Annotated in this window: 39 protein-coding genes and 1 pseudogene; 11 read left to right on the top strand and 29 right to left on the bottom strand. The window is 40.3% G+C overall.

Annotated features, from left to right (window positions below; all coding sequences use genetic code 11):
* Positions 1-89 precede the first annotated feature (89 nt).
* A complete protein-coding gene (locus P20439_RS00545; protein WP_008110760.1) occupies positions 90-1,691 on the bottom strand; it encodes an isocitrate lyase in 1,602 nt (533 codons plus the stop codon).
* A gap of 238 nt (positions 1,692-1,929) precedes the next feature.
* Here P20439_RS00545 and P20439_RS00540 point away from each other — a divergent pair, with 238 nt between their 5' ends.
* Entirely contained in the window at positions 1,930-4,107 is a 2,178-nt protein-coding gene (locus P20439_RS00540) for a malate synthase G (RefSeq protein WP_008110761.1), read from the top strand.
* 90 nt (positions 4,108-4,197) lie between these two features.
* On the opposite strand, the gene P20439_RS00535 is transcribed toward P20439_RS00540, so the two are convergent.
* The 4 genes from P20439_RS00535 to P20439_RS00520 form a co-directional block, all read right to left on the bottom strand.
* Positions 4,198-4,923 carry a YebC/PmpR family DNA-binding transcriptional regulator gene (locus P20439_RS00535; protein WP_008463928.1) on the bottom strand — a complete coding sequence of 242 codons (726 nt, stop codon included), beginning with the start codon at positions 4,921-4,923 and terminating at the stop codon, positions 4,198-4,200.
* Positions 4,924-5,342: 419 nt separating this feature from the next.
* On the bottom strand, positions 5,343-5,960 hold the full coding sequence (locus tag P20439_RS00530; RefSeq protein WP_008110763.1) for an HAD family hydrolase: 618 nt from the start codon (positions 5,958-5,960) through the stop codon (positions 5,343-5,345).
* 238 nt (positions 5,961-6,198) lie between these two features.
* Entirely contained in the window at positions 6,199-6,693 is a 495-nt protein-coding gene (locus P20439_RS00525) for a DUF6702 family protein (RefSeq protein ID WP_008110764.1), read from the bottom strand.
* Positions 6,694-6,695: 2 nt separating this feature from the next.
* Positions 6,696-9,140, bottom strand: a complete 2,445-nt coding sequence (locus P20439_RS00520; RefSeq protein WP_008110765.1) for a M1 family metallopeptidase — start codon at positions 9,138-9,140, stop codon at positions 6,696-6,698.
* 415 nt (positions 9,141-9,555) lie between these two features.
* On the opposite strand from P20439_RS00520, the gene P20439_RS00515 reads away from it, so the two are divergent.
* The 4 genes from P20439_RS00515 (at position 9,556) to P20439_RS00500 (ending at position 15,419) form a co-directional block, all read left to right on the top strand.
* Complete coding sequence (locus P20439_RS00515; RefSeq protein WP_008110766.1) at positions 9,556-9,792, top strand: hypothetical protein; 237 nt, start codon at positions 9,556-9,558, stop codon at positions 9,790-9,792.
* A gap of 66 nt (positions 9,793-9,858) precedes the next feature.
* Positions 9,859-11,106: an exonuclease SbcCD subunit D C-terminal domain-containing protein gene (locus P20439_RS00510; protein ID WP_008110768.1), complete on the top strand. Its 1,248-nt coding sequence runs from the start codon at positions 9,859-9,861 to the stop codon at positions 11,104-11,106.
* Positions 11,103-14,753, top strand: a complete 3,651-nt coding sequence (locus P20439_RS00505) for an SbcC/MukB-like Walker B domain-containing protein (protein ID WP_008110770.1) — start codon at positions 11,103-11,105, stop codon at positions 14,751-14,753. Before P20439_RS00510 ends, P20439_RS00505 begins: the two co-directional genes overlap by 4 nt.
* Before the next feature lie 9 nt (positions 14,754-14,762).
* Positions 14,763-15,419, top strand: coding sequence for a class I SAM-dependent methyltransferase (locus P20439_RS00500; protein WP_008463925.1), 657 nt, complete (start codon positions 14,763-14,765; stop codon positions 15,417-15,419).
* A 101-nt stretch (positions 15,420-15,520) separates the two neighbouring features.
* Here the strand turns inward: P20439_RS00500 and P20439_RS00495 are convergent, their stop codons facing one another.
* The 3 genes from P20439_RS00495 to P20439_RS00485 all read right to left on the bottom strand — a co-directional run bounded on the left by P20439_RS00495 (position 15,521) and on the right by P20439_RS00485 (position 16,855).
* Positions 15,521-15,730 (bottom strand): cold-shock protein, encoded by a 210-nt coding sequence (locus P20439_RS00495; RefSeq protein ID WP_007377377.1) that lies wholly within the window; start codon positions 15,728-15,730, stop codon positions 15,521-15,523.
* A 184-nt stretch (positions 15,731-15,914) separates the two neighbouring features.
* A complete protein-coding gene (locus P20439_RS00490) occupies positions 15,915-16,124 on the bottom strand; it encodes a cold-shock protein (RefSeq protein WP_008463923.1) in 210 nt (69 codons plus the stop codon).
* Positions 16,125-16,402: 278 nt separating this feature from the next.
* Entirely contained in the window at positions 16,403-16,855 is a 453-nt protein-coding gene (locus P20439_RS00485; RefSeq protein WP_008110775.1) for an Lrp/AsnC family transcriptional regulator, read from the bottom strand.
* A 104-nt stretch (positions 16,856-16,959) separates the two neighbouring features.
* Between P20439_RS00485 and P20439_RS00480 the strand changes: the two genes are divergently transcribed.
* Positions 16,960-17,601 carry a LysE family translocator gene (locus tag P20439_RS00480; RefSeq protein WP_008110776.1) on the top strand — a complete coding sequence of 214 codons (642 nt, stop codon included), beginning with the start codon at positions 16,960-16,962 and terminating at the stop codon, positions 17,599-17,601.
* Positions 17,602-17,619: 18 nt separating this feature from the next.
* Here the strand turns inward: P20439_RS00480 and P20439_RS00475 are convergent, their stop codons facing one another.
* Both P20439_RS00475 and P20439_RS00470 read right to left on the bottom strand, forming a co-directional pair.
* Entirely contained in the window at positions 17,620-18,150 is a 531-nt protein-coding gene (locus P20439_RS00475) for a hypothetical protein (RefSeq protein WP_008110778.1), read from the bottom strand.
* A 1-nt stretch (position 18,151) separates the two neighbouring features.
* Positions 18,152-18,607 (bottom strand): YaiI/YqxD family protein, encoded by a 456-nt coding sequence (locus tag P20439_RS00470; RefSeq protein WP_008110780.1) that lies wholly within the window; start codon positions 18,605-18,607, stop codon positions 18,152-18,154.
* A 68-nt stretch (positions 18,608-18,675) separates the two neighbouring features.
* On the opposite strand from P20439_RS00470, the gene P20439_RS00465 reads away from it, so the two are divergent.
* Positions 18,676-19,209, top strand: coding sequence for a lipocalin family protein (locus P20439_RS00465; protein WP_008110781.1), 534 nt, complete (start codon positions 18,676-18,678; stop codon positions 19,207-19,209).
* 206 nt (positions 19,210-19,415) lie between these two features.
* On the opposite strand, the gene P20439_RS00460 is transcribed toward P20439_RS00465, so the two are convergent.
* The 4 genes and pseudogenes from P20439_RS00460 to P20439_RS00445 all read right to left on the bottom strand — a co-directional run bounded on the left by P20439_RS00460 (position 19,416) and on the right by P20439_RS00445 (position 22,960).
* Positions 19,416-19,757: a DUF3325 family protein gene (locus tag P20439_RS00460; protein WP_008110782.1), complete on the bottom strand. Its 342-nt coding sequence runs from the start codon at positions 19,755-19,757 to the stop codon at positions 19,416-19,418.
* Positions 19,754-21,342, bottom strand: a pseudogene (locus P20439_RS00455) (PepSY-associated TM helix domain-containing protein). The gene P20439_RS00460 and the pseudogene P20439_RS00455 overlap by 4 nt, the downstream one beginning before the upstream one ends.
* On the bottom strand, positions 21,339-21,683 hold the full coding sequence (locus P20439_RS00450; RefSeq protein ID WP_008110784.1) for a hypothetical protein: 345 nt from the start codon (positions 21,681-21,683) through the stop codon (positions 21,339-21,341). The pseudogene P20439_RS00455 and the gene P20439_RS00450 overlap by 4 nt, the downstream one beginning before the upstream one ends.
* A 707-nt stretch (positions 21,684-22,390) precedes the next feature.
* Positions 22,391-22,960 carry a hypothetical protein gene (locus P20439_RS00445; RefSeq protein WP_008110785.1) on the bottom strand — a complete coding sequence of 190 codons (570 nt, stop codon included), beginning with the start codon at positions 22,958-22,960 and terminating at the stop codon, positions 22,391-22,393.
* Between the two features lie 172 nt (positions 22,961-23,132).
* On the opposite strand from P20439_RS00445, the gene arfB reads away from it, so the two are divergent.
* Positions 23,133-23,546, top strand: coding sequence for an alternative ribosome rescue aminoacyl-tRNA hydrolase ArfB (gene arfB, locus P20439_RS00440; protein WP_008110786.1), 414 nt, complete (start codon positions 23,133-23,135; stop codon positions 23,544-23,546).
* A 53-nt stretch (positions 23,547-23,599) separates the two neighbouring features.
* On the opposite strand, the gene P20439_RS00435 is transcribed toward arfB, so the two are convergent.
* The 6 genes from P20439_RS00435 to P20439_RS00410 all read right to left on the bottom strand — a co-directional run bounded on the left by P20439_RS00435 (position 23,600) and on the right by P20439_RS00410 (position 28,591).
* The gene (locus tag P20439_RS00435) at positions 23,600-24,649 is read right to left on the bottom strand and encodes a DUF2955 domain-containing protein (RefSeq protein ID WP_008110787.1); all 1,050 of its coding nucleotides are present in this window, start codon (positions 24,647-24,649) and stop codon (positions 23,600-23,602) included.
* 11 nt (positions 24,650-24,660) lie between these two features.
* Positions 24,661-25,725, bottom strand: a complete 1,065-nt coding sequence (locus tag P20439_RS00430) for an HlyD family secretion protein (protein ID WP_008110789.1) — start codon at positions 25,723-25,725, stop codon at positions 24,661-24,663.
* Positions 25,726-25,727: 2 nt separating this feature from the next.
* Positions 25,728-26,204, bottom strand: a complete 477-nt coding sequence (locus tag P20439_RS00425; protein ID WP_008110790.1) for a MarR family winged helix-turn-helix transcriptional regulator — start codon at positions 26,202-26,204, stop codon at positions 25,728-25,730.
* 91 nt (positions 26,205-26,295) lie between these two features.
* On the bottom strand, positions 26,296-27,009 hold the full coding sequence (locus tag P20439_RS00420; RefSeq protein ID WP_008463913.1) for a type 1 glutamine amidotransferase: 714 nt from the start codon (positions 27,007-27,009) through the stop codon (positions 26,296-26,298).
* Between the two features lie 72 nt (positions 27,010-27,081).
* Positions 27,082-27,945 (bottom strand): spermidine synthase, encoded by an 864-nt coding sequence (locus P20439_RS00415; protein ID WP_374750610.1) that lies wholly within the window; start codon positions 27,943-27,945, stop codon positions 27,082-27,084.
* Positions 27,946-27,964: 19 nt separating this feature from the next.
* Positions 27,965-28,591: a fused MFS/spermidine synthase gene (locus P20439_RS00410; protein ID WP_008110797.1), complete on the bottom strand. Its 627-nt coding sequence runs from the start codon at positions 28,589-28,591 to the stop codon at positions 27,965-27,967.
* 285 nt (positions 28,592-28,876) lie between these two features.
* Here P20439_RS00410 and P20439_RS00405 point away from each other — a divergent pair, with 285 nt between their 5' ends.
* Entirely contained in the window at positions 28,877-29,485 is a 609-nt protein-coding gene (locus P20439_RS00405) for a hypothetical protein (protein WP_008110799.1), read from the top strand.
* Between the two features lie 200 nt (positions 29,486-29,685).
* Here the strand turns inward: P20439_RS00405 and P20439_RS00400 are convergent, their stop codons facing one another.
* Entirely contained in the window at positions 29,686-30,186 is a 501-nt protein-coding gene (locus P20439_RS00400; protein ID WP_008130525.1) for a lactoylglutathione lyase family protein, read from the bottom strand.
* A 104-nt stretch (positions 30,187-30,290) separates the two neighbouring features.
* Here P20439_RS00400 and P20439_RS00395 point away from each other — a divergent pair, with 104 nt between their 5' ends.
* Positions 30,291-31,157, top strand: coding sequence for a LysR family transcriptional regulator (locus P20439_RS00395; RefSeq protein ID WP_008463907.1), 867 nt, complete (start codon positions 30,291-30,293; stop codon positions 31,155-31,157).
* 37 nt (positions 31,158-31,194) lie between these two features.
* Here P20439_RS00395 and P20439_RS00390 read toward each other — a convergent pair whose 3' ends face one another.
* Genes P20439_RS00390 through P20439_RS00365 form a run of 6 tightly spaced genes read right to left on the bottom strand, consistent with a single transcriptional unit; the run spans position 31,195 to position 39,294 of the window.
* Positions 31,195-32,274: a heparan-alpha-glucosaminide N-acetyltransferase domain-containing protein gene (locus P20439_RS00390; RefSeq protein WP_008463906.1), complete on the bottom strand. Its 1,080-nt coding sequence runs from the start codon at positions 32,272-32,274 to the stop codon at positions 31,195-31,197.
* Positions 32,258-32,896, bottom strand: a complete 639-nt coding sequence (locus P20439_RS00385; RefSeq protein WP_008463904.1) for a hypothetical protein — start codon at positions 32,894-32,896, stop codon at positions 32,258-32,260. The genes P20439_RS00390 and P20439_RS00385 overlap by 17 nt, the downstream gene beginning before the upstream one ends.
* Positions 32,889-35,237, bottom strand: coding sequence for a GNAT family N-acetyltransferase (locus P20439_RS00380; RefSeq protein WP_008463901.1), 2,349 nt, complete (start codon positions 35,235-35,237; stop codon positions 32,889-32,891). Before P20439_RS00380 ends, P20439_RS00385 begins: the two co-directional genes overlap by 8 nt.
* 24 nt (positions 35,238-35,261) lie before the next feature.
* Entirely contained in the window at positions 35,262-36,440 is a 1,179-nt protein-coding gene (locus tag P20439_RS00375; RefSeq protein WP_008463899.1) for an MFS transporter, read from the bottom strand.
* Positions 36,437-37,756: a lysine N(6)-hydroxylase/L-ornithine N(5)-oxygenase family protein gene (locus P20439_RS00370; protein WP_008463897.1), complete on the bottom strand. Its 1,320-nt coding sequence runs from the start codon at positions 37,754-37,756 to the stop codon at positions 36,437-36,439. Before P20439_RS00370 ends, P20439_RS00375 begins: the two co-directional genes overlap by 4 nt.
* On the bottom strand, positions 37,756-39,294 hold the full coding sequence (locus tag P20439_RS00365; RefSeq protein WP_008463895.1) for an aspartate aminotransferase family protein: 1,539 nt from the start codon (positions 39,292-39,294) through the stop codon (positions 37,756-37,758). The genes P20439_RS00370 and P20439_RS00365 overlap by 1 nt, the downstream gene beginning before the upstream one ends.
* A gap of 384 nt (positions 39,295-39,678) precedes the next feature.
* On the opposite strand from P20439_RS00365, the gene P20439_RS00360 reads away from it, so the two are divergent.
* A complete protein-coding gene (locus tag P20439_RS00360) occupies positions 39,679-40,128 on the top strand; it encodes a GyrI-like domain-containing protein (RefSeq protein WP_008463892.1) in 450 nt (149 codons plus the stop codon).
* A 68-nt stretch (positions 40,129-40,196) separates the two neighbouring features.
* Here the strand turns inward: P20439_RS00360 and P20439_RS00355 are convergent, their stop codons facing one another.
* Together P20439_RS00355 and P20439_RS00350 are read right to left on the bottom strand one after the other, a co-directional pair.
* A complete protein-coding gene (locus P20439_RS00355; protein WP_008463891.1) occupies positions 40,197-40,877 on the bottom strand; it encodes a haloacid dehalogenase type II in 681 nt (226 codons plus the stop codon).
* A gap of 195 nt (positions 40,878-41,072) precedes the next feature.
* Positions 41,073-42,104 (bottom strand): substrate-binding domain-containing protein, encoded by a 1,032-nt coding sequence (locus tag P20439_RS00350; protein ID WP_008463890.1) that lies wholly within the window; start codon positions 42,102-42,104, stop codon positions 41,073-41,075.
* Between the last annotated feature and the right edge of the window lie 1,061 nt (positions 42,105-43,165).

The raw sequence follows: 43,165 nt of genomic DNA, 5'->3' as shown, positions 1-43,165 counted from the left end.
GCTAGTAAAATACTGATCTATTAAATTTTGCCTTTATGCAGGCATAAAAAAAGGGCCTTGCGGCCCTTAAGTAACACTATCTAGTTGAATTAAAATTGGTTCATGGTGTTAGCTTCACCACCGGCTTTAAGTGCATTCTCACCAGAGAAGTACTCTTTGTGCGTATCGCCAATGTTTGAGCCTGCAAGGTCTTGGTGCTTAACTGACGCTTGCTCACGACGGATTTCTTGACGTTGTACGTCACGTACATAAGCCAGCATACCTAAGTCACCGAAGTAACCTTCAGATAGAATATCTGTGCTTAGTGCCGCTGTATGGTACGTTGGCAATGTGATTAGGTGATGGAAAATACCAGCTTCACGTGCGCCATCGCGTTGGAAGTTTTGTACTAATAAGTCTGCAGCTGCAGCAAGCTCTGTTGCATCCATTTCTGGAGCCATAAGCGCTTTGTTATCATCAATACTTGGGTAAGCGCTAAGGTCACGACCTGCTTCTTGCCACTCTTGGTATACTTGCTCACGGAACTTAAGCGTCCAGTTGAACGACGGTGAGTTGTTGTATACTAATTTAGCATCTGGAACTTGTTCTTTAACGCGATTTACCAGCTCTGCAATTTGTTTTACGTGTGGTTTTTCTGTTTCAATCCACAGTAAATCAGCGCCTGACTGTAAGCTAGTTACACAATCTAGTACTACGCGGTCTTTCTCAGTGCCTTCGCGGAACTGGTATAAACCGTTATCTAGGCGTGTAGGCTTACAAAGTTGGCCATTAAGCTTCATTGCCGTTTCGCCTTCATTTAAATCTTCAACGCTGTTTACCGGTGTTGTTTCTAAAAATGCATTGTATTGGCTTGCTAAGTCACCTGGTTTTTGTGAAACCGGTACTTTTTGCGTTAGGCTTGCACCTAGTGAATCGGTACGTGCAACGATAATGCCGTTATCAATACCTAGCTCTAGGAACGCGTAACGTACTGCGTTAATTTTAGCTAAAAAGTCTTCATGAGGAACGGTAACTTTACCTGCTTGGTGACCACATTGCTTAGCATCTGATACTTGGTTTTCGATTTGGATAGCACAAGCACCCGCTTCAATCATCTTTTTAGCAAGTAGGTAAGTCGCTTCTTCGTTACCAAAACCGGCATCAATATCAGCAATGATTGGCACAACGTGCGTTTCAAAGTTATCAATTTTATTAAGCACGGCTTGAACGTCGCCGCCGTTTGCTTTTGCATCGTCTAGCTCATTGAATAAATGGTCAAGTTCACGTGCATCAGCTTGCTTTAAGAAAGTGTAGATTTCTTCGATAAGTGCTGGTACTGATGTTTTTTCGTGCATACTTTGATCTGGAAGTGGGCCAAACTCAGAGCGAAGCGCTGCAACCATCCAGCCACTTAGGTATACGTAGCTGCGTTTAGTTGTTTTTTGGTGACGCTTAATTGCCATCATCATTTGTTGCGCAGTAAAACCATGCCAACAACCTAAAGACTGCGTGTACTGGCTTGTGTCTTTGTCGTATGCCGCCATGTCTTCACGCATAATGTCAGCAGTAAATTGTGCAATATCAACACCAGAGCGAAAACGGTTTTGTAAACGCATGCGAGTTGCGTATTCAGGATTAATAGTTTTCCATGCACTGCCTTGTGATTGGCATAGTGTTGCTAGTGTATCTGTTTCGCCTTGATATGTTGTCATAATAAAGTCCTTCGAACGGGTATTAATATTTATTGTTGAGAGAGTGACTACATCGCGTTAGCTCTGTAGCGCTTAATTAAACATTAGGCTTATTTTTTAGATTTAGTAAATTTATAGTTGTTATTGCGGCTATACATATAGTGAATGGTTAAAAAGCACTCAAAGCGACTTTTTTGCGATATGGTAAGTGTACGCATATAAAAAATGCACTCTGACGGACCGTTTAAGGATTTTAATTATGAGCCACACTCTCACCCACTCTGGACTCAGCGTTGATAAGCAACTAGCTGAATTTGTTAAAAAACAACTATTACCTGGTACCCATCTAGACGAACACCAGTTTTGGAAAAGCTTTGCTCATATAGTGCAAACACTTACTCCGCTGAACAAGTCGCTACTCGCTAAACGTGAACAATTACAAAAGCAGATTGATGACTACCATGTTGCTAATAAAAACGGTGATCAAGCCCAGTACCAAGCGTTTTTAAAAGACATTGGCTATTTAGTTGATGAACCTGAAGACTTTAATATTGAAACCCAGAATGTAGAGCCAGAAATAGCATTGACTGCAGGGCCACAGTTAGTGGTACCGGTTAGTAATGCCCGTTTTGCTTTAAATGCTGCTAATGCACGTTGGGGTTCACTTTACGATGCACTATACGGCACAGACGTACTCAGTGAAGACGATGGTGCAGAGAAAGGGACTCAATACAATCCAGTGCGCGGCTTTAAAGTAATGGCTTACGCCAGACAGTTTTTAGATAAAGCGCTACCGCTTGAAAATGGCTCGCACATCGAAAGCACTAATTATTCAATTGTGGATGGCGCACTTGCTATTACATTACGCGACAGCTCGCACACTGCGCTTAAAAACCCTGAACAACTCGTTGGCTATCAAGGTGAGGCACAAAACCCAAGTGTTATTTTACTTAAAAACAATGGATTACATGTTGAGCTGCAAATAGATCATCACCACCCTATTGGCCAAGCTGATAAAGCAGGGCTAAAAGATGTGGTACTTGAAGCGGCGCTGACCACTATTATGGACTGTGAAGACTCCGTTGCTGCAGTGGATGCCGAAGATAAAGTGCAAGTGTACAAAAACTGGTTAGGCTTAATGCAAGGTAACTTAGTTGAAACGTTTAGAAAAGGCGACAAAATGGTCGACCGTACGTTACAAGCCGATCGCCAATACACAGGTCTTGATGGCCAAAAACTGACCCTAAAAGGGCGCAGTATGATGTTTGTGCGTAACGTTGGGCATTTAATGACAAACCCTGCCATTACCGATGTAAGTGGTAATGATGTGTTTGAAGGCATCATGGATGCCATGTTCACCGCAACAGCCGCACTGCACGATTTAAACACTAAAAATGCCATTCAAAACTCAACTGCACAAAGTATTAATATTGTAAAACCAAAAATGCATGGCCCTGATGAAGTGGCATTTGCTAACACTTTATTTGGTATGGTTGAAGAGGCACTAAGCTTGCCGAAAAACACCCTTAAAATGGGCATTATGGACGAGGAGCGTCGTACTTCTGCTAACCTAAAAGCCTGTATTCATGCAGCTAAAGAGCGCGTTGTATTTATTAACACCGGCTTTTTAGACCGCACCGGTGATGAAATACACACCTCTATGCAAGCGGGTGTGGTACTGCCTAAAGCGGCTATTAAAGCACAGCCTTGGATCAGCGCTTATGAAGATCGTAACGTCGATATTGGCCTAGCCTGTGGCTTAAGCCACAAAGCACAAATTGGTAAAGGTATGTGGGCAATGCCCGATAAAATGGCGATGATGATGGAGCAAAAAGTTGCCCACCCTCAGTCAGGTGCAAATACGGCTTGGGTGCCCTCTCCTACTGCCGCTACATTACACGCAATGCACTATCATGATGTTGATGTATTTAGCCTGCAGCAAAGCATTGCCACGCGCCAAATAGCAAGCCTAGAAAGCTTGCTAACACCACCGCTAATGACAACCCCAGAAACACTATCAAAAGAAGATATTCAAAGTGAGCTTGAGAACAACGCGCAAGGCATTTTAGGTTACGTAGTACGCTGGATTGACCAAGGAATAGGCTGTTCTAAAGTGCCTGACATTAACCATATTGGCTTAATGGAAGATAGAGCGACCTTACGTATTTCAAGTCAGCATATCGCCAACTGGCTGCATCACGGCGTGTGCAGTAAAGAGCAAGTGCAAAATGTAATGGCAAAAATGGCTAAGGTTGTTGATGGCCAAAATGAGCATGATAGCCTTTACAGCCCTATGGCTACTAATGAGCAAACACTGGCTAAAAGTGTTGCTTATCAAGCCGCTATGGCACTAGTATTTGAAGGCGTTAGCCAACCTAGCGGTTATACTGAGCCGCTACTGCACAGCTACCGCTTAAAATATAAAGCACAGCACTAACTTAAAACTTAACCTAAAAACAAAAAATCAGCTTTACTAAGCTGATTTTTTATAACTCTAGTGAATAATCACTATTCAAATCACTACGAATTAATTTTTAATGGTCGCGTTGTGATAAACATTTTGTACGTCATCGCAATCTTCAAGCATATTGATAAGTTTATCAAAGTTGGCAATCACTTCTTCATCAGTAATTTCAACATGCACTTGTGGTACAAAGGTAATCTCATCAATTTCAAAGTTAATGCCTTCAAATGCTTCTTCTAATGCCGTTTTAGCTTTAAAGTACTCAGTATGCGGTGCAAACACCGACACCTTGCCATCTTCGGCTTCTACATCAGTAACATCAACATCAGCCATCATCAGGGCTTCTAACACCACTTCATCGTCGTCGCCTGCAAACCCTAAAACAGCGAGGTGATCAAACATATGAGCAACACAACCAGGTGTGCCTATTTTTGAATCTGTTTTAGTAAACGGTAAGCGCACATCTTTAATTGTACGATTAGGGTTGTCAGTTAAACAGTCAACAATCACCATACAATTACCCGGGCCGTAACCTTCGTAACGAGCGGTTGAGTAATCTTCCCCTGCCCCACCGGCTGCTTTTTCAATTGCTTTTTCGATTACGTGCGCGGGAACTTGGTCTTTTTTGGCTTTTTCAATTAAGCGTCGCAATGTTTGATTTACATCCGGGTCGGGTTCACCACTTTTGGCTGCAACGTAAATTTCTTTACCATACTTCGAATTTACTTTAGTTTTTGCGTTGGCTGTTTTAGCCATCGAACTTTTGCGGACTTCAAATGCTCTGCCCATCTTGTGCCTCTATTGAATACGTTCTGTTTTCGATATTTTACCAATTCAAAGCGTATTGGGCTAGTGGTTCAACATGCTATGCTAAGTAAAAGCAGCTGGGTATTAATTTAAATAATACCCGTTATGCTATTAGCGAAATGAAATACAGTGCAATTTAACATAATTAGGGTCTGTTAACCTTTGCGGATTGCTATTTGTTCAAACTAGGGGCTATTTAATCGCGGCGCAAGGTTTGTAACCTAGTGGACTAAGTCAAAACCGAGCAACAAAGAGTAAATCGCCCCTAGGCAGAACCCGAAGGGCAGCGCCTGTTTGGCATTGCTGCTGCGTTATCGCCTATTTATGGGGAGTAACCACACCACATAGGCTCTGCCTTGCCTAAATACCAAACAGACTGCTGCAAATACAACCTTGAAAGGTCAACAGACCCCAATCTTTTCAGCGTAACTTTCAACTAACGACACTAACTCATCAAACGCATGAATCACAAAGTCGGCTTGTTCGGCATACGCGGGGGTCACATCAGGTGCATACAAACAGGCTCGCATTTTTGCATTATGGGCCGCTTGTATATCATATAAATAATCACCAACGTAAATAACATTATCAACGGGCATTGACCAATGGCTTGCAATAGTTAATAAAGCACTTGGATCGGGTTTAGCCGGTGCGTCTGTTCGGGTGAGTACCATTTCAATTGGCAACGGATTGTGTTGCAACTTTAGTGTGGCCGCTTTATCAAAATTACGGGTCACAATAGCCATGGGGATATTTTTAGCTTGCAGAGCGTTGACAGCTGCAACAACGCCGGGTAAAAACGTCGCCGTTTGCGCGTCGAGTAGCTCATGCTGATGAACTATATTCATTGCTTCTTCACGCATGTAGGGCGAGGGCAATTGCTCTATATATTCAAGTAGGTCTAGCTCTGCAGGACAACCTACTTGGGCTTTTATTAATGAAAAGTTTAATTCTGATGATACTAAGGTTCCGTCTAAATCAAAAATAACACCTTTGATTGCCTCAATTTGCGTTTTCATTTCATTCCTTGCGCTAAATAATTAGCTCATTTTGCTGGGTTTGCTTTACATAAAAGAGTATATCAATAAACGTATTGGAAAGAGCTCAGTCCATTGCACTCCCAGTATAGCTCATTTGATAACACAATAGCTTGGGTTTGAATAATATCTGTTGTAATGGTTTTACGATGAAGTAAATTAACTCGATCAGCTAATCTTTGGTAAAAAAGTGCGCACCTTATAAAAGATGCGCGGTGGGTTAGTTAGTTTCAAATCGCGCTTCAAGCCATGTATCGTCTTGGCTAAAGTTTAACGTTTTAACTTGTCCTCGCCCTTCAACATTTACCATATTGACTTGCGCAGGCCATAAATCGCGAAGTGCGCCATTACTCATTCTAACGCCTTCAATCTCATCGGGGATCGTTGCTTCTTGGTATACCCAAAAGAACTTACCATCCACTTGTGCACCCACATAATTAAGCGTAAGTGGCTCACCCACTAAGGTTTGCAAAGCAACATGAGACTCAACATATTTAGCAAAGCGTTTTTGGTCACGCTTGTTATTTATGATATCCACTTTGCCTTTAAATAAGTTGCCAACAGCATGCTCTGTGTCATGTAAGTAAAAACGATGCATCAATTCAATATTGTGCGTGCGCTGATTAAATAACACCGTGGTAACGGATGATTTTAATTGATGCGCCATACTCGGCGCAGCAATTAAAAAACAAGCAATAATAAGCAAAAAGCGCATTATTATTGGTCCTCGCCGTTATTTTTTTCGTCTTTTGGCTCGTCTTTTTTCAGCTCAGTTTTAATATCTTGCATGATATCACGGCTTACTTTTGCCTTACTCTTTTCACGTTTGTACACTTCAATACGTGAAGGAATAATACGACGTGGGTAGTGATTATTTTCTACATTCACATCCGCTGTTTCCCAACCTGGATCAACCGTTACTGAGGTGAGCGGTTTGTTTTTGTCGGTAATAATCAGCTTTTGTACATTTTTGTGGTTACGACGCCAAATTTCTGCGGGAATGTAACGCTCTTCTTTAGTACCATCTTCATAAGTTAGCTCTAAAAGAATCGGCATCACTAGACCGCCCAAGTTTGAAAACTCCATAACATAGTAGTTTTTGTCTTCTTCTAGCGCGCGATCGAGTGTTTTACGCTCCCACGGTTTTAAGCCTTTTAAAAACTTGTTGTACGCATTACGTTCTTTATTGGTAACCGTAAAGCGATCGTTTTCGTCATAAAAATCGGTTACATCTGGATTTTTCTCAACCCAGGTTTTTTTACCTTCAGCACGATTACGCTCAACAAATAATGAGCTTGGCTTATTCGCTTCAATGTCACGTAAACGTTTAAAGTCGATATCAGGGTTTTTGGTGTCTAACCGTAATTGATATACTTTATCAAGCGAGATATCAACATGGTCTGTGGTGTAAAACCAACCACGCCAGAACCAATCTAAATCAACGCCTGACGCTTCTTCCATAGTACGGAAAAAATCAGCTGGAGTAGGGCGCTTATATTTCCAGCGCTGTGCATACTCTTTAAACGCAAAATCAAATAATTCACGACCTAAAATAACTTCACGTAAAATATTTAATGCTGCAGCTGGTTTAGTGTAGGCATTAGGGCCTAAACGAAGCACACTGTCTGATTGCGTCATAATAGGCACTTGAGTTTCAGACTTCATGTACGCCACAATATCACGTGGCTCAACACCCCAAGGAATGGTTGGATCCCATTCACGCCCAGCAACACCATCTAAAAAGCTATTTAAACCTTCATCCATCCAGGTCCATTGGCGCTCATCTGAGTTTACAATCATAGGGAAATAAATATGCCCCACTTCGTGGATAACAACCCCGATTAAAAAGCGCTTTTCTGCTTGAGAATAAGTACGCGTGCCATCGTCTTGTAAATCTGTACGTGGACCATTAAAAGTGATCATTGGGTATTCCATACCCCCTACAGGACCATTGACTGACTGTGCAGTTGGGTACGGGTAATCAAATGAGTATTTTGAATATACTTCCATGGTATGTACCACAGATTCAGTTGAATATTTCTTCCATAAATCGCCACCTTCTTTAGGGAAAAACGACATAGCCATAACCAGTGGTTGCTCATTCCCCCCTTGTTGGTAACCTTTAGCATCCCACATAAATTTACGTGACGACGCCCATGCAAAATCACGAACGTTTTCAGCTTTAAAATGCCACGTTTTTGTTTTGTCTGTACCGGCTTTTTCGTTTTCGAGTGCTTCTTCTTCAGTAACTACAAATACCGGGCGCTTTGCTGTTTCAGCTTCTTTTAAACGCATGCGTTGAGTACTGGTTAAAACTGAGCTTGGGTTATCAAGCTTACCGGTTGCCGATACAATATGATCCGCTGGAACTGTAATTTCAACGTTGTAGTCGCCAAATTCCAAGGTGAATTCACCGCTACCTAGAAATGGCTTGTTGGTCCATGCTTCGTAATCAGTATACGCAGCTAAACGAGGGAACCACTGTGCCACTAGGAAAATATCGTTACCGTCTTCTTCAAAGTGCTCATAACCTGCACGTGCACCAACCGCATCTTCTTCAACCAAGTTAAACGCGAAGTCCATGCTAAACTCAACATCTTTACCCGGTTTAAGTGGCGTGTTTAAGTCTATACGCATTAAAGTATCAACAACCGTTACGCGAAGCGCTTTACCATCTTCATCTTTAACATTGCTAATGGTGTAACCCAGCTCATTGTCGTTCATAAACTGCTGACGACGTAAATCACCTAAGCTTAATTTAGCAGGCTTGGCATCCGGTTCGTTTTGTAGGGTACTTTTAAAAGTTTGCGTGGTTTCTGCAATCGAGTCATTTTTAAAAATGTTTTGATCAAGCTGTAGCCATAAATATTTAAGCGTATGCGGTGAGTTATTTTTATATTCAATTGTTTGACTCCCCGTTAAACGACGCTTTTGCTCATCAAGCTTTACATCAATATCGTAATCAACGCGTTGTTGCCAGTAATTTTCTGCCGGTGCACCTGCGGCACTTCGGTAAACATTAGGGGTAGGCAAAGCTTCATCTAGTTGACGAAACTTATCAACATAGCTGCCTTTAGTTTGTTCAACAGATGAGGCCATCACAGAGCTCGCCATTGCCAAAGGCAATACAAACGCACTCAATGTAAATAAACTTTTCTTCATTGTTAATCCTGATCGATTTTAGTGACGCTACTGTGACAAATTTACAGCTAAGCTTCAATAAAATAGCGATAAAACCCTGCTTTTATAGGGTGATATTCCCCATCTTTATGTAAATACTATTTATAGTGTTTCATACCATAAAAAAGAACGGACATTTCGTCAGAAATTTAATAAAAAACAAAAGCAATTAATACGCTAAACAAAACTGTAAAGGGGGTTTACATATCACTAAAAGTAGAGATAAAACGAAAAAACACAGCTATTTTCATTAAAAATACTAAATAACACAGTTTTAGGTTGATCTTTACTATGGTTTGTAATTAGAATCGCCCACTTTTTTAATTTGAGGGTACTTTTTTAGTGTTTCTCTCAAATATTTTTTGTTCTAACTAGTCGTATTAAGTGTGGTGAGTTTATGGATTTTTATGTCCTAAAAAAGCAGCAAAAACTAATTGCAATACCAGCAGACGTGCAAAATTGTAAGCAGTATATTAACTCAGGCTACCTGTATATTGATAAAGTGGCTGCTTGTAATGAAACTAATGCACTGGAAGTATTACATGCTAAAAAAGCGAAAGCATTAAAGTGGCCTTTAACAATCGCCCTTGCTGCTTTACCCGTTATTTTTATTGCTTGGTATATTTTAACCTAAAGCGATACTTGCATCTTTAATTGCCTTGGGTATATTGGCGCTCTTATGGTTTTTTAAGAGCGCAAAATGAAAGTTCTTCACACTTCAGACTGGCACTTAGGTCAGCAATTTTATGAACATGATCGCCGTCATGAACACCATGCTTTTTTCTCTTGGTTATTAACCACCCTCGTTAGCCAACAAATCGACTTATTACTGGTCGCTGGCGATATTTATCACACTGCCACCCCCAGCGCTAGTGCAGAAAACCAACTCTATCAATTTATAAAGAATGCCAAAGCACAGTGCCCACAATTACACGTGGTCATAATTGCCGGCAATCATGACTCCGCTAATCGTATTTTGGCCGCACAGCCCTTATTAGCTCAGTTTGATACCCATGTTGTAGGCCGCTTTGATCCCGCCAACCCCAATGACGTGGTAATAACAATTAATAACAACGACAAACACGCTGTGGTACTCGCTATGCCATTTTTACGCACCAGCGACGTAAGTGCACTAAGCCAGAGTGAAGAGGGCCCTAGTTACCCACAAGGCGTTGCTAAAGCTTATCAACTGGCACTTGAACATGCGTTAAGGCTTAACGCTGAAAATACGCCTTTAATTGTGATGGGTCACTTGCATGCCAAGGGTGGAAATATTTCTGGTGACTCTGAGCGTAACTTAGTTATTGGCGGTGAAGAAGCCATTTCAGCGTCAGTATTTGGTAAGCATGCCAATTACGTAGCGCTAGGGCATTTACACAAAGCGCAGTTAGTGGCTAAAAATGAGCACATTCGCTACAGCGGTACACCTATTCCAATGTCGTTTTCAGAAAGGAAATATACCCATCAAGTCAATGTGGTTGAGTTTAACGTACAAAAAGACCAACCGCTAAGCACCACTGTAAACCCCCTTTACATTCCTAGGCTCGCTGAAGTAATTGTATTACCCGAGGGGGAGTGCGTCCCTTTAGGCAAGCTATGCGAGCAAATAAAAGCACTCGATACACAACAATACGAAATAGCGCCATACTTACGAGTAAAGCTAAAATCCAGTGATATCGATACCACTTTTCGTGAACAAATTGAACAAGCACTAAAAGACAAGCAGGTTAACTTTTGTGGTATAGAGCGAGTACGCGATCAGCAAGTGAATAATTCCTCAGAAACGGTATTTGAGGATTTAAGCTTTGTAGAAATGCTCAACCCAATTAATTTGCTAGAACAAGCCTTTAATAACGACAAAGATATGGCCGGAGAAACCGTACCCAGTGAATTAAAAGCACTATTAACCGACGTTATTGATGAACTTGAACAGGAGCAGCTACTATGAAAATAACCGCCGTACGTATTCATAACTTAGCCTCCATTGCTGATGCCGAAATCGACTTTTTAGCATCACCACTCAAAGACGCAGGTTTATTTGCTATTACAGGTGACACTGGCGCAGGTAAAAGCACCGTACTTGATGCCATTTGTTTAGCTCTTTATACGAAAACTGCCCGTTTAAAAGGCGATAAAGGCAACCTAATTGATTTTAACGGCGATAACATAAAGCTTAACGATGCCCGTAATTTATTGCGCCGTGGAAAATGGGAAGGCTATGCGGAAGTAGACTTTAGCGGCCAAGATCAACAACTTTATAGAGCACGCTACAGCATTCAACGAACGCATAAAAAAGTAACCGGCAAACTAAAAGTAGCCGAGCATACTTTGCATAGCTTACCTGATGAAACCTTAATCGCCGACAAAAGCACCACCATAAAAGCCATTGAAAATAAAATAGGCCTCACTTTTGAGCAGTTCTCCCGTGCAGTGCTACTAGCACAACACGAGTTTGCCGCATTTTTAAAAGCCACTGGCGATGAACGCGCACAACTTTTAGAGTGCCTTACAGGCACCGATAAATTTAGTCGAATAGGCCAGCGTATATTTGAGCGTAATAAAGCAGTAAAAGATAAATTTGAATTACTAACAGCCAGCTTAGCCAGTTACACGTTATTGTCTGATGAAGAACTCAGTGAGAAAAAACACACTCTTGATGAACTTAAAAAACAAACTGAACACACAAAAACAACGTTGGCCAACACAGAGCAAGGTGTTAACTGGTACAAGCAAGCACACAGTTTAGAGCAAGCATTAACAGCCGCTCAACAAAACGAGCAACAAGCAAGTGATGCACTTGATGCGGTTAAAGTGCAAACTGAGCAAGCCAAACAAGCACAAAGTGCGCTTGAAATTAAAGATAATCGCCAGCGTTTTAAAAGCTTAACGGTGCAAAACAGCCAGTTAAATTCACAAATTAAAGAATTAAACGCGCTAGATCATGCCGCGCTTATTAACGAGCAAGCAAGTAAGGTTAAAAAACAACAAAGCGAACTAGCAACAGCAAAACAACAACAACAAACGGCTGAGCCACTGATTACAAAGGCACGTGAACTCGACAGTCAATTAGCTATTTTTACGCAAAGCATTACAAGCCTGACACAACAAAAAACTAAAGAGCAGCAGCAATTAAGCGAGTTACAACAGCAGTTACAACAAAATAATCTCAGTGTGGAGCAGGCAACAACACAAAGCGCCCACCATAAGAAATGGTTACAAGAGAACAATCAACTTAAGTCATTGGCCACTGATTGGAACTATTTTAATCACAGCTTTAAGCAGTTTTTTAATACTACAACGCAATTAAAAACACTCGAGCAACAAAAGCAAGCAACTACTTTGCAGCTAAGCACACTCGCTACCAAGCTTAATGAGCAAAATAAACAGCTTGAACATGCAGAGCAAGTGCTAAGCACTGAAAAACAAAACCTAAATAAACTCACCCAACAGCAAGAGCAATTTAGTATTGAGCAGTGCGATAATCAGCTTAAAAACATCGATTATTTAAAAGAGCAGCGAGCGCGTTATAAGCAATTTAATCAAGAGCTAAAGCACACTGCACAGCAACAAAGCAATGTGGCAGAAAAGCTAACTCAGAGTGAGCAAACTAACACTACATTGCTCGCGCAATTAAGCAGTAAAGAGCAAGCACTGAAACACGCCGAACAATCGCTTAATCAAGCACGCTTGCGCGCGAGTGAACATGTTGAACACTTACGCGCACAACTCCTGCCTAATGAGGCATGTGCGGTTTGTGGAGCCACTGAGCATCCTTTTGCAAACAATCAAAGCCAACCTTTTAATAACTTAATAACCGACTTTGAAAATACTTATACTGGCGCTAAACAACAGCACTTAGATGCACAAACCCAGCTACATCAACATCAAACACAGCATGCGGTTTTAGTCGCAGAGCATAAGCAGCATAGCCAAGCGATTGCTGATGCCCAAGCCAAAATGTTAGACATTAAAAATACCATGCAAGCGGCTAAAACAGATCTTAATGACTTGAACGTTGAGCAACTTGATGACACCCATAAACAATTAAGCGTGCAAAAAACGCAGTACTTTGCTGCGCAAAAACAAAAAGATCTGTTACAAGAAGCGGTTAACCAACTGCAAAACACGGTTAAAAAAGAACAGACTGCGCAGCAACAATTAAATACCCAGCATGTTGAACTGAATAATCAGCTCACCATGCTTAATAATAAGCACCAGGAATTGCACAGCCAACGCGAAGCACTTATAAGTGAGCTGAATTCTCACTTTGAAAACAGTCAATTTTGGCAAGCATTACAAACCGGCGCGTTAACGCTAAGCGAGTTAGGTGAGCAAGTAGAGCAGTATCAACATCAGCAACTACAACTTGAACACACTCAAAAGCAATTAGACAGCGCCAATTTACAGCTGCAGCAGCTAACCCCGCTTATGACCAAAGCTGAGCAGCAAGTTAGCACGCTCAACGACGATTTAACTCAGGCACAGCAGCAACACAATAATACTCAGCAACAGCGCTTAGCGTTATTTGATAACCAAACGATCAGCGCTGATGACTATCAGGCTCAGCTGAATAGGCAAGTAGAGCAGTGTCAGGGTGAATTAAATCAGAGTCAACGGGCACACGATAGCGCCATAAAACAGCGCGATGAGCAGGCTATTACACTTAAAAACCTTGAGCAGCGCTTCGCCGATAACAGCCAGGAGCTAACCACACTTGAAATACGCTATAATGCTTGGTTTGAAGAATTTAGCGCGCTGTATGCTGATATAAGCCATCAGCAAATCGAGGTGCTACTGGCCATAAGTAATGACGATATTAAAGAGCAGCTAAAGCATAGCGAGCAGTTATCTCAAGCATTAGTTGATGCCCGAGCCGCGCTAAAACAACAGCAACAAGCCAATGATCAGCATCAGCAAAATAATAAGCCAGCACACAACGAAGCACAGTTAATTGAGCAACAAGCTGAATTAACTGCGCAGCAAACACAATTACAAAATACCTTACTTACGATTAATACCGCCATCGAGCAGCACAACCAAAATGCAAAAGCCCTTGAGGGCAAGCAGGCTGAGCTAAGCAAACTTAAACAACAAGTAGAACAATGGCATTTACTTAATAAAGTGCTCGGTGATGCAACCGGCAAAACAATGCGTAATTTAGCGCAAACACAAACACTAAAAATATTGCTACATTATGCTAATAGCCATTTAAAAACGCTGAATAAGCGTTACGAACTCACAGCAATAGCTGACTCACTTGATATAGCGATTATTGACCGCGATATGGCCGATGAACAACGTTCTGTAAACACACTCTCTGGGGGAGAATCGTTTTTAGTATCGTTGGCACTTGCATTAGGGCTGGCCTCTCTATCCTCAAACAAAGTGCAAATTAACTCGTTATTTGTTGACGAAGGCTTTGGTACACTAGATAGTGAAACACTTAGTATTGCAATGGACGCGCTAGATTCACTGCAAGCGCAAGGTAGAAAGGTCGGTGTGATTTCACATGTAAGTGAAATGAGCGAACGCGTTGCAACGCAAATTCATGTCGCTAAAAAACCGGGTGGATACTCCACCATAAACGTAATTTAAGGAGACAGTATGCCCACTTTTACAGGCGAAGAAGCACAAGAGTATGATAACCGTATTACCCGTTTAGTCCCTGGTTACGAGCTATTACATCAACTAACCAACGCACAGCTAAGCGCTACGTTAACTGATAACGCCCATATTTTAGTGGTAGGCGCGGGCACAGGTAAAGAAATCGCAGCGCTGGCGAATATTAATTCTACATGGCAGTTTACCGCTCAAGATACCTCGGCCGACATGTTAGCCATTGCTAAGCAACGCTTTATAGAGCAAGGTATTGATAGCCGTGTCACTATTGAATGTAGCCCAGTTGATAAAATAAAAGCGAAAGCCGACGTGGTATTATGTTTATTGGTGATGCATTTTGTAGAAGATAACGGCGACAAAAAACAAATTCTTAAAAGCATTAAAGCTAACCTTAAAAAAGGAGCGAATCTTTATATTGCTGATTTAATGCGCCCAGAAACAACATTTGAACGTGAGTCACAATTAAACACCTGTGCTCAATTAGGCCTAACTGAAGCAGGCAAAACTCAAATGGGGCATAACCTCGAAAGAGAGTTTTACCCCCTAGATCGTATGCGCTTTAGTGAACTACTGAATGAATGTGGATTTGGTATTCCAAAGCTTTATTTTAAAGCACTTGGCTTTAGCGGTTACGTTGTATAAATTTTTGTCAAAAAAAAGCTAATATCATAATGATATTAGCTTTATTGCTTAACACTAGTTTAAGCGGAGTGAGTGCGCTTTAAAGCCCACTCCCTCTATAATTAGATGCAAACGATGTTTTCAGCTTGCGGGCCTTTTTGACCTTGAGTAACAGTAAACTGTACACGTTGGCCTTCAGCTAGCGTTTTAAAACCGTCGCCAGAGATAGCACTGAAATGTGCGAAAACGTCTGCGCCAGATTCTTGCTCGATAAAACCAAAACCTTTTGCTTCGTTAAACCATTTTACTGAACCAGTAGTTGTATTAGACATAATATGTATCCTAAAAATTAATTAAAGTGTGTCTGAAAAGAGGCGATTGAGCCGAAAAAATAGTTAACTTGAGGATATCGCGTAGGATTATTACTAAAACAACTCGGTACTAACAAATAAAACAAAACTTCTTTCAAACTTATAAATATTGATGGGTTAACACTAACCCATCAATTAAAACTATTTAGATGCAAACGATGTTTTCAGCTTGCGGGCCTTTTTGACCTTGCGTTACAGTAAACTGTACTTTTTGGCCTTCGGCTAATGTTTTGAAACCGTCGCCAGAGATAGCACTGAAATGTGCGAAAACGTCTGCGCCAGATTCTTGCTCAATAAAACCAAAACCTTTTGCTTCATTGAAAAATTTTACTGTACCAGTAGTTGTATTAGACATAATAATATCCTAAAAAAATAAATAAAAAATTGCCCTAAAATAGGCGTTTAACAGGAAGAAAACAAACATTTAACTTGAGGATATCGCGAAGGATTATTACTAATAACAACGTGGTACTTACAAATAAACTGGGCTTTCTATCAACCCGATGGCGAGCAGAATAACAGTAATACACTTTATAACAAGCTTTATTTACACTTTATTTTTATAAATAACTGCAAAGCCACTCGCCACAGGCTTTGCAGCGTCATCGTCGCGATTTTTAATTCGGTAATCATTTAAAAATGCAAATTACGCGCTCTTACAATATCTTTCATCACAATGGTTGAGGTTAAACGTTGTACACCTGGTAAGGCTGATAGCTTGTCATCATAAAGTTGCTGAAACGCAGCTAAATCTTTAGTAACGACGTGTAATAAGTAATCTGGGGTACCAAATAAACGTTGCGCATTGGTGATCTGAGGAATAGCATCCACCGCTTGCTCTAATTTGCTTAACGACGCTTTATCACCCTCTTTGATAGTAATAAATACGAGTGCAGAAAAGTTTAAACCCACTTTCTCCGGTGAAATCTCGGTGCGGTAACCGACAATTGCTTTGCTTTTCTCAAGCTCTTTAACACGGCGGTGACAGGGCGACACGCTTAGCCCAACACGATCAGCCAATTCAGAGAGGGTGAGCCTGCCATCAACTTGTAGCTGCGCAAGAATTTTCCTATCTATGGTATCCATAGCTAATTATTTCCTAAAATGAATGCTTATATCGGTAAAATACAGTAACTTTTACTCATCAGAAAGAAATAAAATAGCTACTCACTTATTTTGGGTTATAGCGCATGGATATTAATATTATTTTTTCTTTTTGGCTGGTGTCAATTTTGTTTGTACTCACCCCTGGAGCTGATTGGGCTTATACAATTAGCGCAGGAATAGCGGGCGACAAAATTGTTCCTGCAGTATCGGGGTTAATACTTGGGCATTTAGTGGCCAGTTTAATAGTGGTGGTAGGGTTAGGTGCGCTATTAGCGTCGCATGCCATCTTTATAAAGCTGTTAACCTTGTTTGGCGCTTTATACATCATTTGGATTGCCGTATCACTGTACCGATTTCCTCCTATGCCTACAGCTTATGTCAGTGGCCAACAACACACCTCAGATACGCATCTAAAGTGGATGAGAAAGGGCTTTATTATTAGTGGCTTAAACCCTAAAGTGATGCTGTTATTTTTAGCCTTATTACCGCAGTTTGTATTGCCAACTTTATCGTTTTCTATCACTGAACAATTGCTGGTACTGAGTGTAATTCATTTAGTAGGCTGTGCGTTAGTGTATTGGTTAATAGGAATAAGCGCCAAAAAAATCCTCAGTAACAACCCCGCATTGTCGCTCAAATTTGGACGAGCCTCGGCATGTGTGCTGTTTATTATAGGCTCGCTAATGCTAGTTGATAGCGCACAAAAACTAACTCACATTGTGTAAAGCAAAAGAGAGCGTGGCTTATCTTATCTGAGCCACTAACTCACTCAAACGGGCAATTTTAATATTACTTAACTGCCTATAATCAAAATAGGGGCACACAATAATATTCTGGCTTTTATCTATAGCAAACTCATCATCAAGCCAATCAAGTTGGGCGTTTAACTTACCTTGTTGTATCAAGTTTTTAGCGTGAGTTCTTCCCGCAATAATGTGCAACTGGTTTTTATGCTCAGTGAGCACCGGCGCACTAAAGAGTAATGCAGTCCCGCTATGCTGCTGTAACAACAGCTCATCTCGATATGCTTGCCAGCTCACTGCTTGTTTGGCAAATGAGTAATACTCGCTTGGCAGCGCAAATAACACTTTGGCGTACACATTAAAGACTTTTCGCCAGCCATTGCCACAGTGCTGATTTATACTGTTTATTTGCCCACTAACCACAGGCTCTAACTGCTCTAGTATTTCAAAGTAGGGCATAGGGGGCGCTTTTGCGACATACACAGCAACTCTAAATGAGTCATCACCTAACCCTATGAACTGGCTGCTCACCTTAACTACTCTTATTTTGCGCTAAAATACGGTCAAGGTTATTAGCAAAGTTTTGTCTGTCACTTTGGCTTAACGGAGGCGGCCCGCCACTCATTTCTACGCCGCTTGAGCGCATAGTATCCATAAAGTCGCGTACATTTAGTAAGGAGCGAATGTTTTCAGTGGTGTAAAGCTCACCTCGCGGATTAAGCGCTTGGCCGCCGTTATCAATCACTTCACTTGCCAGCGGAATATCCCCAGTGATCACCAAATCGCCTTTTTCAATGCGTTTTACTATTTCATCATCAGCCACATCAAAGCCCGATGACACTTGCAGTCGGCTAATAAATTTTGATGGTGGAATGCGCATGGCATGATTTGCAACCAGTATTGTTTCTGTTTGCGTACGCTCTGCAGCTCTAAATAAAATTTCTTTTATTACCACCGGACAAGCGTCAGCATCAACCCAAATTTTCATGCTAAGTTCTTTAAATTGCTTTAGTATTAAAGCGATCCTATAGCAATTTCTAAAGAAAAGGAAACAACATGAAACTCGCTTTTAAAGCTGCATTATTTATTACCATCGTGTTTTTACTCAGTGCCTGTACCAGCGCTCCTGAAGGAATAACCCCAGTTAAAAACTTTGATTTAGAAAAATATCAAGGCAAGTGGTATGAAATAGCTCGATTAGACCATTCATTTGAACAAGGAATGGAACAAGTAACAGCCACCTACTCAATTAACAATGATGGAACGGTAAAGGTATTAAACAAAGGGTTTATTAGTGAAGAGCAGCTGTGGGACCAAGCTGAAGGCATAGCTAAATTTGTTGAAAATACCGATACAGGGCATTTTAAAGTATCTTTTTTTGGCCCATTTTATGGCGCCTATATTATTTTTGAACTTGACCAGCCTGATTATCAGTATGCCTTTATAACAAGCTATAGCAAAGATTACTTGTGGTTTTTATCACGCACACCAACAGTAAGCAAAGAGCTTAAGCAGCACTTTTTAAGCCAAGTAAAAGCGCTTGGTTTTGCAACTGATGAGATTATTTGGGTAAATCAAAAACCGCTGTAAAGGGGGTTTACACGCCCCTAGGTTGTAATAAAACGTTCACCTTATTGTAAGGTAAACTAAATAAAGTAGGACTATATTAGCCTCACTTGCAAAGAGACAGGCAGGTGAAGACATAATGACAATCCCCCTTTATTATTGGCAAGCCTTATGGCTTGCCATTTTTTTAGCTCAATTTTAGCTATTGTTTGAGATCAGGTTTTTACTAACTAAAGCCCATTTAAACCAAAAAATAACGTACTCATGGCCAAAATCACTAATATAAGTAAATTAAAAAGCTTAGTTAACCTCACCAAAAAACTATAAAAAATCATTACAATTAAGGCACTTAACGTCATATAGCCACAAAACTGTAAACCGCCATAACCCTGTAACTGGTTCACACAAAGTAGCAAGCTTAGTAAAATACTGATCCAAGCAACACTCAATAAAATTAAACGCTGCTGTTGAGTAGGGCGCTTATTAAAAACATCCTTAAAATGATTATATTTAGCTAGCGCAAAGCAGTTAAAAGCAATTAAACATAAACTAAATGGCAGCAAGGTAATCATATTTTTTGCTCCTGAGTACTTATGTGTAGACGCTTTTTAGTTTGCAGCCCAGTACGTAATTTTTCGGTTTGTAACAAAAACAGTAAACCGAACAGTAAAAACAAACTATCAAACATGAATAAAGCCCACTGATCGTTACGTAAATACTGAATTATATTACCTTCAGTGGTGAGCGCATTAACCACTGGCACACTAAAACAGGCAATACTGTTTATAGCCGCCATAACACACCATTGCAGCTTGTCACGCTTTACAAAGGCAATGATGAACACACATAGCCAAGTTAAAAAGAAAGCGAGTATTTCTTTATCCGCGCGCTCAGCAACCTGTTTACTGAGTAAACGATTAGCCAAAAAGAAAGCCGATGTAGCCAAGGGCAGTCCCATCAATGTTCCTAGATTTAACCCTTCAACTAGCTTTAGCCCCCAAGATGGCTGAGTATTTTTTTCATTCTTTCGCGTAAGCGCTTAGCCCACATTATGCAGCCTGTCGCTATCATAATGCAGCCAGCAATGCCGCCTAAAAAATATAAACCGCGCAGTAATGGCTCTGCAAAACGCCCAGTGTGCATTGAATTTAAAGACTCATACAGCGCTTTACTGCCGGTGAGTTCATCATCAGTTTGTGCGATGAGTTCACCCGTTACGCCATTGAATATAAGGCGCGGAGTTTGATCACGCAGCGCCTTACCAGGGCTTACCAATACCATAATCGTGGCAGCCGCTTTGTTAGGGTTACTGATCATTACACGGTTTATATCGGCGTTTGGCCACTTAGTATAAACCTGATCCAAAATAGTCTTCATAGGCACAAGTTCAGCTTCGCCCTTTGCTTTATTATTAATGGGGTTACTAGGAGAAAAGTCTTTAAAAAAGCCAGTCATACCTTCTTCATAAACAGTATTAACAGGGTGGGGAAACAGCATAAATATCAGAGTAATAATCCCGGTGTAGGTAATCATTAAATGAAACGGTAAGGCAAATACCGAACTTAAATTATGCACATCTAACCAGCTACGGCTGCCTTTATTAGCTCTAAAAACAAACATATCTTTAAAAATACGTTTGTGAATCACTATCCCTGATATCAGCGCAATAAGCATAAACAAGCTAGCAAAACAGACTATCCAACGTGCTGTTTTTACATCAATATAATGTAAGTCAAAATGCAAACGATAAAAGAAATTACCCCCTCGAGTATCTACAAAAGGCGGTAAAGGTTGCATGGTATTTGGGTCTAAACGACTATTATTAAACGATGCCCTGCGCTGTCCAGGCTCTTTTGGCTTTGCAAAACCATACGTTAAATAAGGTATACGCTCTTCAGGAAGGGTTATCCGCCAATTAGGCGCATTAGGGGCTTGAGCATTTAAATACTCAACGCCAGTTATTATTTGTTGCTTTTGCGCGCCAATACGGTCTGTCTGCTGCTCAATATTATGAATACTTGGCTGATTCCATAAGCTCACTTCATCTCTAAAAAAGCTAATAGTGCCTGCAAAAAATATTAAATACAGTAACCAACACACGAGTAAACCTACCCACGTATGTAACCAGGTCATTGAGCGAAAAAAACTCCCTTTCATAACCATCCCTTCATTAACGACAATGTAAAAAATTGCACTGCAATACTTAGTAAAATACTGATCCAAACTGTTTTTAACGACTGAAGATAAAAACTATAAATAAACACCAGTGCATAAATTAAAATACTCGCAGAGACACTTAAAAGAACCGCGTCAACTTTAGAGACCGGCACCACAACACTTAACAGCGACACACTGACGGCAGTAAAAAAATACCCGCCCACAATGGCGATAAAAAAACGCGATAAAACCGCTAATTCATAGTTAAAGCGCTGTATAAAAAAGCTTAACTTAGATAAAACAGGTGGTGGAGAGTCTAAAAGACGGTTGTAGGCCTGCATAAACTGCAAATTCCTTTTAAACATAGCTAAAAAAGATGGCCGTATTATATCGCCAACAAATACAAAAGATAGTAATTCTTATTTGTATTTAGATAAAATGGATATTTAATTTAGTTAGTTAAATACTGATCTGATGTAAGGCAGCTAAAAAAACAATAATAACCGCTGCAAAACGGCTATATAGCTACACTTTAAGCTTATTATTAACTATTAGCATGTGGTTCTTTTAGACTCGCTATCGTTTTTAACTTTATAAACCAAAAACTTAACAAGCTGATTTATAATAAGTTTATTTATAAATAATGTAAGGATCACGATTTTACTAACTATGTTTAAAAATTACTAAAATAAACCGATTTTTTACTAACTCAGCAGAATATGAATTTAAAAAAGGCTAATAAACAAACAAAAGTAAGCTAACTAAAAGTAAATACCTCGTCATTTACTAGTTGAGTTGATAAATGGCTGATCCGTATTAAATGATAACAAGCGAAAAACAGCCAACTTAACCCCAGCGGCAAACAAAACGTAGCTTAAACGTTAGTAAAATTATGGTTTATTTTTGAGCTAAAGAGTTATGTAGTAACTATGCCGTAAAGGGGGTTTACAGCATTAAAACTGAGGCCATTGTTTAAACTTAAAATACATGAGACTAGGAAAGTAAGTATAAAAAAGGTCGCCAATGCCACCTCTCTAAACAATAACTTTTACAACATTGAAAACAGCTTTTTAAGTTGTGGCATGTATTCGCTCACAAGTGCTAGGTTATTTTCACTGACTACAGGCTCTGCCGATTGTGCAGCAGTTGATGCATTGCCAAACGCTCCCATTAATGAACTAACACCTTTGTCTTTGCTACTTTGCATACTTTGTAAGCCACCCATTAATTTATTGGCGGTTTCTTTATGTTCATCTGATAAACCTGATTTCAAGTTTTCAATGTATGCCATTGAAACTTCAGACCCTACAGCAATTAATTGTTCCGGCGTAAAACCATATTGACCGGTTACATTGGCAAAGCTTTTATATAAGTCTTGCTGTTTGATCATGCTAAGTGCGCTGTTGGCTAACGAGCTTTGTTCAGTAACCGTTTGATCTGCCGATGCACCCAGCATACTTGCTAAATCTAAGCCTTTTAACGACGCTTGATTGCTGGCCCAACTTGTAACAGCAGGTAATGCTTTCATGTAGCTTTGTAATTGACCTTCGTTAATGTCTTGTGCAAGGCTTGAGAAACTCATAGCTAATAAGCCAATTGATAACAGTAATTTTTTCATTAAGCATTTCCAAATAGTAAAGTAACGTTAATTAAAAACTAATTAACGGCTATTGCCAATACAAAGCGTAAATTTATAAATTATTATTAACTCAGTTGTGTGTTTAAGTTGATTCACCACAAGTCAATGTACTGATGTTATAATACATTTTTTGCAAAAAGAGCGGGGCACTATGTTAACTATTTCGAACAGCGTAACCATTGATGAATGGGAAGTAGAGCTAAGCGCTATTCGTTCGCAAGGCGCTGGCGGACAAAATGTTAATAAGGTAGCCAGTGCTATACACTTACGCTTTGATATTAACCGCTCTAAATTGCCCGAGTTTTATAAAGAGCGGCTGCTTGCTTTAAACGACTCAAGAATAACTAAAGAAGGAGTGCTGGTCATTAAAGCCCAGAGCCATCGCACTCAAGAGCTCAATAGGGAAGATGCGCTAAAACGGCTAAAAGATCTAATTTTAAGCGCCACTAAGGTTAATAAGGCACGTCGAGCCACCAAACCTAGCCGTAACTCACAGCGTAAGCGTATGGATAAAAAAACCAAACACGGCCAAACCAAAGCTCTCCGCGGTAATATTAAGCTATAACTTAAGTAACTCTGGTTAAGCATATAAAAAGGGCTGCGAATGCAGCCTTTAATTTAGTCATAGGTATGATGGCGAGTGACACTAAATCGGTTAAGAATTCGATGCACTACATACACCGCGCTTAAACTTACCGTTACCGCAACAGCCACCGAGCTAAACCGATATAAAGCGCTGTATACTAAATCTTGCCCTGGGCCTAACGATTGACCAAATAAAATCCCAAAGGTGGTTAATACCCCAAATCCGACACCCGGTGGACCGCCGCCTAAAATATGAAATCGACTGAATATAAACGATAATATCCATAATATAGCCACTGGAAACAGCAAAAAGTCGGTATGGTTATACAGCACTAATTGCGAAATCAATGCAGCATTACAGCCTATCAATGTACCAATAATACGTTGCCAACTTGCGGTGCCCACCGCTTTAAAGCACAACGAAAATAAAATTAAAATAGATGCCGCTTGCGCCGAAATTGAATCTTGCAAATCAAGCACCTGAAAAACCACAAACGACAAAGTCGCAACCGTGGCACATAACAAAACCTCGTGACGAATACTTTCTTTATCCTTGTGCGGTACAGCGCGCATGGGTCGCGCTGTCACATCAGGAAACAAGCCATGCATCAAGAGCGCAATAATAATAGTAATAAAAATAGCCACACCATTACTTAAAATAAGCGGGTAAATGCTACTACCTTGATCAATATGGCTGGCAAAATGTAACTGAATCGATAAACTCACCGCACCTAACGCACCAAATAAAAACGCACCACCAGAGCTCATTAAGTAAAACAATATACAAAAGCTAGCAAAAATAATGAGCGTCATTAACACCGGCAAGTGTGAAAATAAGCCCTGTAAAATAAGTACTATAAACGCACTGTAGGCAGCACTGGCAACAAATTGGCGAATCACATCTTTGTTAATACTTGGCACTAAACCGAGTAATAACATAGGGTAAACTGTAAAAAATATTCCATTGGGCCAATTCATTAACTTGCACAAAGTAAAACCAATAGTACAGCCACCGGCAATACGTAGCGCTTGGCGTAAGCCATTTGAATCGAGTTGTGGCGCTTGGCTAACATGTTGTGTCATTACTCGCCCCACTAATAAATGTAATGTAACCAACTAATAAAACGGATCTGTACTGTTCCCAACCATTGACCTACAGCCGATTGCGGAAGTAACTGCACAGTAGCACGCGCACCACTGGGCATATTATTTATAAGCTGAGTGTTATTTGGCAGCACTAAATGAATACGTTGACGCTGGGCATCGCGAACCCAGCGGTTGCTGGTTTCGGTGGTGCTAAGTAATCCATTCGCACTAAGTTGCCCGTCACTAACACCTGCTTCAAAGGTTTCAATTTTAGCGTCGAATACTTCACCAGGTCGGCTATCAAATACCACTTTTGCTAAACTGCCTGGCTGCATATTTAATAGTGACTTTTCACGAAAATCGGCCACCAAATCCGCTTTCTTTGCCACAACCGCGAGTAATGGCTTACCCGCAACCGCATAGGAACCTTCAAGTAACTGTAAATTAGCCACAACGCCATCACTTAAAGCGCGCACTTGGGTATAAGATAAATTAAGCTCAGCTTGGGCTAACTGATTGGCCGCATGACGCAGTGCTAAGTTATCTTGTCCTGAATCGCCACGCGCTAAAACAGCTTCTGCCAACTGTGCTTCAAAGGCAGCTAAATTAGATTGGCTTGCGGCAAAATTAGCCCGAATGCTTTCAAGCTCTTGCTCCGAAATAGAGTTTTGTTTGTAGAGTGTTTCGCCACGCTTTTTTAATAGCTGCTGCTCATGCAATTTAGCGTTAGCTGCACTTATTTGTGCTTCCAGCGCTTTTACATTGGTATCAAGGCGTTTATTTTGCAGTTTGGCATCATCAAGCGCGAGCTGCGCTTGCTCAAGTGCTAGTTGGTAAGTGTTTTTGTCTATTTCAAATAATACATCACCCGCTTTAACCGTTTGATTGTTGCTGACCAATACATCAGTAACACGGCCGTTTATTTGCGGCGATATTTGCACAACCGGATGGTAAACCCGTGCTTGTGGCGTAACCGGCAGCCATACATCGGCAACAATATAATAGAAAAATACAACAATAAAACCAACGAGCGATACTTTAACGTAGCGGGCAAATTTTTGATCGGGTGTCATACTTATTTATCTCCAGATAAGCTTGCAATACAACGCCGCGCATTTTCTTCCATTTGCACTAAACTATGCGCCATACCGTCAAGCTGCTCCGTGCTTAAGCCTGCATATAAACGCTGTTTAATATCGCTTGTGAGCTCTTTTAAGTGTTCTAATAACTTTATACCCTCATCGGTAAAGTACAATTTTTTACTGCGTTTATCGTGCTCATCAACTTGTCGAATAACCAGATTTTGCTGCTCTAATTGCTTAATGGTGCGCGTTAATGAGGGCATTTCAATACCTAAGCTAGTCGCCAACGCTTGTTGTGTTGCCCCTAAAGGTAAATGATGTAAGTGGATCATTGCCGTCCAGCGCGACTGAGTTAAACCTAGCGGCTCAACCGCCAATGTCACCGCTTCTCGACATAAGCGATGCACTCGGCCCATATTGCCGCATAAGGTTAAATCGAGTGTTTCATGAAAAGGAATAGTGCTGCTCATAGGAACTCTTGCTTGTGAATATCCAGCAAATTTTAGCATTAGTTAGCAGGCTAAGTAAATAATTGGTATTTTAGCTTCACGTCAATAAGTTTTATTTAGACAAATAATGCGCAGCAAGCTTGTCTAAAAAAGTATAAAGTTTAGCGTTCATTTCACTATAGTCATGGCTTAAGAGCTTTTCGGGCTGTTCAACAAAGCAGTAATTATGAGCATTGCTTAAATCATCGTTGGCAATAAGGAGGGTAACCACCTCGGTAGTCAATTCCATGTGGCATTGAAAACCAAATACTAAATCGCTATAAGCGACTATTTGCCTTGGACAACCTTCACTATAGGCAATAATACTGGCTGTAGCAGTTAGCCCTGGCATGTCGTTATGCCAATGCCCTACATTAAGCTCACTACCAAAATGGCTAAATAAAGGATGATTCAAGCCTGTATCGGTGAGGGTAATCGCAAACTTACCAATTTCTTTTTCTGGACTGGGTTGATAGGCCGCGCCTAACGCTTCACCAATTAATTGTGACCCCAAACAAACGCCCAATACCACTTTGTTTGCAGTGATCGCGCTGGCAATAAAGGCTTGTTCTTTTTTACTATCAAAATAAGGGCATTCTGCAAGCGATGTAGCGGGGGATTGTGGCCCACCCATTACGATTAAAAAATCGATATCATCGGTGTGCTGAGGTAAGGGATCAGCTAAATAAATACGGGTATAAGACAACGTGTGGCCATTCATTTTAGCCCAAGCTTCATAAGCGCCTGGTGCTTCAAAATGTTCATGAATAATAAAGTGAATGTGCATTGCCGTTTCCTTAAAATATTATCTGTTTAATAAAGTAACGGTCACCGGATATAAGTGACCATGTAACAACCCCTAAAAGTTAAGTAAATTAGCTGGAGAATATTGATCGGTTAGCACCTTAGTATCACTTGGCCAATCTTTACCATCTTTAGTGAAAAACATACGCTGGCTAATTGCCTTTATATCTACGTCATAAGGGGCAAGTAACGGAGCTAGCTGCGTCACCCGCTGCGCTATTTGTTGCTCTGTAGGGATATTGCTATAACCAGCTAAAATAATACGATTACTATTATTATTGGCTGTTACATTAATAAAATCGCCAAATACCGCATGATAGGTTGCCGACTCATGTTCATAAAGTTTACTTGATGAAAACGTGTTAGCAGCAACAATTCCGTCTTCGGCTAATACGCTTTTTATTTCTTCAAAAAACTCTTTAGTGAGTAAGTGCTCAGGAATGTAATCGCCATTAAATGCATCTAAAATAATCCAATCAAATTGCTGCTTTTTAAGCGCCGCACGTTTAATAAAAATACGCCCATCTTGCACTTTAGCAGTTACCTTATCGGTTTCTATAAAGTTAAAATAATCGCGCGCCACTTTAATTACTGCGGGATCTATTTCAACATTTTCAATGTGTGCCTTTGGATATAGCTCATGAATCATATTAGAAAGCGTACCGCCCCCTAAACCAATAATGAGCACATTTTTAGGGTTATCAATCAGTAACAAACTAGAAAAAGCCAACTTAGTATAATTAAATACCAGTTTTTTAGGGTCGCTGATATACATACAGCTTTGACTGCTTTGTCGGGTTTTTTCATCAAACTTTAAACAGCGTAAGTCACCGGTTTCTTCAACTAATAAATTTCGATATAAAGAACGCTCTTTATGGACAACATTACTCATACTGTAAGCTGAAAATAGCAGCGCCATAATACAAATAAACAATAATTTAAGCTTGAGCATAAACGGCCTCTCGTACTCTAAGTTTATCAAAAGTAATAGCAATCAAGCCAAGTGTGCCCAACACCCCAGCAAAACCTAAAATAATGGCGTTAACATCAAACGCCAGTACCATATAAAAAGAGGTAATAATGGTGCCCAGTGCACTGCCTAAGGTACTGACAAAATAAAGCCCGCCAGCCACTTGGCCGCTGCGCTCACTATTGGTAACCAGCAAACGTACCGAGTAAGGCGAGATCATGCCTAAAATAATGGTAGGTATAAAAAATAACGCGGTTGAGGCGAGTAACGAGCCGTAGCGGCTGTCTTCAATATGCGAAAAAATAAATGCCATAATTGGCTCAGCAAACAATGCAATTGGCACCACCATAATACTGGCGACTAAAAAAATTAACCCATATTTAGTTAGCGAAGGATGACGAATAGACAGCTTACCTCCCAGTAAATATCCAAATGATAAGCTAAGCATAAACACAGTAATAATACTGCCCCAAATATGCACGCTACTGCCAAAGTAAGGTGCTAAAATTCGCCCACCTAACAGCTCTATTCCCATAATACTAAAGCCACTGCTAAAGGCTAAAAAGTAAATTAATGCATTTGTTTTTGTTAACATTATATTGTTCTTATTGTGTTATTTTCATCCATCTTAACGTGATGTAAGCGAACAGGCTAGCGTATGTCTAATTTAGGTGTTAATAATTAAAAGGCGTGAAATAATCGGTTGTTTTAAACTATAAAAATAATTAATGCCGCTGCTGTTAACCCCCTTTACAGTTTCTTTAATCGTATAAATAGCTGTCTGCATTATGATATTTTAGGTACGCTGCATTTTAAAACATGTTATAAATATCACACTACAAATACAGCTAATCCAGTTGGATTGAAAGGACAAGAATCAATGGATACAAGCGGCAACAATAGCTCGGTAGTTATTTTTCTTATTTCAGCATGTTTATTGTTACCCTTTTTGGAGAGCATGCATGGTGGAGCGCTTTGGGGATTAAATTGGCACTCTCCACGGCTTATGGATACATTAAGCCATCATCTACTTTATATAAAATTGGTGTTGGTAATTACGGGTTTAATACTGCTTTTCACCAAACCTGAAAAAATTAAAAGCATAATTAAAAATAAAATAGCCCAGTGGTTGTTCTTTATCATTCTTACATTAGTCGCTTTAATACAAATTCCTTTTTTATGTTTAGGGATTTTATTCAATGGTTCTTCATTATCAACCCCTGATTATATTCACAAACAAAGCACGTTTACTGATCGTACTATTTATATTTACACCGCAGACCCTGGAGCAATGGGGAAAGCCTACCATTATGCGTATTTAAATTGCCCGCTAGCATTTGGCCGTTATGAGCTAAAGCAAATTGCTAAACTAAATTGGATGCGCGAATACACGTTTTACATTGAAAAGAATGACCTGATAGTAATTGATAAAAATCCTGATGGTTTAACGCATACTTTCGATATGAGTCATGTAACCTGCTCCAGCTAATATCTCCTTTTTATAATTAGCTTAGGTTATAGCTTTCAATCAAGTCTCCATAATTGCCCTTAATGCTAATAAAAATTTCGACTTAAAGCCGAGTTATTAGCACTAACTCATTTAGATCATGTATTCTTTTTAAACACAAAAAGCCGCAGTAATAAATACTGCGGCCTTTGTTTGTAGCTAAATGCTTTCAGCTAGTGCTTTTAATAAGCACCAGCGCTGTATATAAGCTCGTAGCTGTGGCTGTAAATCTCAAGGATGTTACCAAACGGGTCTTCCATGTAGATCATGCGGTACGGCTTTTCGCCAGGGTAGTAGTAACGTGGCTCTGGCATACGTTTTTTACCACCTGCAGCAACAATACGATCCGCTAAGCCTTCTACATCTGGGTCTTGTACACAGAAATGGAAGATACCAGTTTTCCAGTATTCAAAGTTATCTTTAGGGTTTTCTTGGTCTTTAAATTCAAAAATTTCTACACCAATTCGGTCGCCTGTTGAAAGATGCGCTATTTTGAATTTTTCCCAATTTGGACCAAATACATCGGTACACATTTCGCCAATTGGGCTGTTGTCTTCAGTGATCACGGTAGGCTCCATTATGGTGTACCAGCCCATCACCTTAGTGTAAAACTCTACGGCTTTTTCAACATCCGGTACTGAAATACCAATGTGCGAAAAACTACGTGGATATGTATGACTCATAATAAATACTCCTACTTAACTATGTTTAGTTGATGGAGTTAGTTTACGAACCGACCAACATTAAGTAAAATTATCATTAATCATCATTTTGAGTATATTTTGTAATGATAAATCCTACATGGTTAAACACGTTTTGTACTTTAGTTGAGGTAAACCATTTTACCCAAACCGCCGAGCGCCTTTATATGACCCAGTCAGGCGTAAGCCAACATATAAAAAAGTTAGAGCAGCAAGTAGATTGCGCCTTGCTTGAGCGCCACGGTAAACAATTTACCCTTACCGTTCAGGGTCAAAATTTATATCAGCAGGGTAGTCAGTTACTCAAAGAATGGCAGTTTTTACAGCAGCAATTAAAAGATGATTCACCTTACAGCGGTTTAGTTAAAATACAGTCGCCAGGCAGTTGCGGGCTGCAGTTTTACAATCAACTATTAGCACTGCAAGTAGAGCACAAGGAGCTAATTATAGATTACCGCTTTGCTCCAAATACCAGTGTTGAACAAGCGGTGGCCAATCACAGTGCCGATATTGGCTTTTTAACTCAAGCGCCTACCCTTAGTGAAGTTACCAGCCACAAAATTGGTAAAGAATCCCTATTATTAGTAACGCCCGCACATATAGAAAACCCAACGTGGGAGGTTTTATGTGAGCTTGGCTTTATTGGCCACCCCGATGCAAAACACCACGCGCAGCTTTTACTTAGCGAAAACTACAGTGAATTTGAACATGTTGATCAAATTAAGCAAACAGGTTTTTCTAACCAAATAAGTTTAATACTGGAGCCGGTAAGTTTAGGGCTGGGTTTTACGGTTTTACCCGCACACGCAGTAAGTGCTTTTAATAAACCTGCGCTTATTAAAACGCATCATTTAACCAAACCAATTAGCGAAAATATTTATGTGTGCCATCACCGAAATAGGCCGTTAGCAAAGCGTATGCATTGCGTTATTGATGCGATAAAAGCAGGCTAGGGCACCTAAATCAGCGCCCGTAAAGCCCCTTTACAGCTTAAGCTGTACGTTTAGCTTTTTGCGTAATGTCTGTGAGGCTCTGTTTGCTTTTTAAATAAACCTTGTGCACAGCAAAAGTAAGTAAAGTCATCAGTACCATCATACAAAGTGTCGGCCAAAGGCTGAGGGTATGATAACCAAGCGCCCCCATAAACCAGCAAATAAGTACCCATTGAATAACATAGAGCGCGGTTACATGTTTACTGGCATATAAAAGGGCACGTGTAATAGGGCCATTATATTTATCAGCAAAAATAAACTGTATAGCCGCTAGTGCACATAAATTTAAGCCAATTAAATAGCTAATACCGCCGCCATTTAAATGGAAAAAGTTGCCAAACTGCCCTTTAAAATCAATGGCTAACCATATGCCGCCAATAACAAGTAAAGCAGCACCGAGTTGTGCACATACTTTATATAAGTAATCGGCATTTTGTTGGTTACTAAGATATAAACGACCAAGTACATTCCCCGTTAATATCGCACTTATCCAAGGAAATACCGGAAAATACACCTGATAGTTATTAGCAAAAAACAAATCGCTAATATAAGGTGAAAGCGTAAATTGTTGCCCCCTCACAAACTGGCTCATAACTGCAATTGCAATGGCTAAAACCGCAATCCATATTGTTTTCCAACGGGCAATATTAAGCACACCAAACAGCAATAAGCTAACTCCAGCCAGTTGTAAAATATCACCTGTTAACACCATAAATTGTAACTGCCCAGCACTGAGCGGACTTTGCCAGCCATAAGCATTTATAAATGCCTCAGGCATGGTATTAAATACTTCAATAGGCAGCCAAAACTTGGCCGCATTCATTAAATAAGCAAGCAGTAAAAGCTGTATGCCACGCTTAATTAATAGCAAGGGTGTTTGCCTGCGCGAAAGCGCCATAGATAGCCCCATTGCCACTAAAAACGAGGCGGTGCCTTTGCCAAGTATATGCACAACCGTACCAAATGCGCTTTCACTTTGAAGCGTCGTGGAGGCATACATCCATAAGGTATGCACAATAATCATAATAAAAACGCTCGCACCACGCGCAAGATCAATCGTTTTAAGACGTTGGTTCATTGGTTTTAATATCCTTTTTAGGGCAGGTTTGGCATTTGCTATAACCGGCTAAATAATAGCGGCAACAGGTTAAACGCTGGGGTTTTTCAGTAAATGGCGTATCAAGATTAAAGTGTTCACAAATAAGGGTGTGCAGCTGACGATGGCAATTGTTGATATGTAAAGTAGTAGCAAGGTCTAAGCTATGAGCTCGCTCAATGGCGCTACTTAATGAATCGAGTAATAACCGAGCTTGTTCTTTTTTACCAAGTGCATAGTCGGTATTTACCCATTCACCAACTTGGCTTATAAAATGAGTAAACGCTTTGGTTTGCTCAGTTTTACTTACTAACACGCCATTATTCAGGTTAAAGCCACGACAATAAGCGCCATATACCGCTAACGGCATGTTAATGGGATCAGCCGTACTTTGCTTGCAAGCAAACCAATAGCAATAAGCGTAAACAGCTTGCCAGCAAAGCTGTAAATACAAATGCCGACTAATAAATTGCTTAGGCGCAGTAGGGTACTGCGCCTTACAACGAACAGTTAAAGCGCGCACTAATAATAAGCTCGGTTTAAAAGTTCGTTGCACGGGTTGTTGGCAATATAAAAACTGCGCAAGGGTAATCGGTTTAGCCATACAGCTTTGCCGATACGGGGTTGTTTAAGTTACCAGCAAACTGCAAACTACCCGCCGGATCGGTTAAATCAACCATTTGCTCATTATTACCTAACTGTAAGCGGTTTAAACAAGAGTGAGCAAACTCATCACTAAAAAATTCATACTCTTTAAATCGCTCATTTAAAGCAGGGTTAGCATGTTGATACGCTTTAACACTTTGCGTAACACACTGCCAAAAGTCATGCTCTGTAATACGCTCTTCTCGCACTAAAATTGCCACTAAGTATCTAAAGAAGCAGTCAAATACATCGGTAAATATACTTAATAACTCAAGTTCTTTAGGCATAGAAACATGAATACGTTCAACCCCTGCAGGCAATACTTCAGTGCTATTAAGTAAAGCAACCTCTTCACCTATGTCTTTCATATATGCGCCCACTGGCACCGAATTTTTAAGCTTTAAAATGAGGTTTTCGCCGTGGGGCATAAACACTAATTTATGCGCGTAAAAGCAATGTACTAGCGGAATTAAATAGGCATTAAAGTAGGCACGTAACCACTGCTGCGAGCTCAAACCACTTTGTGCTATCCATTCGCCCACTAAACTTTGGCCATTGTTATCTAAGTGTAATAACGCAGCCATAGTGGTCAGTTGTTCATCACTATTTAAATTATGGTTTGGGTTTTCTCGCCATAAACAGGCAAACATTTTACGATAGGGTGTATCTCCAAGCGCGCTTTGCTCAAACGTATGATGGGCATAGCCTAAAGTGGCGTATTCTCTAAGCGCTGTAAAATTAGCGCCTGCGAGTTGTTGATCTTGGCTAACCTTAGCAAATACCCAATCGTTAATGGCAGGAGTCACCGCCATGTAAGCACGCGATAGGCCACGCATAAATCCCATATTTAAAATAGACAACGCCACTTTTAAATACGGCTTATTCGGGTGCGAGCAGTTATATAATGTCCGAATTGATTGTTGCGCTTGATATAAATCGTCACCTTCACCTAAATACACTAATCGCTGATTTGCCAACTCATTTGCAAATACCACACTCAATTTGTGTTGGTACTGCCAAGGGTGAGCAGGAATAAGTAAGTAATCATCGGGGTTTAGGTTTTGAGCTTTTAGCGCTTTGTTAAAAGCATCTCGGGTGGTTAAATCTAGCTCATCACTTATATGGCTTGGGTAATCGGCAAAGTATTCACTATGGGCAAAGTCGCATACCGCTTTATGCGCTGCTAACCACAGTACTTTAAACGGTTTGCCTACTTCTGGCGCATAACGTAAAAAGTCAGCTTTACTAAAACCAATGCGGCCATTATTAGCAACAAAGGCAGGATGCCCTTCGCTCATTGCGGCTTCTATTTTTTGCAGCCCTAAATTAGCTAACTGCGCCGCTGTTAACGTGTTATTTTCACGTTTAAAGCACGCACTGGCTAAAGTAGCATTTAGCTCTTCAAGGTAGGTGGCAAGGCGCTTACCCGTTAAACCTAGCGCAGGCCCTTGCATACTAAAAAAGTGCAACACATCTAGCGGCTGCAGCTCTTCGTTAAGGTTGTAAAAGCATAGGCTTGGCTCGTCTATATCTATATGATTCAGTGCCATAGCACGGCCATTAAAAATAAAATAACCGCCTTCAACGTTTACTTTAAAGCCTTGCTTTGTTGTCTCTGCAGCCAATAAACGCTCGTGCACGAGCTCAGTCAGTGCTTTAGCTTGTAAATGTCGGTTTGCCCATTGCCAATGTGGCCGTATCACGTAGTCAGTTTGCAAAGGCGCTAACGAATCAGTAAATAACTGGCTGTGCCTATCAAAGGCTGCTTTGTCACAAAAGCCTAAATAAGCGGCTTTTTCGCCTAGTTGAATTTGCTGGGTGTGCACAAATCCCAAACGCTTATTTAACGTATGAATTTTACTATTAGCAATGTCGGGCTCAACCACAACACGGGCGGCACTGTTTTGAGCAAAAATACTTTGCAGCACGCACTGCATCATTTCAAAACTAAAATGGCGCTTAGGTGCCGTGTTAGGCGCTAATAAAATATGCATACCCACATCATTCGGTTCAACCTCGTACGCCGCTTTCATTAAGCTTTCGTGCTCAGGGCTATAAAGCTCAACTAAAGCCAATAGGTTATTATTTTGCTCGATCACATATGCCTGATGATGAGGCGTAACAAAAATATCTTGATACGCTTTAGTTATTTGTTGCTCGGTTTGCTGCTGCATCCCCCAAAAGTGCGCATACGGTTGCTTAAGCCAATCGCAAACAGTTGGCATATCTGTTTGTTGTAATAACCGCATCGTCACTTTACCGGTATGCTGTAGGGTGGTTACAAAAGATGAAAAATACATAAAAACTCCAATAAATCTTAAAAACTAAGACGCTGAACGCGCAGTTCGAGCAACAGCCTTAACCCGCCAAAGCAAAATAAAGGCAAGGCTTGCAAAGCCAATGGCAGCAAAGTAAAACACAACCGTTGTTGAAAGATGCTCTACGCTCATACCCACTAGTAACGACGCTAAAATAACCCCGATGTTTTGAGCAATGTGCACTTTGGCAAAGTCGCTGCCGTAATGTGCAGGCTCACTTTTAGCAAATAGCATTACCTCTAGTAGTACCATCACTTGAAATAGCGCAAAACCATATAAAACACGTGATAAAATCACTAACCCCACCGACTCCTGCGCTTGTAAATAAAGCCCAAGCGCCCCCAAAATAAGTGCACATAACAAAGTGCTCGTGCGGCTTAATGTTGGCAGTGGTAAATGCTGCCTGAAATGGTTAAAAACTAGCATAACAAGCGCTGCAAAAGCAGGAATGGCGTATACAACAGCGCTTTGTAAGGTGCTGCTTTGCTCGTTTAATGCTTGCCAATGAGTAGTAAAGAAGGGGCGAATTAAAAACGCGCTAAAATAAACCACCACACTTAAAAAGCAAAATTGCCAAATAAAATAGGGAATACGTTCTCGCGGTTTTTCAGTCGTTATTGCTTGCTGATAAATACCTGTTTTTAATGAATACATTAAGTAGGCGCATAATAAAACCTGAACTAGGTCACCGGCACTACTGAGTAATAACGCATAGCGTGGCTCTGCTAAACTAAAGAAATAACCACCAATTAAAGCACCACCAATCGCACCAAAATGCATCAATACAGAAAACAAACCAATAATAGATAAATGCTTAGTTTGCTGCTCTAATCGCAGTGCAAATGGGTATATAAGAAGGTAGCTTGCCTTTAGCACCAACATTAGTTGGTAGTAAATCCAAAACTCCCATACATTGGTCGCAAAGTAGCAAAGCAGGCCAAAACCAGCGGCTACTACTTGGGTTACTAACCATAAAGCCAATTCATTGTATTTTTTAGCGACCTTAGCCCATAGCGGTAAAGCCAGCATTACAGTAATACAACAGTTAGCCACAAAGAGGCCGATTAGAGTGGCGTTACTAATAGCAAATTCACTAGCAAAAAATTGCGGATAAAACGGTAGCAACAAGGTATCGCATACCACCGAAATAACCGTCAGCAAAATTAGCGCTAAACGAAGACTCATGCGGCGCTACTCTGCTGTTGTGTTGATAGGGTGACATCGCTTAAATCAAAGTTTTGAAAAGCAATTTTTTGCTCAACCTGATAAGGCGAATAACCTAAAATTTCACGTAAAATAATACTATTACGGTAGCAAGCCATACCTAAATCTGGAGTTACAAAACCATGAGTATGCTGCTCGGCATTTTGTACAAAAATACGTTTTTGTTCGCTATCTACCGCATATTCACGACTCACTAAATAACGACCTTGCTCATCTTGGGGTAATTGGTGGGCAATATTATTTAAAAAAGCAGGGCGCTGATATTTAAAGCCCGTGGCGCAAATTAAAAAGTCGGTTTCTATTGAAAAGGGCTGCTCAAGCTCCTGATGATAAAACTCAGTCAGTAAACGCTTACCTACTTTTTGAGTACCTGTTAGCCTGCTGTTAGTTTTAAATGTAGTAGAAATTGGCCCATCAAGGCTTTGCGCGTAGAGGGTGTCGAAAATGTCGTTAATTAAATCGCCGTTAATGCCCTTAAATAGATTTTTTTGGTTTTGATTGAGCCAATCTCGCTGCTCAGTTTTTAAATTATAAAAGTAATCTACATACTCAGGAGAGGTCATTTCAAGGGTGAGCTTAGTATACTCAAGCGGGAAATAGCGCGGTGAGCGTGCTATCCAATCTAACTGCAAACCTTGCGGTACTGCTTGCTGCAATAAGGTGTGGTAAATTTCTGCTGCACTTTGCCCAGCCCCTACCACGGTAACTCGTTTAGCCGCTTTTAATTCATCAAGCCGATGACAAAAATCGCTACTGTGCATTACGTTATTTGAGTTACTTTGCACAGCGCAATCAGGAATATACGGTGCAGGCCCTGTGCCCAAAACAATACGGCGAGTCACATAATGTTGCATACCATTAGGGGTGTTACAGCTAACGGTATAACACTCACTTTGCGGGCAAAATTCAACTTGAGTGACTGTTTGTTCAAAGTTAACATTTGAAAGCTGCGAGCAAACCCATTGGCAATATAAGTTGTATTCACGGCGCAATAAAAAAAAGCTTTCGCGAATATAAAACGGGTATAAGCGATTATTCAATTTGGCATAATTTAAAAAGCTATATTGGCTGGTTGGATCTGCCATGGTTACTAAATCCGACATAAACGGAGTTTGTAATGTAACGCCTTCCAGCATCATTCCAGGGTGCCAATCAAACTCACTGCGCTGCTCCAAAAACAGGCTTTTTACATCTTCGAGCGGTTCACTTAAACACGCTAAAGATAAGTTAAATGGGCCAAGGCCAATAGCTATAAAATCGTAAGGTTGATTATCCATTATGCAATTTCCCTATAAGTTTGCCATGCAATGTGGCTAATTTGCTCAATAACAGCGCGTACATCAGATAATTGGCACTGCGCATTAAGCAATGTAAATTTAAGATAATGACGACCATTTATTTTTGTACGGGCAATCATGGCTTCACCGGTTTTTAAAAACGTTTGTCGTACATGCAGGTTTAAAGAGTCGAGTAAATCAAGGTCATGTTTTAAATCATCAGGGGCAAATCTAAATACCAAGGCACTAAGCTCGGGGTAGTTAACTACTTCAAAGTCGGGGTGGTCGTTAAGTACAATATGCGTTTGGCGCGCAAGACCAATAACTTTATCGAACGCACGGCCAAGCGGTGCTTCTCCAGTGGTGCGCAGTGTTAGCCATAACTTTAAGGCATCAAAACGGCGAGTGGTTTGCAGGCTTTTATCAACCAAATTAGGCGTGCCATTTCCCGCCTCAGCTAATGGGTTTAAATAATCGGCATACAAAGTAATGTGGCTAAAATGACGTTTGTCGCTTAATAAAAAGGCACTACAACTAACCGGTTGCATAAATGATTTGTGATAATCAATCGTTATTGAATCAACCAACTCAATGCCATTAAGCGCATTGCGGTGGTGCTCGCTTACCAACAAACCGCCACCATAAGCGCCATCTACGTGGCACCATAGCTGCTCTTCTTTAGCCAGCATGGCAATATTATGGATTGGATCGATTGAGCCAAAATCGGTTGTGCCTGCGGTAATAACCACTGCAATGGGTAAATCACCTTGCGCTTTGCTTGTTGCTATGGCGGTTTTAAGTGCCTGCATATCCATTTGCATCTCGCTGTTTGTAGCCACCGGCACCACAGAGTTGTAACCTAAGCCCAGTAACGCCGCTGCTTTTTGAATACTAAAATGGGCCACCTCAGAGCAGTAAATTTTAAAGCGCGAGGCAACAGCTGGTAAGCCCTGAAGTTTTACCTGATGTTCTGGCGCATAGCGGCTAACAGCCACTTCACGAGCAACTAACATTGCCATTAAGTTTGATTGTGTGCCGCCACTAGTAAATACTCCATCGGCAGTGCTTGGCAATGCTGCTTTTTGACATGTCCAATCAATCAGCTTTTGCTCAATTAACGTCGCGCCTGCACTTTGATCCCACGTATCTACCGAGGTATTAATAGCGGCAATAATGTGTTCGGCGACCACAGCAGGATAGGTTACAGGGCAGTTTAAATGAGCCATGTAGCGAGGATGATGAAAATACACAGCATGATCTAAATACACGCCTTTTAGCTCTTCAAGCACCGCCGGAAAGTCAGCCAATGGCTGTGATAAATCAACATCGTTTACGACTTCTGCTAACGCATTTACCGACACACCTGAAAATGGCTTTTGGGCTTTAGCCATCGCTTGCTGAACTGCCGACAACCCTTGCAATGACGCTATCTGATAATTAATGAACTGCTCTAAATTGAATTGTGGGGGCAAGCCGCTTTGTTCAAATACAGCCTGTTTTTCAATGGTATTAATATTTAACACTTGAGATTGAGACACATCAACATTCCTTGAGTACACTTTTTAGGTGCAAGGATCTTAATGATAATGATTTCCATTTACAATAATGAAAAAAGATTAGATAGCAACTTTTTTTAAATTAGAGCTAATAAGCTTGTCGTATATTTTTAACTAAAATCGATAAACTTCACTATTAAACGACAAGCATTACATGCAAAAAATAAACTTAAAAAAGAGAAAGTTAAGTAAATTATTTTAGCGATAGCAAAGCTATGTTTAGCCATTACTACCTATTTAAATGTGAGCAAAAAACACGCAACTGAGCTTAATAATCATTATTTATGAAATATTTAATACAATATTTAAAGTATTGGCGGTTTTTCTGTTACGTTGGTGTTTGTATTAACGCTAAAGGACGTCATGATGGAAGTAAAGCAACTAGCAAGTCAGACCTTAATCGGCTTAAAAGTAAGAACCTGCAACGCCAATGAAATGAATGCTGGCACTGCAAATATAGCTGAACTTTGGCAAAAATTTGGTGAAAAGTTTGCCAACAGCCTTACAGAAAACACCAAAGTGTATGGTGTGTATACTAATTACGAAAGCGATCTCACTGGGGACTTTGACGTAATTGCCTGCTGCGATAATTTATCAATTAAACTCCCTGAAGCTAAAAAAGTAACCACCCAAGCGGGGCGTTATTTGGTATTTAAAGGTGAAGGTGAAATGCCCGATGCAGTAATCGATTTATGGGGCGAAATTTGGCAATACTTTAGCTCAGACGATTGCCGTTATTCCCGCACCTACACTAGCGACTTTGAGTACTATAAAAGCAGTAACGAGATAGAAATTGCTATTGCAATTGAAGACTAAAAAACGGCTAGGTTTGTAAGCGCAAACCTAGCCCTCCAATCCCTATAATTTAATACCTGCCAACTAAATCATTCGTTATTACTTGCCAGCTTGGTTTTTAAATCATGTAAATCGCACGCCGTTGTTGTAGGCGTTATTTCCCAAGGATCAAAAATAGCCTCACTTGAGCGCTGTATCCACGCAGCACGCATACCATGCGATAACGCCCCAATAACATCAAACAGGTTACTCGATATCAACCACGTATTAGCACCGGTTGAATGTGCCTGACGTAAAAAATGACTATAAACACCTGGGTTGGGTTTAAAAGTTTTAATGTCATCGGCGCTCACTACGCCTTCAAAAAGCTCACTTATGCCTGCGGCTTCGAGCAAGGTATTTACCGCACTGGCCGCACCATTAGAAAACGCAAATAACCGATAGTTTTGTGCTTTTAAGCTCTCAAGCCCTGCTTTAACATCATCAAATGCGGGTAGGGTTTTATATCGGGCTAACAACTGTGCTTTTTGCTCATCGCTTAAAGTTACCTTGTGCAGTAAACACGCATAATCAAGCGCCTGCTCAGTACACACCGAAAACGGCACGTAGTTCTGCATTAAGCCACGCCTAAACGAATATTCGAGTTGTTTTTCACGCCAAGTAGTTGAAAATGCGCGCGCGTTATCACCAACCATATTTTCAAGTAACGACACCACCCCATGAGTGTTTATAAGCGTACCGTATACATCAAACGCCAGTGTAGTTGCCATTAATGACTCCTGTTTAAATCGTTACTAAAACGCAATTTTACTTCTCAATATTAATCACCTTATCAGTTAATAAAGTACAGTAGAAGCATCATGGCTTGAAGCCGTTACTGTAAACCCCCGTTACGGTTTGGGTAAAAATACCGCATGGAAAATAGGGTGTTTAAAGTGAAGGTTTTACCAGCTTGAGGTTAAATATTAATAATTTACAGTACATGTTTGGGCATTGCTTTGTTGGCAGTAATGAAAGTCTAAAAAATAAAACGCTTTTGCAGGCTTTTTATTATGCTTAATTACGTCATACATTAACTGCGCACTGAGTCGCCCCATTTCATATGGATTTTGACCAGCGTTTGATGAAGATAACCCTTTGCTAAGTGCGTCTAATTGTATTTTTTCGGTATCTGCTGAAACAATAACAAGTTCTTTTGAATCAAGTTTATGTTTGTAGGGTGTCATCAAGTTTATATACTCAGTATTAAATTGCGCAAAGCCGGCAACAGCAACAAATGCAGGAGGCTTGTCCATCTTAGTAAGGCTTTTTACTTGCTCTAACGAGGCACCCCTTTTTCCTAAACTATAAAGAGGGCAGCGGTTATACTCGCTCCAGCCATTTTCACCCGACAAGCGCTGACTACTTTGCCCAGAAAGCGCAAACCTAACACCTGCGATTCTTTTATTTAAGTTTGGTGCCGTAGGATGGCCAGATTGAATACAAACACGCTTATTTTCTTCACTTACTAAATTCTTTAATTGATTGCCTAACGCAACACCAAAGTCAAAATTATCAGTACCAACGTAAGCGAGCCTGTACTGGTGATCTTTTGCTAATAAGTCTGAGTCAAAAGTAATAACAGGAATGTTTTTTTCAAATAAATCTTTAAGGGCTCTCTCTACCAAATAATCAGAATCTGATATTGAAACTAATAAACCATCAATCCCACTTTTCATCATGTCATTAATAATTAAAGCTTGGGTTCGAATATCTTGATAATCATCAGGCCCATCATATTTACAGGTAACGTCAGGCTGCGACTTTGCAAACTCGGTACAACCTTTGTACGCCTGAATGTAAAAGCTATCGTTTTTAGTTTTTCCTACTATGCCAATGACAAATTGAGCATTTGCAAAAAATGGCAAACACAGCAGCACAAAAAATAATGAAAACGATATTTTAGGTTTGTAAATAGAGCAAGAGCTGTAAATAAACTTAGGTTTAATAAAAAACAACGACCAGTATCCTTAATTAAAACGGCATTAATTACAAATTGATATATCAGAATAGCACTTCAAAACAATATAGCTACCCCGTTGAATATAAAGTAAAAAATAAGACTTAACTGCAGTGCTTTTATACTAGGCGATGGTAATAGTAATTTTTTGCTAAACAAACAGCTTTGCATTCACTAGAGTGCTGTAAACCCCCGTTACGGTTTGGTTAAAAATACCGCATGGTGTGGTGGCTTTTGATCAAGTAATTAATCAGCAGCGCTTTTAAATCAGAAACATTCGCGTTTTTTTAGGAAGGGTAAAAGGGCTGTTGAGTTTGTAAGTGCTAGTTAGAAATCAAACTAAGTAATAGCTAAAAGTAGGGGTTATTTGTTTACCTTATTGTTTTAGACTGTTACTGATAAGCAAAATATTGATAATGGGTCAGCCAAAGTATTTTATGTCTGAAGTTAAGATTTTCCCCCTTGTCCTTTGTATCGGAGGGATAACCTCAGATATTTCGACAAATAAAATAGTGCGAACGAGTTAGCAGCCTTGCTTGCTGCATCAAATCAAAGAGTTAACCTGCTTAACTGCTCAGGTTAATAGCGGCTGTGTGAGCGAAAAATATCCTTGCTTAACGGTTAAACATTAGGTTTAATGAATAAATAATAAACGCTGAGCAACGCAGGGAAAGCTTAAATTATAATAGGTAAGCTTATTAAACTAGCTAATTTAGCTAGAGCCTCTAAAAAGCAAATTCCACAGCAACGCTGACACATCGAGCAGGTGGTGCCTCAGTGCAACGACCGATCGTACAGCACAATCTGTATGTCGCATAAATAATTAATGTTGCGCGATCAAGAATCGATAACGAAATTAAATCAAAGAGGGAAACGTACTAATGGAATTTGGCCAATTTTACAAGCAATTAGGGCTTCATGAATATCCATTTTCAACTTATACATCCGAAAATGAAGTCGATAAGCTAGATGACTTGTTTGTGATGCCACCATGTTACGATCCGCTTTTAGAGAGCTATAAACGAAAGTCAACTCTTGTGCTAAGTGGTGAGCGAGGGA

The sequence above is a fragment of the Pseudoalteromonas sp. BSi20439 genome (assembly GCF_000241165.1).
Taxonomy (GTDB): Bacteria; Pseudomonadota; Gammaproteobacteria; order Enterobacterales; family Alteromonadaceae; genus Pseudoalteromonas.
This window is presented reverse-complemented; position numbering and strand designations above follow the sequence as displayed.

Bases quoted from the DNA above. Each gene is read 5' to 3' on its own strand.
- P20439_RS00545 (WP_008110760.1), bottom strand. From the start codon at position 1,691: ATGACAACATATCAAGGCGAAACAGATACACTAGCAACACTATGCCAA.
- P20439_RS00540 (WP_008110761.1), top strand. From the start codon at position 1,930: ATGAGCCACACTCTCACCCACTCTGGACTCAGCGTTGATAAGCAACTA.
- P20439_RS00535 (WP_008463928.1), bottom strand. From the start codon at position 4,923: ATGGGCAGAGCATTTGAAGTCCGCAAAAGTTCGATGGCTAAAACAGCC.
- P20439_RS00530 (WP_008110763.1), bottom strand. From the start codon at position 5,960: ATGAAAACGCAAATTGAGGCAATCAAAGGTGTTATTTTTGATTTAGAC.
- P20439_RS00525 (WP_008110764.1), bottom strand. From the start codon at position 6,693: ATGCGCTTTTTGCTTATTATTGCTTGTTTTTTAATTGCTGCGCCGAGT.
- P20439_RS00520 (WP_008110765.1), bottom strand. From the start codon at position 9,140: ATGAAGAAAAGTTTATTTACATTGAGTGCGTTTGTATTGCCTTTGGCA.
- P20439_RS00515 (WP_008110766.1), top strand. From the start codon at position 9,556: ATGGATTTTTATGTCCTAAAAAAGCAGCAAAAACTAATTGCAATACCA.
- P20439_RS00510 (WP_008110768.1), top strand. From the start codon at position 9,859: ATGAAAGTTCTTCACACTTCAGACTGGCACTTAGGTCAGCAATTTTAT.
- P20439_RS00505 (WP_008110770.1), top strand. From the start codon at position 11,103: ATGAAAATAACCGCCGTACGTATTCATAACTTAGCCTCCATTGCTGAT.
- P20439_RS00500 (WP_008463925.1), top strand. From the start codon at position 14,763: ATGCCCACTTTTACAGGCGAAGAAGCACAAGAGTATGATAACCGTATT.
- P20439_RS00495 (WP_007377377.1), bottom strand. From the start codon at position 15,730: ATGTCTAATACAACTACTGGTTCAGTAAAATGGTTTAACGAAGCAAAA.
- P20439_RS00490 (WP_008463923.1), bottom strand. From the start codon at position 16,124: ATGTCTAATACAACTACTGGTACAGTAAAATTTTTCAATGAAGCAAAA.
- P20439_RS00485 (WP_008110775.1), bottom strand. From the start codon at position 16,855: ATGGATACCATAGATAGGAAAATTCTTGCGCAGCTACAAGTTGATGGC.
- P20439_RS00480 (WP_008110776.1), top strand. From the start codon at position 16,960: ATGGATATTAATATTATTTTTTCTTTTTGGCTGGTGTCAATTTTGTTT.
- P20439_RS00470 (WP_008110780.1), bottom strand. From the start codon at position 18,607: ATGAAAATTTGGGTTGATGCTGACGCTTGTCCGGTGGTAATAAAAGAA.
- P20439_RS00465 (WP_008110781.1), top strand. From the start codon at position 18,676: ATGAAACTCGCTTTTAAAGCTGCATTATTTATTACCATCGTGTTTTTA.
- P20439_RS00460 (WP_008110782.1), bottom strand. From the start codon at position 19,757: ATGATTACCTTGCTGCCATTTAGTTTATGTTTAATTGCTTTTAACTGC.
- P20439_RS00450 (WP_008110784.1), bottom strand. From the start codon at position 21,683: ATGCAGGCCTACAACCGTCTTTTAGACTCTCCACCACCTGTTTTATCT.
- P20439_RS00445 (WP_008110785.1), bottom strand. From the start codon at position 22,960: ATGAAAAAATTACTGTTATCAATTGGCTTATTAGCTATGAGTTTCTCA.
- arfB (WP_008110786.1), top strand. From the start codon at position 23,133: ATGTTAACTATTTCGAACAGCGTAACCATTGATGAATGGGAAGTAGAG.
- P20439_RS00435 (WP_008110787.1), bottom strand. From the start codon at position 24,649: ATGACACAACATGTTAGCCAAGCGCCACAACTCGATTCAAATGGCTTA.
- P20439_RS00430 (WP_008110789.1), bottom strand. From the start codon at position 25,725: ATGACACCCGATCAAAAATTTGCCCGCTACGTTAAAGTATCGCTCGTT.
- P20439_RS00425 (WP_008110790.1), bottom strand. From the start codon at position 26,204: ATGAGCAGCACTATTCCTTTTCATGAAACACTCGATTTAACCTTATGC.
- P20439_RS00420 (WP_008463913.1), bottom strand. From the start codon at position 27,009: ATGCACATTCACTTTATTATTCATGAACATTTTGAAGCACCAGGCGCT.
- P20439_RS00415 (WP_374750610.1), bottom strand. From the start codon at position 27,945: ATGGCGCTGCTATTTTCAGCTTACAGTATGAGTAATGTTGTCCATAAA.
- P20439_RS00410 (WP_008110797.1), bottom strand. From the start codon at position 28,591: ATGTTAACAAAAACAAATGCATTAATTTACTTTTTAGCCTTTAGCAGT.
- P20439_RS00405 (WP_008110799.1), top strand. From the start codon at position 28,877: ATGGATACAAGCGGCAACAATAGCTCGGTAGTTATTTTTCTTATTTCA.
- P20439_RS00400 (WP_008130525.1), bottom strand. From the start codon at position 30,186: ATGAGTCATACATATCCACGTAGTTTTTCGCACATTGGTATTTCAGTA.
- P20439_RS00395 (WP_008463907.1), top strand. From the start codon at position 30,291: ATGATAAATCCTACATGGTTAAACACGTTTTGTACTTTAGTTGAGGTA.
- P20439_RS00390 (WP_008463906.1), bottom strand. From the start codon at position 32,274: ATGAACCAACGTCTTAAAACGATTGATCTTGCGCGTGGTGCGAGCGTT.
- P20439_RS00385 (WP_008463904.1), bottom strand. From the start codon at position 32,896: ATGGCTAAACCGATTACCCTTGCGCAGTTTTTATATTGCCAACAACCC.
- P20439_RS00380 (WP_008463901.1), bottom strand. From the start codon at position 35,237: ATGTATTTTTCATCTTTTGTAACCACCCTACAGCATACCGGTAAAGTG.
- P20439_RS00375 (WP_008463899.1), bottom strand. From the start codon at position 36,440: ATGAGTCTTCGTTTAGCGCTAATTTTGCTGACGGTTATTTCGGTGGTA.
- P20439_RS00370 (WP_008463897.1), bottom strand. From the start codon at position 37,756: ATGGATAATCAACCTTACGATTTTATAGCTATTGGCCTTGGCCCATTT.
- P20439_RS00360 (WP_008463892.1), top strand. From the start codon at position 39,679: ATGGAAGTAAAGCAACTAGCAAGTCAGACCTTAATCGGCTTAAAAGTA.
- P20439_RS00355 (WP_008463891.1), bottom strand. From the start codon at position 40,877: ATGGCAACTACACTGGCGTTTGATGTATACGGTACGCTTATAAACACT.